This is a genomic window from Shewanella sp. SR44-3 (assembly GCF_014163735.1).
Lineage (GTDB): Bacteria > Pseudomonadota > Gammaproteobacteria > Enterobacterales > Shewanellaceae > Shewanella.
In genome coordinates this window covers 288,358-346,028 of record NZ_JACJDV010000001.1, presented here as the reverse complement: position 1 = coordinate 346,028, position 57,671 = coordinate 288,358, and the positions used below count along the sequence as shown (strand labels likewise).

At 43.5% G+C, this 57,671-nt stretch carries 51 protein-coding genes and 3 tRNA genes (2 of these 54 only partly in view); 31 read left to right on the top strand and 23 right to left on the bottom strand.

Going from position 1 to position 57,671, the window contains the following annotated elements; translation table 11 throughout:
• Positions 1-68 carry the 3' end of a 1-aminocyclopropane-1-carboxylate deaminase/D-cysteine desulfhydrase gene (locus H5073_RS01400; RefSeq protein WP_182676307.1) on the top strand. The gene continues 970 nt to the left of window position 1, outside the view, so only the last 68 of its 1,038 coding nucleotides appear in the window; the start codon falls outside the window, past its left edge; it ends in the stop codon at positions 66-68.
• A 159-nt stretch (positions 69-227) separates the two neighbouring features.
• Here H5073_RS01400 and H5073_RS01395 read toward each other — a convergent pair whose 3' ends face one another.
• Positions 228-401 carry a hypothetical protein gene (locus H5073_RS01395; RefSeq protein ID WP_086022108.1) on the bottom strand — a complete coding sequence of 58 codons (174 nt, stop codon included), beginning with the start codon at positions 399-401 and terminating at the stop codon, positions 228-230.
• 765 nt (positions 402-1,166) lie between these two features.
• On the opposite strand from H5073_RS01395, the gene H5073_RS01390 reads away from it, so the two are divergent.
• Complete coding sequence (locus tag H5073_RS01390) at positions 1,167-2,108, top strand: chemotaxis protein CheV (protein ID WP_182676306.1); 942 nt, start codon at positions 1,167-1,169, stop codon at positions 2,106-2,108.
• Between the two features lie 89 nt (positions 2,109-2,197).
• Here the strand turns inward: H5073_RS01390 and H5073_RS01385 are convergent, their stop codons facing one another.
• Positions 2,198-2,845 (bottom strand): hypothetical protein, encoded by a 648-nt coding sequence (locus H5073_RS01385; RefSeq protein WP_182676305.1) that lies wholly within the window; start codon positions 2,843-2,845, stop codon positions 2,198-2,200.
• Between the two features lie 150 nt (positions 2,846-2,995).
• Entirely contained in the window at positions 2,996-3,355 is a 360-nt protein-coding gene (locus tag H5073_RS01380; protein ID WP_182676304.1) for a DUF2750 domain-containing protein, read from the bottom strand.
• A 265-nt stretch (positions 3,356-3,620) separates the two neighbouring features.
• On the opposite strand from H5073_RS01380, the gene H5073_RS01375 reads away from it, so the two are divergent.
• The 6 genes from H5073_RS01375 (at position 3,621) to H5073_RS01350 (ending at position 9,362) form a co-directional block, all read left to right on the top strand.
• Positions 3,621-4,775, top strand: coding sequence for a lytic murein transglycosylase (locus tag H5073_RS01375; protein ID WP_259394779.1), 1,155 nt, complete (start codon positions 3,621-3,623; stop codon positions 4,773-4,775).
• Between the two features lie 90 nt (positions 4,776-4,865).
• Positions 4,866-5,348: a peptidylprolyl isomerase gene (locus H5073_RS01370; protein WP_182676302.1), complete on the top strand. Its 483-nt coding sequence runs from the start codon at positions 4,866-4,868 to the stop codon at positions 5,346-5,348.
• A gap of 155 nt (positions 5,349-5,503) precedes the next feature.
• Complete coding sequence (locus H5073_RS01365) at positions 5,504-5,737, top strand: DUF3389 domain-containing protein (protein ID WP_011496576.1); 234 nt, start codon at positions 5,504-5,506, stop codon at positions 5,735-5,737.
• A 61-nt stretch (positions 5,738-5,798) separates the two neighbouring features.
• A complete protein-coding gene (locus tag H5073_RS01360; RefSeq protein WP_182676301.1) occupies positions 5,799-6,497 on the top strand; it encodes an alpha/beta hydrolase in 699 nt (232 codons plus the stop codon).
• Positions 6,498-6,877: 380 nt separating this feature from the next.
• Complete coding sequence (gene ushA / locus H5073_RS01355; RefSeq protein WP_182676300.1) at positions 6,878-8,644, top strand: bifunctional UDP-sugar hydrolase/5'-nucleotidase UshA; 1,767 nt, start codon at positions 6,878-6,880, stop codon at positions 8,642-8,644.
• A 262-nt stretch (positions 8,645-8,906) separates the two neighbouring features.
• Entirely contained in the window at positions 8,907-9,362 is a 456-nt protein-coding gene (locus H5073_RS01350) for an Hsp20 family protein (protein ID WP_182676299.1), read from the top strand.
• 179 nt (positions 9,363-9,541) lie between these two features.
• On the opposite strand, the gene soxR is transcribed toward H5073_RS01350, so the two are convergent.
• Positions 9,542-9,988, bottom strand: coding sequence for a redox-sensitive transcriptional activator SoxR (gene soxR, locus H5073_RS01345; protein ID WP_182676298.1), 447 nt, complete (start codon positions 9,986-9,988; stop codon positions 9,542-9,544).
• Positions 9,989-10,143: 155 nt separating this feature from the next.
• On the opposite strand from soxR, the gene H5073_RS01340 reads away from it, so the two are divergent.
• Positions 10,144-10,560: a VOC family protein gene (locus tag H5073_RS01340; protein ID WP_182676297.1), complete on the top strand. Its 417-nt coding sequence runs from the start codon at positions 10,144-10,146 to the stop codon at positions 10,558-10,560.
• An 82-nt stretch (positions 10,561-10,642) separates the two neighbouring features.
• Here H5073_RS01340 and ilvN read toward each other — a convergent pair whose 3' ends face one another.
• The 3 genes from ilvN to H5073_RS01325 all read right to left on the bottom strand — a co-directional run bounded on the left by ilvN (position 10,643) and on the right by H5073_RS01325 (position 14,921).
• Positions 10,643-11,137, bottom strand: a complete 495-nt coding sequence (ilvN, locus tag H5073_RS01335; protein ID WP_182676296.1) for an acetolactate synthase small subunit — start codon at positions 11,135-11,137, stop codon at positions 10,643-10,645.
• A complete protein-coding gene (locus H5073_RS01330) occupies positions 11,137-12,855 on the bottom strand; it encodes an acetolactate synthase 3 large subunit (RefSeq protein WP_182676352.1) in 1,719 nt (572 codons plus the stop codon). The genes ilvN and H5073_RS01330 overlap by 1 nt, the downstream gene beginning before the upstream one ends.
• 902 nt (positions 12,856-13,757) lie before the next feature.
• Positions 13,758-14,921: a multidrug effflux MFS transporter gene (locus H5073_RS01325; protein WP_259394778.1), complete on the bottom strand. Its 1,164-nt coding sequence runs from the start codon at positions 14,919-14,921 to the stop codon at positions 13,758-13,760.
• A gap of 339 nt (positions 14,922-15,260) precedes the next feature.
• On the opposite strand from H5073_RS01325, the gene H5073_RS01320 reads away from it, so the two are divergent.
• From H5073_RS01320 to H5073_RS01310, 3 genes are all read left to right on the top strand, one after another.
• A complete protein-coding gene (locus H5073_RS01320) occupies positions 15,261-17,060 on the top strand; it encodes a SulP family inorganic anion transporter (RefSeq protein ID WP_259394769.1) in 1,800 nt (599 codons plus the stop codon).
• A 232-nt stretch (positions 17,061-17,292) separates the two neighbouring features.
• Positions 17,293-17,916 carry a 2OG-Fe(II) oxygenase gene (locus H5073_RS01315; protein WP_182676294.1) on the top strand — a complete coding sequence of 208 codons (624 nt, stop codon included), beginning with the start codon at positions 17,293-17,295 and terminating at the stop codon, positions 17,914-17,916.
• 42 nt (positions 17,917-17,958) lie between these two features.
• Positions 17,959-18,363: a hypothetical protein gene (locus H5073_RS01310; RefSeq protein WP_182676293.1), complete on the top strand. Its 405-nt coding sequence runs from the start codon at positions 17,959-17,961 to the stop codon at positions 18,361-18,363.
• 183 nt (positions 18,364-18,546) lie between these two features.
• Here H5073_RS01310 and H5073_RS01305 read toward each other — a convergent pair whose 3' ends face one another.
• On the bottom strand, positions 18,547-21,837 hold the full coding sequence (locus H5073_RS01305; RefSeq protein ID WP_182676292.1) for a DUF748 domain-containing protein: 3,291 nt from the start codon (positions 21,835-21,837) through the stop codon (positions 18,547-18,549).
• Positions 21,838-22,146: 309 nt separating this feature from the next.
• Between H5073_RS01305 and H5073_RS01300 the strand changes: the two genes are divergently transcribed.
• From H5073_RS01300 to H5073_RS01280, 5 genes are all read left to right on the top strand, one after another.
• Positions 22,147-22,623, top strand: coding sequence for a GNAT family N-acetyltransferase (locus H5073_RS01300; RefSeq protein WP_182676291.1), 477 nt, complete (start codon positions 22,147-22,149; stop codon positions 22,621-22,623).
• Between the two features lie 183 nt (positions 22,624-22,806).
• The gene (locus tag H5073_RS01295; protein ID WP_182676350.1) at positions 22,807-23,505 is read left to right on the top strand and encodes a DUF445 domain-containing protein; all 699 of its coding nucleotides are present in this window, start codon (positions 22,807-22,809) and stop codon (positions 23,503-23,505) included.
• Between the two features lie 212 nt (positions 23,506-23,717).
• Positions 23,718-24,068 carry a VOC family protein gene (locus H5073_RS01290; protein ID WP_182676290.1) on the top strand — a complete coding sequence of 117 codons (351 nt, stop codon included), beginning with the start codon at positions 23,718-23,720 and terminating at the stop codon, positions 24,066-24,068.
• Positions 24,043-24,261, top strand: a complete 219-nt coding sequence (locus tag H5073_RS01285) for a DUF1289 domain-containing protein (RefSeq protein ID WP_182676289.1) — start codon at positions 24,043-24,045, stop codon at positions 24,259-24,261. Before H5073_RS01290 ends, H5073_RS01285 begins: the two co-directional genes overlap by 26 nt.
• A 154-nt stretch (positions 24,262-24,415) precedes the next feature.
• A complete protein-coding gene (locus tag H5073_RS01280) occupies positions 24,416-25,330 on the top strand; it encodes a sensor domain-containing diguanylate cyclase (RefSeq protein ID WP_182676288.1) in 915 nt (304 codons plus the stop codon).
• Positions 25,331-25,503: 173 nt separating this feature from the next.
• Here the strand turns inward: H5073_RS01280 and H5073_RS01275 are convergent, their stop codons facing one another.
• Positions 25,504-27,408 carry an alpha-amylase family protein gene (locus H5073_RS01275; RefSeq protein WP_182676287.1) on the bottom strand — a complete coding sequence of 635 codons (1,905 nt, stop codon included), beginning with the start codon at positions 27,406-27,408 and terminating at the stop codon, positions 25,504-25,506.
• A gap of 130 nt (positions 27,409-27,538) precedes the next feature.
• Complete coding sequence (locus H5073_RS01270) at positions 27,539-30,376, bottom strand: TonB-dependent receptor (protein WP_182676286.1); 2,838 nt, start codon at positions 30,374-30,376, stop codon at positions 27,539-27,541.
• 476 nt (positions 30,377-30,852) lie between these two features.
• On the opposite strand from H5073_RS01270, the gene H5073_RS01265 reads away from it, so the two are divergent.
• From H5073_RS01265 to H5073_RS01255, 3 genes are all read left to right on the top strand, one after another.
• The gene (locus H5073_RS01265; protein ID WP_182676285.1) at positions 30,853-32,526 is read left to right on the top strand and encodes an alpha-glucosidase; all 1,674 of its coding nucleotides are present in this window, start codon (positions 30,853-30,855) and stop codon (positions 32,524-32,526) included.
• A 114-nt stretch (positions 32,527-32,640) separates the two neighbouring features.
• Positions 32,641-33,921 (top strand): sugar MFS transporter, encoded by a 1,281-nt coding sequence (locus tag H5073_RS01260; RefSeq protein ID WP_259394768.1) that lies wholly within the window; start codon positions 32,641-32,643, stop codon positions 33,919-33,921.
• A 375-nt stretch (positions 33,922-34,296) separates the two neighbouring features.
• Entirely contained in the window at positions 34,297-35,943 is a 1,647-nt protein-coding gene (locus H5073_RS01255) for a methyl-accepting chemotaxis protein (protein ID WP_182676284.1), read from the top strand.
• A 19-nt stretch (positions 35,944-35,962) separates the two neighbouring features.
• Here H5073_RS01255 and H5073_RS01250 read toward each other — a convergent pair whose 3' ends face one another.
• Complete coding sequence (locus H5073_RS01250; protein WP_182676283.1) at positions 35,963-36,280, bottom strand: hypothetical protein; 318 nt, start codon at positions 36,278-36,280, stop codon at positions 35,963-35,965.
• A gap of 271 nt (positions 36,281-36,551) precedes the next feature.
• Between H5073_RS01250 and H5073_RS01245 the strand changes: the two genes are divergently transcribed.
• The 3 genes from H5073_RS01245 to H5073_RS01235 all read left to right on the top strand — a co-directional run bounded on the left by H5073_RS01245 (position 36,552) and on the right by H5073_RS01235 (position 39,657).
• Positions 36,552-37,031, top strand: a complete 480-nt coding sequence (locus H5073_RS01245) for a putative 4-hydroxy-4-methyl-2-oxoglutarate aldolase (RefSeq protein WP_182676348.1) — start codon at positions 36,552-36,554, stop codon at positions 37,029-37,031.
• Positions 37,032-37,162: 131 nt separating this feature from the next.
• Positions 37,163-39,034: an AsmA family protein gene (locus H5073_RS01240; RefSeq protein ID WP_182676282.1), complete on the top strand. Its 1,872-nt coding sequence runs from the start codon at positions 37,163-37,165 to the stop codon at positions 39,032-39,034.
• Positions 39,034-39,657, top strand: coding sequence for a BsuPI-related putative proteinase inhibitor (locus H5073_RS01235; RefSeq protein WP_259394767.1), 624 nt, complete (start codon positions 39,034-39,036; stop codon positions 39,655-39,657). Before H5073_RS01240 ends, H5073_RS01235 begins: the two co-directional genes overlap by 1 nt.
• A gap of 78 nt (positions 39,658-39,735) precedes the next feature.
• On the opposite strand, the gene H5073_RS01230 is transcribed toward H5073_RS01235, so the two are convergent.
• Positions 39,736-41,292 (bottom strand): LysM peptidoglycan-binding domain-containing protein, encoded by a 1,557-nt coding sequence (locus H5073_RS01230; protein WP_182676281.1) that lies wholly within the window; start codon positions 41,290-41,292, stop codon positions 39,736-39,738.
• 132 nt (positions 41,293-41,424) lie between these two features.
• Positions 41,425-42,201, bottom strand: a complete 777-nt coding sequence (gene gloB / locus H5073_RS01225) for a hydroxyacylglutathione hydrolase (protein WP_182676280.1) — start codon at positions 42,199-42,201, stop codon at positions 41,425-41,427.
• Positions 42,202-42,372: 171 nt separating this feature from the next.
• On the opposite strand from gloB, the gene H5073_RS01220 reads away from it, so the two are divergent.
• Positions 42,373-43,092 carry a methyltransferase domain-containing protein gene (locus tag H5073_RS01220; protein ID WP_182676279.1) on the top strand — a complete coding sequence of 240 codons (720 nt, stop codon included), beginning with the start codon at positions 42,373-42,375 and terminating at the stop codon, positions 43,090-43,092.
• Here the strand turns inward: H5073_RS01220 and rnhA are convergent.
• The gene (rnhA, locus tag H5073_RS01215; protein WP_182676278.1) at positions 43,077-43,553 is read right to left on the bottom strand and encodes a ribonuclease HI; all 477 of its coding nucleotides are present in this window, start codon (positions 43,551-43,553) and stop codon (positions 43,077-43,079) included. The two genes, H5073_RS01220 and rnhA, sit on opposite strands and share 16 nt — an antisense overlap.
• Positions 43,554-43,620: 67 nt before the next feature.
• On the opposite strand from rnhA, the gene dnaQ reads away from it, so the two are divergent.
• A complete protein-coding gene (gene dnaQ / locus H5073_RS01210; protein WP_182676277.1) occupies positions 43,621-44,349 on the top strand; it encodes a DNA polymerase III subunit epsilon in 729 nt (242 codons plus the stop codon).
• A 10-nt stretch (positions 44,350-44,359) separates the two neighbouring features.
• Positions 44,360-45,679: a TIGR03503 family protein gene (locus H5073_RS01205; RefSeq protein WP_182676276.1), complete on the top strand. Its 1,320-nt coding sequence runs from the start codon at positions 44,360-44,362 to the stop codon at positions 45,677-45,679.
• 111 nt (positions 45,680-45,790) lie between these two features.
• Here H5073_RS01205 and rrtA read toward each other — a convergent pair whose 3' ends face one another.
• Both rrtA and queC read right to left on the bottom strand, forming a co-directional pair.
• A complete protein-coding gene (gene rrtA / locus H5073_RS01200; protein WP_182676275.1) occupies positions 45,791-46,447 on the bottom strand; it encodes a rhombosortase in 657 nt (218 codons plus the stop codon).
• Complete coding sequence (gene queC / locus H5073_RS01195; protein ID WP_182676274.1) at positions 46,431-47,129, bottom strand: 7-cyano-7-deazaguanine synthase QueC; 699 nt, start codon at positions 47,127-47,129, stop codon at positions 46,431-46,433. The genes rrtA and queC overlap by 17 nt, the downstream gene beginning before the upstream one ends.
• Positions 47,130-47,305: 176 nt before the next feature.
• Between queC and queE the strand changes: the two genes are divergently transcribed.
• Positions 47,306-47,974, top strand: a complete 669-nt coding sequence (gene queE / locus H5073_RS01190; protein ID WP_182676273.1) for a 7-carboxy-7-deazaguanine synthase QueE — start codon at positions 47,306-47,308, stop codon at positions 47,972-47,974.
• Positions 47,975-48,100: 126 nt separating this feature from the next.
• Here the strand turns inward: queE and H5073_RS01185 are convergent, their stop codons facing one another.
• The 4 genes from H5073_RS01185 to H5073_RS01170 form a co-directional block, all read right to left on the bottom strand.
• Positions 48,101-49,162, bottom strand: a complete 1,062-nt coding sequence (locus H5073_RS01185) for a PLP-dependent cysteine synthase family protein (RefSeq protein ID WP_182676272.1) — start codon at positions 49,160-49,162, stop codon at positions 48,101-48,103.
• Positions 49,163-49,519: 357 nt separating this feature from the next.
• Positions 49,520-49,604: transfer RNA gene (locus tag H5073_RS01180), tRNA-Tyr, on the bottom strand.
• A gap of 76 nt (positions 49,605-49,680) precedes the next feature.
• Positions 49,681-49,765, bottom strand: a tRNA-Tyr gene (locus H5073_RS01175).
• 91 nt (positions 49,766-49,856) lie between these two features.
• A tRNA-Tyr gene (locus tag H5073_RS01170) sits at positions 49,857-49,941 on the bottom strand.
• A 145-nt stretch (positions 49,942-50,086) separates the two neighbouring features.
• On the opposite strand from H5073_RS01170, the gene H5073_RS01165 reads away from it, so the two are divergent.
• From H5073_RS01165 to H5073_RS01155, 3 genes are all read left to right on the top strand, one after another.
• Positions 50,087-50,581, top strand: coding sequence for a VC2046/SO_2500 family protein (locus H5073_RS01165; RefSeq protein WP_182676271.1), 495 nt, complete (start codon positions 50,087-50,089; stop codon positions 50,579-50,581).
• Positions 50,582-50,734: 153 nt separating this feature from the next.
• Positions 50,735-51,106, top strand: a complete 372-nt coding sequence (locus H5073_RS01160) for a YfcZ/YiiS family protein (RefSeq protein WP_259394766.1) — start codon at positions 50,735-50,737, stop codon at positions 51,104-51,106.
• A 177-nt stretch (positions 51,107-51,283) separates the two neighbouring features.
• Positions 51,284-53,461, top strand: coding sequence for an EAL domain-containing protein (locus H5073_RS01155; RefSeq protein ID WP_182676270.1), 2,178 nt, complete (start codon positions 51,284-51,286; stop codon positions 53,459-53,461).
• A gap of 178 nt (positions 53,462-53,639) precedes the next feature.
• Here the strand turns inward: H5073_RS01155 and H5073_RS01150 are convergent, their stop codons facing one another.
• From H5073_RS01150 to H5073_RS01140, 3 genes are all read right to left on the bottom strand, one after another.
• Positions 53,640-54,116, bottom strand: a complete 477-nt coding sequence (locus tag H5073_RS01150) for a YchJ family protein (RefSeq protein ID WP_182676269.1) — start codon at positions 54,114-54,116, stop codon at positions 53,640-53,642.
• Between the two features lie 86 nt (positions 54,117-54,202).
• The gene (locus H5073_RS01145) at positions 54,203-54,775 is read right to left on the bottom strand and encodes a DUF4440 domain-containing protein (RefSeq protein WP_220487836.1); all 573 of its coding nucleotides are present in this window, start codon (positions 54,773-54,775) and stop codon (positions 54,203-54,205) included.
• A 330-nt stretch (positions 54,776-55,105) separates the two neighbouring features.
• A complete protein-coding gene (locus H5073_RS01140; RefSeq protein WP_182676268.1) occupies positions 55,106-56,944 on the bottom strand; it encodes a M2 family metallopeptidase in 1,839 nt (612 codons plus the stop codon).
• Positions 56,945-57,146: 202 nt separating this feature from the next.
• On the opposite strand from H5073_RS01140, the gene H5073_RS01135 reads away from it, so the two are divergent.
• Positions 57,147-57,671 carry the 5' portion of a TetR/AcrR family transcriptional regulator gene (locus H5073_RS01135; protein WP_182676267.1) on the top strand. 108 nt of this gene lie beyond the right edge of the window, so only the first 525 of its 633 coding nucleotides appear in the window; its start codon is at positions 57,147-57,149; its stop codon lies off the right edge, out of view.

Below are 57,671 nucleotides of genomic sequence, written 5' to 3'. Positions count from 1 at the left end.
ATCAAGGTGGCGTACTAGGTAACCCAAGTATGCTTGGCCGCTATCAGCGTAAGTATCCACAAGCCTAATTTGAGTATTGTTACAGATTGGAGGGAGAGCAAAGATGATCAGTGAGCTAATTCAATTTGCTCTGTTCTCATAAACATTCGGTAAATGTGAGTGGGAATACCGAGAAGCGGTGTTTATGCAGTAACAGAGCAATTGAGTAACGCGGTCGCGTTAACGGATTATTTATTGGTAGATAGCAACCATTTCATAAAGTTAAGTGCTTCAATGCGCTTTGAAAAGGTTTGCATATATTTGCCTTGGCTGTCGCTGAAGGCAATTGAGTTTTTGTTTGACGAAATCGAATTAACAGGGAAGTTAACAGTAATTTCATGTCCGTTTATATTGTATGACATAGGCCACACTCCTTAAGTTTGCGTGTTCACCCTTAGGTGAGAAAATTTTAACAATATGGATCCTTAGCAGTTGGTAGTGTTGCGAAAGATTTACATTTCAGTGATTTAATCTAGCTCATAACTCATAGTTTAAGCAAGTCTTGTTTTATAACATTTCATTTACATCTGGCAAGACTTATTTATCTAAGTCGCTAGATTTAGGCTCAACTTCCATTGATGAAGTGACTTTTTGTCGCCAAATCAAGGGAGCTGATAATGCTATAACAACAGTAATAAATGACAGCTTGATGACAAAAGCAGGCATTAGTACCACAAATGTTGAGTTAACTATTTATGAGGTTACATTCAACACTTTGAGACTCGCGAAAAATAGCAATATAAAAAGCGTAATCGCTTGATTGATAGCTACTAAAAGCGTGTGGCTAACTTGTATTGGGTTTACTGCGTGTAGTTGTGACTAACAGGAGGGTAAACAGAAATGACAAGGTATCTTAAATCTTCGAAGATAATGCGATAGTTTTCATTCCATGGCAAGCATTATTTTTAATTAGTTGGCAAGTTTTTCAATTTAACCACAAAAAGGTACCCATAGTGAATATTTAATATTCTGCTAAAACCATGACTAATCCCTGATTAACTATAGGTTTTTTAATATAAATGTCAGCGATGTGTAAAAAATTAGAACTAAATTACAAAAATTAGTATTTTTGCCCTTATAATTTAGTTATTAAATAGATGCTTAAGTTTAGAAAGAGACGCTGAGTTATGAAAAAAGTGTTAGACACTGTCGATCAACGAACGAATCTAGTGGGTGAAAACCGTCTAGAACTTTTGCTCTTTAGGATTAACTCGACACAACTTTTCGCCATTAACGTATTCAAAGTCAAGGAAGTGGTTAAATTGCCGTCCCTTAACGCTATGCCAGGCAGTCATCCAAATATTGCAGGTGTTGCTAATATTCGTGGTCAATCTATTCCTGTGATTAACCTTCGTGGTGCAATAGGTTTCTCTCAAATGCCAATTACGGCTGATTCAAATCTTATTATCACAGAGTACAACCGCAGTATTCAGGGTTTTCTTGTGGGTAAGGTTGAGCATATTGTTAATTTGACCTGGGGCGATATTATGCCGCCACCGAAAACCGCAGGAGCGCATAATTACCTGACAGCCATTACCCGGCTTGAAGAGCAAGGTCATTCACAGCTAGTGTCTATTATTGATGTGGAAAAAGTACTCGCTGAAATCATTAATTATGATATTCGTCTCTCAGCAGGTGTGCTCGATGAGACTTTGGCACCTGAAATGCCTGGGCGTAAAGTGCTTATTGTTGACGATTCATCAACGGCCAGACGTCAGGTGCGCGAGACTCTGGCGCAGTTGGGCATAGAGATCATCGAAGCATCCGATGGCTTGCAAGCACTTAATTTATTAAAGTCGTGGAGCGATGCAGGTAAAGATGTCACCAAAGAGTTGCTGATGATGATAACTGACGCTGAAATGCCAGAAATGGATGGCTATAAGCTCACTTCTGAAGTGCGGGCCGATCCGCGAATGGCATCGCTTTATATCACCCTTAATACTTCATTAAGTGGCAGTTTTAACAATGCAATGGTGGAAAAAGTGGGCTGCGATCAGTTTATTTCAAAATTCCAACCGGACTTGTTAGTCGGTGTCGTCCAGACGCGCTTACGTCAATTATTGGGGTAACACTCCACCTAAATGCCATTCCTTCATACTTCTACCGCTAAGCTGTGTATAGATATGTATGAAGGTGCCGCTAAAAATATCGAGTGAACTTAGTGTTGGTCTAATTCACTCATCAGGTCGTTGATAATTTGCCTTTGTTTCCCTTGCGTAATGCCAATATTGAGTCTGGCAATCTTAACCGACTGGGAGAATTTATCTCGCCCAAGTAAGCTCACTATTTCTTGTAAAAATGCCTTATCCAGTGCCATCACTTGGCTATAGTGCTTAATTGCATGCAAGAGTGAAGGGTAAGACACACCATCAAATTTAAACAGTGTTTGGCTTGGGCCGTCAGATTCTTGATCCAGTAATACGCCATCTAAACCCAAAGGCCAGCCTTGGGCATTGACTCTGTCTCTTGCGACTTGGTACATAAACCAAGCGCTTTTCTTAAAGCCAGCAAATACCATACATTCAAACTCAGACTCGGCTAACTCTTCTTCAGTCCAATTGATACCAATGGCGAGATCTTTCTGATAAATACGCATTAAGCCATCTTTTACGGCCACGCGGCATTCCCAAATGGAAGTCAGGGTATTTTGTTTGGCTAATGAGGCACATTCTTTACAGCTAGGGACTGAAAGTGAAGGGTGAGGACAATGTGATTGCCGATAATAATCAAAATCTAGATGACTGGGCTCTTCACAAAACCAACAAAGATGACGTTTGTCGAACGGAATATCGATAAGGTTTGGCATGAATTCTTAAATGGATAATGGCATGGATGATAGTGTGATAATAACTAGCGTTAAGAATGAAGGCATTAATATGAGTCGTTAGGCTGTCTTACTCTCTATGGTTACTAGTGTAAGATAGGCCTAACGGCTCGTTGCGATGCAGTAAAAGGGTTATACTTTTTCTACGTCGACTAATTCTTTTGCTAATACGATAGGATCAATTTCAAGGCAATCTTCATCGCTCTGCCAATCGATACCGATCAATACGCCATCATCATTTAAATCACTGACCCAGTATTCCAAGAATTCATCAAGGCTAATGGTGACGGTTTTGTAATCGGCCCACTCTTCAGTGCAGTGACTTTCTGCAACGGTTTCACTGGACCATAATGGCATTACATCGGTTTCTTCAAATTCAGCTGAATCACAGACGACCCAACCTTCACCAGTTTCATCTTGTAGGCCCCAAAGGACTTGATGTTGCTTCACATTTTCAATAAAGCTCGCTAATGCTGGATTTTGTTCTGTCATGTTCATTCTCATCTATAAGAGGGATTTTTTTATTATACGGTATGCCAGAATAAGTCCAAGGTTTTTATTCATTTGAGATTTTTTTGGAACAAAATTCATGCTTTTGATTATGGCTAGGCTTGTTTCCTTATGGACTATCAGTCAGGATACTGGCATTGGGCTAGTTATCAAAAGTAGTAGTGAAATGGCGGGTTTTAAAAGTGTATTCCACCAGCGTTTAGCGCTCTGGTTGGGTTTAGGTTTTGGCAGTGTTTCTGCAATCTTGATGACAAGCAGCAGTGCATTTGCTGGGGGGGATGAGTTTTCTCAGTGCGTGATTAAGCTGCAAGATACGGCGCGTCAGCAAGGGATTTCTGAGCAGATTATCACCACGAGTTTAGCTCAGGTTAAATATGTGGATAAAGTCATTGCTTTAGATGGTCAGCAGCCAGAATTTAGCACAAGTTTTGCTGATTACTTTGGCAAACGTGTCACCCCTTGGCGGGTCGAGCAGGGCCGTAAGTATTTTGCTATTCATCGCCAGTTACTTAACCAACTAACGGTGCAATATGGTGTACCAGGGCAATATATTTTGGCCTTTTGGGGCTTAGAAACTAACTTTGGTAGCTATAAAGGCAGTATGCCAGTATTAGACTCCCTTGCGACCTTAGCATGTCATCCAAGACGGGCTGAATATTTCACGACAGAGTTGATGCAAGCCCTTAAGTTACAACAAAAGTATCAATTTAATAGCCGTGATATGGTCGGTTCTTGGGCTGGCGCTATGGGGCACACGCAATTTATGCCCACCACTTATGCCAATTATGCCGTTGATGGTGACGGTGACGGTAAAGTCGATTTGTGGAATAGCGTTGCAGATGGACTAACATCGGCGGCTAATTTTTTACAAAGCTTGGGTTGGAAGGCAAATGAGCGCTGGGGCAGGGAAGTTATCATTCCTCAGAATTATACTTATGAGTATTTGGGCAGCAAGGATGTCTTAGGGCTGGATAAATGGGCAAGCCTTGATATTCGTCAGGTTAATAATACCCCTTTGAGCGTTGCCGATATGCAGGCTGCATTGTACTTACCAGCAGGCCATACGGGCCCCGCCTTCTTGGGATACCATAATTTTGATGTGATTATGCGTTGGAATCGCTCTGAGTTTTATGCTATTTCAGTTGGGCATTTAGCCGACAGAATAAACGGTGCTAGTGAGCTTAAAGTCACGGCCCCTATTCAAGCTAGGTTCAATCGCAGTGTGATTAAAACGATGCAAGCTAAGTTAAACCAGCTTGGCTTTGATGTGGGTGAGCCCGATGGCGTGCTTGGACGAAACTCTATCACGGGATTACAAGCGTTTCAGCGCAGTAAAGGACTTATTGCCGATGGTTACCCAGGGCAAAGTACCTTTGATGCCTTAGGTTTACCTAAAAGTTAACCCTTTTATAGGAAAAATCTAGCACGCTAATGAGGCATTTGTTAAGCTGCGGCCAATTTTTAAATGTTAAGGCTATCGAAGGAAAATACCATGAGCATGAAAGACGATATGGTGGTGCAGTTTAATTACACTTTGCGCGATGAAAAAGGCGAAGTATTAGAGTCAAATGAGGGACGCGATCCGATTGCTTATCTTCATGGTCATGACAACATGATGCCAGGTGTTGAAAATGCGATCACAGGTAAAAGTATTGGTGAGAAATTTACTGTGACTTTACCTGCCTCTGAGACTTATGGCGAGCGTATTGAAGGTGCTGAGCAACGCGTATCAGTAAAGCATTTAGCCGGCGCTAAAGTGTGGAAAGCTGGCATGGCAGCGGTTGTGCAAACTGATGAAGGCCAACGTCAAGTGACGATTATCAAAGTCGGCAAATTTATGGCGACTGTAGATGTTAATCACCCTTTGGCTGGCCGTGAATTAACCTTCGATTTAGAAGTGGTTGCTGCGCGCGATGCTACAGATGAAGAGATTGCCCACGGTCACGCCCATGGCGTAGGTGGTCATCACCATTAATTGATGGTGTTTATCGCAAACTCATGCCTAAATCCCAAAGAAAAAGCTTCTTTGGGATTTTTTATTGAAGTCCTGCGCGGATCCAGGAGGGAAAGTAAGCCGCGTACATTCGTCCGTTTCGCAACCATTCATCCATTTTAAAAGTGATTATTTCTATGTCAGTAGCTTTTTCTCAGGGACAGTTTGTTGTTAGCCCCTATGAGATCCAATGCCGCCTTAAACACAATGCCATCGTGCTGCAAGCCATGCTGGATGAAGTGCGATTTTTACGGCCAAACTTATTGTTAGTGGCTGATGCCGGGGTGGTCAAATGGAGCATCAAGTTAGACTCAGAAGAGCAATTTGCTGAGTTACTCGAACTAACAGGATTAAGTGCAGAATATATTTAATCAAGCAGCACTTCATATTTGTTAAGATAGCGGCAATTATTTTTAAAGGAAATTCATCCCTATGCAACCTATGACAAATACAACTCACCTTTCTTCAACGCCACTTGAGCGTATCACGGTAGAGCCAAATAGTGCGGTAACCGCATGTGTGATTTGGCTTCATGGCTTAGGTGATTCTGGCGCAGGTTTTGCGCCAGTGGTACCAGTGCTTGGTTTACCTGCAGAGCATGGAATTCGTTTTGTATTCCCCCACGCACCAGAGCAAGCCGTGACTATTAATGGTGGCTATCAGATGCGCGCTTGGTATGATATTAAATCGATGGATTTACTCGATAGAGCCGATTTAGCCGGTGTGCTGGAGTCTGAAGTCGCTATTAAAGCACTTATTCAAGAGCAAATAGCTCAAGGCATTCCTGCTGATAAAATTGTGTTGGCAGGGTTCAGTCAAGGCGGAGTGATGAGCTTATTCAGCGGTGTGAGGTTTGAACAAAAGCTTGCCGGGATTATGGCACTATCTTGTTATTTGCCAGGCGGCGATAAGTTACCTGAAGCCTTGAGTACAGCCAATAAAGACACGCCAATTTTACAACACCATGGTGAGCAAGATGATGTCGTGCCGTTATTCGCCGGTAAGATGGCTCATGATGCCTTGCTTAATGCGGGCTACCAAACCCAATGGCAGACTTACGCTATGCCCCATAGTGTGTTACCGCATCAACTCACTGAAATTGGCAAGTGGTTGCTGGCTCAACTGAGTTAATGTTTTTTAAAGATTCATGTTTGAGATTAAAACTCGGCTAATGCCGAGTTTTTTGTTATTTAAGCAAGAAAGTTTATCATTGAGTACAGAGATATTGCATTTAGCTTCAAATTAGCTAGCGGCATGTTAGTTAATAAATAGTCTTTACTATATCCTTCTTTGGTTGTGCCAATATTATTTTATGCTCAAGACAACCAGAGTGCACAACGGCAATTTAAATACACATTTGGCTCACATTTATTCATTTTTTTGACACAATCCTTAGGTAAATTTTGTTATTATCCGTGGCGATGGAATAAATTGTGCGCCATTTCACACCTAAAAGGCCAAAAATTAAAGCCTAGGTGTAACTAAAATTAAAACAAAGGGGTTGATAAACAATGAAAAATATTTTGATTAAAGGCATGGTTGCTTCTGCAGTGTTAACAGCGTTAACGGGTTGTGGTGCTGAAGACAGTATTGCTCCAGTGGTTGAACCAATACCAGTGACATGTGAAACAGCAACGTCATGTACTAAATTTACTATTTTACATACTAATGATAACCATGGTCGTTTCTGGCAGAGTGAGTATGGTGAATACGGCATGGCGGCGCGTAAGACGCTTATTGATTCAATCCGTGATGAATTAAAAGCTCAAGGACAAGAAGTACTTCTATTATCAGGCGGTGATATCAATACTGGTGTTCCAGAGTCTGATATGCAAGATGCAGTACCAGATTTCCTTGGTATGAACTTAATTGGTTATGATGCCATGGCTGTGGGTAATCATGAATTCGATAACGACCTTGATGTAGTCGAAATGCAACGTAAACTTGCTGACTTCCCATTTTTAGCCGCCAACATTTACGATAATGTTTCCGGTAAACGTTATTTTGACGCTTATAAAGTATTCAATATTGGTGGCGTCCGTGTCGCTGTTGTTGGTTTAACTACAGAAGATACAATGAAAATCGGTAATGCCGAGTTCATCAAAGGACTTACCTTTACAGATCCAAAAGAAGAAATTAAGAAAGTAATTAAAGACATTAAAGATACAAACGTTGCGGATCTTATTATCGCGACTACTCATATGGGTCATTATGCAGACGGCGCGAGTGGTAGTAATGCTCCTGGTGATGTTGCTTTAGCTCGTAGCCTACCAGCGGGTGATTTAGCTGCGGTTATCGGTGGTCATTCACAAAATCCAGTCTGTATGGAACCTGGCACAAATGCATACGCTGAGTTCAATCGTGGTGATGCTTGTATTCCAGATCAACAAAATGGTACTTACATCATGCAAGCTCATGAATGGGGCAAGTACGTTGGCCGTGCTGATTTTGAATATTTTGATGGTAAGTTAAACTTAGCCAGTTACAAGCTAATACCTGTGAACTTAATGGTACTGAACAAATATGGTACTCCAGAGACTTTTGACAGTAATGACAAAAAATCAACAAGACTAATTCCAGGTACGACTGCAATTGAAGAAAACGCAGGTGTTCTAGAAGTTCTTAGACCATATCAGGAAAAAGGCCAAGCACTTTTAGATGTTAAAATTGGTGAGACTGATGGTGAGCTTATTGGTATTAAAGCAACCGTTCGTTATGAGCAAACTAACTTGGGTCGTTTACTGGCAAGAGCTCAAAGCAAGTATAAGTTAGTGGACGCTGACTTTGGTATCATGAACTCAGGTGGTGTACGTGCATCTATCGCCGCTGGTGATATTGCATATCGCGACGTGTTAACTGTACAGCCTTTTGGTAACATGGTTGCTTATGCAACAATGAAAGGTGAAGCGTTAACAACTTATATGAGTCAAGTTGCTACGTTCACTGCTGGCGCAGGTGCTTATGCTCAGTTAGATGGTATTAAAATGACCGTTGATTGTGATGCGAAAACAGCCACAATCAATGAAATTGACGGTAAAGTATTTGATCCAGCTAAAGAGTATAAGTTCTCGATTTCAAGCTTCTTAGCCGCTGGTGGCGATGGATATCCTGCCATTGCTGCAACTTCTATTGAAATTGCTGATGCATTAGTGCTTCGTGACTTCATCGAAACTCAAGGGACTATTAACGTAGCTGATTTTAACCCTGTCGCTGGTGATATTGATTATCAGTCTGCTGGCGTGTCTGTTAAAGCTTGTCCTGCGGTACCAAAATCATAATTACTCGATTATCGATATAAAAGCTATTTAGGCTTCATGCCGTTCGCTTAGGTGAGCGGCATTTTTATTTAATTGCGTTCTTGCCTTGAAAAGCAGTTTTCAATCCTTATATCTAATGGTGTAGTGAGAAAGTAGATGAAATGCTCGTTTGAGATTTCAACGCCTCACACAGTACAGTGCCTTCGGGGCTGTGATTTTCTAAGCCACATTAATTAAGACTGTGGTTTTACTTTTAAATATTGCTTTAGACAAGGATATGAACATGAGAAACTTTAATTTATCTGCTGATTTAACCCCACTTTACCGTAGCGCTATCGGCTTTGACCGCTTAGCCCAACTCGCCGAACACGCCGCGGCTAATAATGGTAATTCAGGCTACCCACCTTATAATATTGAGCTATTAAGTGAAAATCGTTATCGGATCACTATGGCAGTCGCTGGTTTTTCAATGACAGAGCTTGATATCATCAGCGAAGGTGAAAAACTAGTGGTGAAGGGCATTAAAGACCAAGCTAAAGCGGCTGAAGATAAACGTCAGTATTTGCATCAAGGGATAGCAGAGCGTGGTTTCGAGCGTTCATTTCAATTGGCCGATCATGTGCATGTTATCGGCGCCGAGCTTGAAAATGGATTGCTTAATATTGACCTAGTACGTGAAATTCCTGAGGCGTTAAAAGCCCGTAAAATAGAGATTAAAGGCTCACGCCTTATTGAGTAATGCGTATTATTAACTAACAGTCTCCCCTCATTATTATTGACTGTTATTTATCTACCGTTTTTTACCTATAGTGGTCATCATTTCAGCCCTGTCTTAGTGCAGGGCGGTTTTGTTTCAGTCAGCGCAGTACTAAGACACTAAAAAAATTCATTCAAACTAAGATAATCCCAGCCTTTCTCCTATAAGCCTTTGTCGAGTAAGACTGGACCCACGCCATCAGTAGCAAGCGCATCTTCTGGATTATATAAAGGGCAACTTGCCATACTTAAGCAGCCGCAGCCTATGCAAGCTTCTAATGAATCACTTAAATCTTGCATATAAGCGATACGCTGCTCAAGCTTTGCCTTCCATGCTTTAGACAGTTGTGACCAGTCATCAATATTGGGGGTACGTTTGTTTGGCAAGCTTTCAAAAGCGAGCTTAATTTCCTCAAGGCTAATCCCCATTTTCTGGGCTGCCTTAATGACAGAAATACGCCTTAACATGTCACGCTTGTAACGGCGCTGATTGCCTTGATTTCTAAGGCTAAAGATTAAGCCTTTGGCTTCATAAAAGTGCAAAGTTGATACTTTTACTCCGCAGCGCTTGGCCACTTGTCCCACACTTAATTCTGTCTCACTTACCATCTTAAATCCTTTAGTGGTTAATCTTCTGAGCGCCGAACATCAGGTGAGATAGTGCTCACTCATACAATAAACACACTTTAGTCAAAAAAACACTTTACCTCAAGTTAGCTTGAGGTTTTATGCTGTCAGCATTGAAAATATAAGGAGAGATAAAGATGCGTTTAGAACATGTGAATTTAGTCGTCAGAGACATTGAAGAAACCTTAACATTTTACCGTGCCGCATTTCCCCATTGGCAAGTTAGGGGCGGTGGTGAAGGTAATTGGTTTGGTAAACCAAGAAACTGGGTTCACTTTGGTGATGAATATAATTACCTGACCTTTAATGATTCGGGAGTTGGAGAGAGCCGAGACTTAAAGAGTGTAGTATTAGGGTTAAGCCATTTTGCTTTTGTCACTGATGATCTCGATGGGGTTATTCGTCGCCTCATTGCCGCAGGTTTTGACATCGCCATAGATGGCGGTAATTCACCACACAGAAAAAATATTTACTTCCTCGATCCCAACGGCTTTGAAGTGGAGTTTGTGCAGTATTTGTCAGATATTCCTAGTGAACGAAACTTATATGATTAATGCTGAGATTTGCAATCTAATGAACTGAAAAATAGGGAGCCTTGCGGCTCCCTTGTTGTTGAGTTCGGAATTTAATTAACGGCTAAGCGCGCATGGATTTCTCGCCGCGAGCAAGTCCTACCACCCCTGAGCGGGACACTTCGATGATCTTAGTGACCTCACACAAGGCGCGGATAAAGGCATCAATCTTCTCGCTGGTACCCGCCATCTGTATGGTGTAAAGATTAGCGGTGACATCAACAATTTGACCACGAAATATGTCCGCAGTGCGTTTGACTTCCTCTCTAAGCTCGCCTTGGGCTTTGACCTTTACCAATGCCAGCTCACGTTCAATATGTGCAGCCTCAGTGATATTGGCAACCTTTAGAATATCAATAAGCTTATGCAGCTGCTTTTCAATTTGCTCAAGCACATGTTGATCGGCTATCACAGTAATGTTGAGCCGTGACAGACTGTGATCTTCAGTAGGGGCGACGGTTAAGCTTTCAATGTTGTAGCCACGCTGTGAAAATAGGCCGACCACACGGGAGAGGGCACCGGGCTGGTTTTCTAATAGTACTGATATAATTCGGCGCATTAGCTTCTCTCCGTTTTGCTTAACCACATTTCATTCATTGCTCCGCCCTTAATGTGCATAGGATAGACGTGCTCAGTTTCATCCACACTGATGTCGACAAAGACTAATTTATCTTTCATGGCGAGGGCTTTAGCAAGCTCAGCTTCAAGCTTGTTTGGATCGCTAATTGTCATGCCCACATGGCCGTAAGCTTCGGCAATTTTGGCAAAATTAGGCACCGAATCCATGTAAGAATGGGAATGGCGCCCAGAATAAATCATGTCTTGCCATTGCTTTACCATGCCTAAAAATCGGTTATTCAAATTAATGATTTTAACTGGGGTATCGTATTGCAGCGCAGTCGACAATTCCTGAATATTCATCTGAATTGAACCATCACCAGTCACACAAATCACGGTTTCATCTGGCATGGCCATCTTGACCCCCATGGCGGCGGGAAGGCCGAACCCCATGGTGCCTAAACCGCCAGAATTTATCCAACGTCTGGGTTTATCGAAAGGGTAATAGAGGGCTGCAAACATTTGATGCTGGCCCACATCTGAGGTGACATAGGCATCACCATTGGTTAATTTATACAAGGTTTCAATCACTTGCTGAGGCTTAATCCGACCGCTATTTTTATCATAGGCGAGACTGTCTTTGGCGCGCCAATGGGTAATTTCATCCCACCATTCACCGATGGCCTGCTTATCTTGACTATCTTGTGTGTGTTCCAGTAATGCCAGCATGCTGTCTAATATTTGATCCGCCGAACCCACGATGGGGATATCCACCCTGATGGTTTTGGAAATGGAAGCGGGATCGATATCTATGTGCAAAATAGTGGCGTTAGGACAATATTTCTCCACATTGTTGGTGGTTCTATCATCGAAGCGCACCCCAATACCAAAAATTAAATCACAATTGTGCATCGCCATATTGGCTTCATAACGGCCGTGCATGCCCAGCATACCGACATTGTGCTTGTGAGTGCCGGGGAAGGCACCTAAACCCATTAAGGTGTTAACCACAGGGATATTTAATTGTTCTGACAGGGCTAAAATTTGTTTATCACAGCCGGAAATCACTGCGCCGCCGCCCACATATAACACAGGTTTTTTAGCTTGAATTAATGCTTGTAAGCCGCGTTTAATCTGGCCTTTATGGCCGACAGTGGTGGGGTTGTATGAGCGCATGCTCACCGACTCTGGGTAGCTATATTCGTGCAACGTTTGTGGGTTTAGGCAATCTTTGGGTAAATCAACCACCACAGGCCCAGGTCTGCCAGTGCTGGCGATATAAAAAGCTTTTTTGATGGTTTCAGGGATTTTTGCAGGATCAGTGACTAAAAAGCTGTGTTTTACCACAGGGCGTGAAATCCCTATCATGTCACATTCTTGGAAGGCATCATTGCCAATTAAATTACTGGGGACTTGACCTGATAACACCACAAGAGGGATAGAGTCCATGTACGCAGTAGCAATACCTGTTATGGCATTGGTGGCACCAGGCCCTGATGTCACTAATACGACACCAACTTTACCCGTAGCCCTAGCATAGCCATCAGCCATATGCACCGCGGCTTGTTCGTGACGCACCAAAATATGCTCAACCCCTGCAATCTCATGCAAGGCATCATAAATATCAAGGACAGAACCGCCGGGATAGCCAAAGATGTGTTGGACACCTTCGTCAATAAGAGAGCGCACTATCATGCTAGCGCCAGATAACATTTCCATAGAAAAGACCTCATAGTTACCGTTATGGTAAACAGTACTTTGTAAACAACGACGGTAATCGTTATAAAATTCAAGTTTGAAGGGTAATTCAAACTCATTGAGTGCCATTAACAGCAATAACATCGCTGTGACTTATTGGCAAATAAGTTGGCATCTGCTTGAGAGAGCAGAGTTTCATCATAATCAGATAAATATTGTTTTCAAGGGTTTTGTTATTAAAATGCTGCAAAGTGAGTAAAATTCACGGTTCTATTGTTAACAAACTCCCTTGTGCAACATGGGATGTCTTATTATGAACATTTTACTTCGTTCGTTTCTAAAGGTTGCTAGCACTTATTTGATGAGTATAACCAGAGAATATGGACCATTAAGGAGGACTCACATGCTGCAGGGACTGTTGCATATCGCAAAGATAAAGTCCCCATAACGGCATCAGAAATTACAGCGTTGGTTGATAATTTGGAACTTGTTAACGGTATAGCAGAGTCAAGTGAAGGTTTTATTTGGCTTTTAAAAAGCTGAAACTGGTAATGCAACCAGTATTAGCGCTTTTTCAGGCCTCACTATATAGTCAATATATCTGTTTGGGATTCAGCAGATGCACTTAAACACTGTATGTTCAGGATCCATGAGCGCGACTTTATGAGATGAAAAGTGAATAGTTTCATCCTATCTCTTAAGATAGCTATATACAGTGGTGAATACCTGTTGGTGATACTCCAACAGTGGAAGAAGCGATAAACACATTAGTTTTTCTGAGGGGAAATGGTGATACTGCCCAGCATTTAACTCTAAAGTAATTTCAGTGCTTCAGAGTTTTTGGCAATACACTCGGCCTAGTGATTATTGTGCTCCTTAAGCCAAGATAAACTGATTTCCACTTAGATTATTGAATTCTATGGTTATTGGGTTTTGAATCGTGGTGCTCGATTGATAAGGCTTTGATAGCCTTGGCAAAGCCCTACGAGCATAACTGATGCAAGCATTAAGGCGGAGAAGGGGATTGCTGTGCCGTCGTAAAACACTGCAAGTAACGGCCCTGCTAGGGCACCAAATCCAAAACGCAAGGTGCCATTGACTGCTGTTGCTGTGCCGGTTTCTTGCTTGAATTTCATCAAGATGATGGCATCGGCATTAACTGACATTATCCCAAGACTACCCATTAAAGGGATAAGCGCCAGCACAGTATAGTGATAGCTCAGCGACCATAAGTTCACTATTAATAAGGCGCTGGCAAATAAGCACGCCAACAGAGTGGCAACGTGTAGCATGCGCTTAGAGCCAAAACGGGTGACGATGCGTGAGTTAACCACATTCGCTAACATCAATGCGCCGACATTGGTGCCAAATAAGATGGCGAATAAGGATTTGTCTAATGAAAACACTTCCATATAGATGAATGGCGATGCGGTGAGGTAGCAGAAAAAAGCAAATGATGTCAGTACACCGCTGGCAAGATTTAGCTTCACGCCTTGGCGGGTGAATACCGTAATATAGCCGCCGAGTACGGTTTTTTGACTGCGAGTGGTTTTATCTTTATCGCTAGGCATTTTCAGGGTGAAAATCACTAGGAATATAAGCGCTAAGGCATAGGCGAATTGGAATAAAAAAATCAGGTGCCAATTGCCAACTTCTAAAATTAAGCTGCCAAGACTGGGGGCGATAAGCGGCGCTAACATCATAATTAAGCTGACATAAGACATGCCCTTAGCGGTGTTCTCACCATAGACTTCTTTGATATACCCAGGAATAACCACAGTAGCAGCAGCACCAATAAAGGCTTGCAGAAATCTAAGCCCAAGAAAAACTTCGATGGACTGAGACATTGAAATCGCTAGGCTAATCAAGGCAAAGCCAATTAATCCCACTAACACTAACGGCCGGCGACCAATCTTGTCTGCAATGGGGCCGAAGGTCAGCATCCCAAGTGCATAACCTGCAAGGTAGAGACTTAATGACTGCTGTACTAAGGTGATGTCGGTTGAAAAGTCACTGCTAATGACTGACATCGCTGGCAAATACATGTCGATTGCCAGCGGGGTGATAGCCGCCATAGCGGCTAACATGGGGATCAGCAGGGCAAGGTTTGGGAATTTAGTTGGTGTTGAGAGTGCTGGCTGATCCACGAGTATTCCTATAGCAATCAAGATAATGTGTAGTGTTAGTCGTCTATTTTATGCGTAACTGTTAGCTAAACAGGGATTATTTCAGCTCAGAAAGTTGCTGTCTCTTATTGCTTCTCATTGACAACTACTAAGCCCAGGCTGTAGACCGCAAATAATTGGGCACGAGAGCTGGCTATAATAACATGGTTATCGGCAATATAAGTCATGATAAATGTGCTAAAGTATTCGCCAGCAGAGATTGCCTAATTCATTCATATTACACTATTATTGCCACTTTCCATGGCCCATAGTTTTCGCAGCGTTGTTGAGGTTATTTTGCTCCAGAGCCGTATTTTTGAGTTTATGCCGGGACTCGTCCCCTTATCCAAATATGAACGTCATTGGTTAAAAGATGATGTGCGCGCCGCCTTGTCTGTGGCCGCCGTGGCGCTGCCGGTGGCGATTGCCTATGCCCAGCTGACAGGGGTAAATGCCGCGGTTGGTTTGTATTCATGTGTGTTGCCTATGCTTATCTATGCACTTTTTGGTACCTCTAAGCAATTGATAGTGGGGCCTGATGCGGCAACCTGTGCGGTGATAGCCGCCGTGGTAACGCCACTCGCCGCAGGAGATGCGCTAAAGCACTGGCAGTTGGTGATGACCATGACAGTGATGACGGGGTTTTGGTGTCTTATTGCCAGTCGATTTAAATTAGGGGTGTTAGCAGATTTTCTCTCTAAACCTATTTTGATGGGGCTACTTAACGGGGTGGCGATTACTATTATTGTCGGCCAGTTTTCAAAAATATTCGGTTTTGATTTTGATGAAAAATACCTATTGGAAAGGCTAGGTGGCGTACCAACATACCTTGCCAAAACCCATATTCCCACCTTATTAATGGCGATACTCACTGTGATTGTGTATTTCGCCATGAAGCGGTTTCGTCCAGCTTGGCCATCATCTATGTTTGCCATTGCCGCAGGCGCGCTATTAGTGTGGGTTTTTAATCTAGGCCAGTTTGACATCAAAACTATCGGCAGCGTAGCGGGTGGCTTACCGTCATTTCAAGCCCCAGTGTTTGATATTGGTATTGCCCGTGAATTGGTGATGCCAGCACTTAACTTAGCCATGGTGAGCTTTGTGAGCATGATGCTTACGGCGCGAAGCTTTGCTGCAAAAAATGGCTATGACATAGATGCGGACAAAGAATTCAGGGCCTTAGGCTTTGCCAATATCGCCTCAGCGTTATCCCAGGGCTTTGCGGTAAGTGGCGCTGATTCTCGCACCGCTGTGAACGATGCAAATGGCGGTAAAACTCAGTTAGTGTCTATCATTGCGGCCTGCATTATTGCCGTAGTAGCCATATTTTTAACCGCGCCGCTTGAGTTTATTCCAAGCGCGGCATTGGGGGTGGTATTGGTTATCGCATCAATTCATCTTATTGATTTAAAAGCTATCTTTAAATTAAGGCTAAGAGACAGACCGGCCTTTTTCCTTGCCTTGACCACTTTATTTGCGGTGCTCTTTATTGGGGTTATTCCAGGGATTACCTTAGCGGTATTATTGGGATTGTTCCAATTTTTGCAAACGGTAATGCGTCCAACAGATCAAGTGTTGGGGTTAGACAGCAAAGGGGTTATCCGCAGCATAGATGGGGATGAAAAAGCCAAGGCTATTGCTGGAGTGTTTATTTACCGTTTCAACTCGCCTTTGACCTATTTTAACGCCACTTACTTTAAGCGCCGCTTGCTTGAGCGTTACGTGCGAGAGTCAGACAATGCCGACTGCATTATCATAGATACAGTGCCGTGTTTTACCCATTTGGACTTAAGTGTGATGGCCATGCTTGCCGACCTTGAAGTGCTGTTTAAAAAGCGTGGTGTGCGGCTTATTTTGGCTGGACGAAAACGCCAGATGATCGGTTGGTTCCAACAAACAGAAATGAAATACGGTGATGGCGGCATTGTGATTCGCTCAGACCTGTATTTGGCTATCAAACTTAATCAGCATTACAAAGCCGCGCTTGCCGAGGGCAGTGCTGCAATGATCCAGAAGCAAGAAGATGATAAAGACAAGGTGTTAGCCCATAGCCAGCTTTAATACCTATAGAGTAATGGAATAGCTTGGAGTGATAGTGTTTGCCTTGTGGGGGATAGTTACCTAAAATCCGCCCAATATTGGGGATTGATTTATCCTCCTGCGCGCCTGAGCTTACAAACTTTAGCTTGCTAACTTGAGTCGACTCACTTTTAGTTACCGACTTCAGTTGAGGAACGTAAGTTTTAGAGCTTAAGTTTTGAAGTTAGGCGCCGTCATTTTGGAAATGGCTTATATGGTTCCACCCCTCAGTGAAGCAATGCTCGATGTGGTTGCAGATGCATTAGTGGATAAGGGCTATGTGCTCTTGTCGGATATTATTCCTCAAGAGGTCAGCCTAGCGTTATTGGCGAAGATGCGCGCCGCCGCAATTTGGGAGTTTGAGCCTGCGGCTATCGGCCGTGGAATAGATCAACAAATTGATACTAAGATCCGTGCCGACAAGATAAGCTGGCTCGATAAAAAGGATGCCGTAGATAATGATTACCTTCAATTGATGGAGCAACTCCGTGAAGGCTTAAATCGCCGTTTATTTATGGGGTTGTTTGATTATGAAAGTCATTATGCGGTTTATGAGTCAGGGGCATTTTACCGTAAACACGTGGATGCCCTTAAAGGTAGTCAAAATCGTATTTTGACTACAGTGTTTTTTTTAAACCCTCATTGGCAGACCGATCATGGCGGGGAACTTATCATTTATGATGAAGATGATAGCCAACTTGAAACCGTGCCACCGCGCATGGGCACTATGGCGATTTTTATGAGTGAGCGTTTTCCCCATGAAGTACGTGAATCTTTTGCTACGCGCATTAGTATTGCCGGTTGGTTTAGAGTGAGTCATGCCACCCATGGTTTCTAGTGTTGCTTTTACCCATAGTATTATTTAAAAGATAGGAAGGTTATGATTAAAAACACTTTTTCAGCCCTAGGATTATTCGCATTATTAGGGGTACAAGTCTGCGCAGCGCAAGACAAAGCTGAGGCGGCTTTCAGTGGCGAACTTATTCAGTGCGCGGCTTATTATCAAATTAGTTCAGCAGCCATAGCAGCCATGAATGCCCCGCAAATGCAGGCCGTTGGTGAGCGCTTGGCAAGTTCATCTGTGGAAGCGCTGGCGGTTGCAAAGCAATATTCAAGCGAAGCGGAAGTGATGGCACAACTTGAGGCCACTAAAGCGGAGCAACTTAGCAGCATGGCGAACGCCAGTGATTTGGCCGCATTGATGGGGCAATATAAAGACAAGTGTAAAACACTGGTGGCAGAGCCGCAGAAGCGTCTCGATTATTGGCATATGGCGACCATGTAATACCAATACTTTAGCGTTTACACTGAGTCTGCGTGCTTTCTTGAGATAGGCATTTGAACCAGCGCTGCGAATACGCGGCGCTGGCTGATCCGCTCTTACTTACCGGGCTCTGATAACCTTCTTTTACTGCACTTTGCCTCATTTTTTGAACAGCTTGCGCTCAGTTCGCTTCCCTCTGATAACCTAGGCCTTACTGGCATCCAAATTAACCAGCACTTGTGCACTATGCTGCTGTTTAATGGTCATTTTACTGTCCAATAAAAACACCCTTGCTGGGTTAACTTTACCTTTTTCAACTAAGTAACTTTTCACGGCTTCTGAGCGCGCTAGTGCTAACTGGCTGAGTGCTTGGCTATCAATTTTTTGCTGCTTTTTAGCTAAGTTGTACAGGGCGATATGCCAATGGGTACGAATTTCATCGCTGTTAAGTTCAGGTTTCTCATGGAGTAAGGCCTTTTTGACGGCATCAGGTTCAAGCTTAAGCTCAGAGGTGAGATAACTCATTAATGCATCCAGTAATGGTCCATCGGTTGGAAACTGGCTGGCGCTGAGGCTTGTAGGCAATTCATTGATTGCAAGTCCTGCAATACGGGCCAACTGCTGATGTAACATAGCTTCAGCAAGGGCTTGTCTGTCATTGGCTTGATCTATACTGCCGCGCAATTCAATGGTGAGTAATGGCCTATCATTCAATGCTTTGGCGAGCTTACGTAAACTGCGACGCTCGTCTTTATTAATATCAAAGGTGCCATAATCGAAACTGATAATGTCCAGCTCATCTTCATTTGCGCCAATGAGGTTTGCCAATAAGGTGAAGGGTGACGTCACTGCTTTAGTGATTAAATTGCCCATGGCGGCAAAAATGATACTGCCAAAACTGAAGCTTGGTGAATTCACGTCACCTGTGACTTCAAGTCCTAAGTCTATGACGCCATGCCTGTCTTGCAATAATGCGATGGCTAAGGTGATGGGCAGACTAGTGGCAAGTTTGGAATTACTGGGCTTACCGAGTTTTAGCTGCTCGATCACCAAATGATTTTTGCCTTGTAACTGATTATTTTTAAGCTGGTAATTAAGATCCAGTGACAATTTCCCTTTATCAACATAATAGCCAGCGTAGGTGCCCGAATAGGGGTTCACTGAGGTTAATTCAACTTGTTTAAATGATAGGTCGATATCTAAAAATGGCTTGTCTACAAAAGGATTAACAGCTCCCTTTAATACCACAGGGGCATATTTATCGATTTTACCATTAAGCAAAATCGTGGCGCGGCTGTCAGTTTTGGTTGAGAGATTAATAATTTCGCCTGTCAGTTCTTCTATACCTGAGCTGAAGCTGGGATTTAACGAGTTATCGGCAAAAAATGCCGAGCTTTTGTCAAAGGCTATACGTTTGATTTCAAAGCTCAGAGGCTTGGTTTTAGTGCCGGAGGTGGCGCCAGTATGTATATTGGCCTCAATGCGGTTTTCAAGCTTATCTAAAGTCGTGAGCACAGCTTCTTTACTGACGTTTTTAACGGTATTGCTGCCTTTAACATTGACTGTGGTTGCGACAGTTTCATTTGTGGGCTGGTGCTTAATTAATTGACTGATATTAGTACGTTTATCTTCAGCAATAATCAACCTTGCGAACAATGCATCGAAGCTAATATCTGCTATTTCAAGCTGATTGTCCCCAGAATTAAACTTGATCCCCCTTACCGCCATGGTTTGCCAATTGATCAAGGGCTGATTGATAAGGTTATCTTTGATGGCAAGGGATGCAAGTTGTGCCTGACCTTGGTAGTCGATAATCCCTTGTTTAGTAACCTTAAGCTGACCTTGAGTGCCAAAAGTGCCATCTTCTATGGTGAGATCAATAAAAGGGGCCACATAAGGTTGCAGCCTAACCAACTTAAGGTTGGAGAGGGCAATCTGACTGTCTAGGCTAGGAGCATTAAGATTAAGCTGCCCTTGAGATTCAAATACACTGCCATCATTGATCGTCATTGAAACTTGATAATCGAGGGGCTGACTAAGTCCTGTATCAATGGCAGAGCTTGTGATCGCGATATCACTAAATTGCCATAGCGTGGCCGTTTCACTTACCGACATCTCGGTTAAGTTCACTTGATAATCTTTTAGTTGGCTACTCTTGAGGGTGACACTCCATTGAGGCTCACTCGATGTGGCATTTGATGCTGTGTTTACTGATGTCGCTACTGGGGTTTTGGTATTTTCCTCTGCACTTGTCTGAGCACTTGTTTCTAGGTTTATTTTGCCACTTTCCTCTGAAGTTATTTCGGCGCTGGTCTCGGCAATTTGAATGTCAGAAGTATGCTCATCGGTAAGGTTTTGCTGAGCCGATGCTGTGTTGGCTTGGGCGCCGATAGGGCTAAATAGTTCGACTAAATCTATGCCTTGTTTGCTGTGGCTTAGGGCTAAGATTGCCGAGTGTGAGCGCAGGGCGGTAATAGAAACAGCGCGAGTCTGGCTAGATGCTTGAATATCATCGAGTACTAATGCATTTAAGGACAGAATAGCTTGCTGGTTGCGCTTATCACGGATTTTTATTTCCGCAAGGCTAAACGATCCCTTGTCCAAGTGCCATTGCGGTGCAGCCTTCTCTGGGACACTGACGGCATACTGTCCTTTGAAGTTCAATTTACCTTGCTCAAGTGTGACGTTAAACAGTGTATCAACAGCTTGCCAATATTGAGGGAGCGGCAACTCATGAATGTTAAGCTCACCTTGTAATTTAAGTGGCATGAGTTGGAATACACCTTGAGTACTGAGCTCACTGTTGGCGGCACCTTTTATATGAACGCGAAAGCGATTGGCGGGCTCAGTTTCAGCATTTTTTTCTAACATACGGCTACTGTCGACATTCTCTAACTGGAAGCTAATGTCTGCATAATTGAGTGCTAATCCAGTGGTGGTATCGTTAAATGACAGATTGCCTTCGGTAAGAGAGAGGATTTTGATGGCAAAATTGATGGCCGGCGCATGATTGTCTTGATCAACTGGCGCTGTATTAAGTGCGGCTTGCTGCTTGAGTCGCTGCAATATATCACTGATATTGAATGTTTCAGCCTTACTGTCGGGTTCTAAATGACGTGCAAAATTAACCATTGGACGTTTGATTTGTACTGAAGTAAGACGAATATCGCCGTGCTTGATGGAGTCCCAAAAAGCCAAGTCAGCCCTTAAGCTGTGCAGACTAAAAAAATCAGATTTAGTATCGACTTCTTTAATCTTAATTTCTGATAAGGTTAATGAAAGCTCAAACGGGTCGATGGCGATATCAGCGATGTGCACTTCTCTGCCTAATTGTTCGCCAAGCCAGCTGGGTAAATGTTTATGGGCGAAAAAAGGCAATGCCAAGCCTAACGCGCCTATCGAGGCAGCATAAGCGATAATGCTAAACATGCTGATGTTAACGAGGCGGTTATTACGCCATTTAAGACGTGGTAGTGGGGTCGAAGATGAGTTCATGATGAAGACCTGAAAAGAATGCTGAGGAAAGTATAATTGACGTCAATATTTGAGTGACATAAGCGAGGGTTATTTTACTTTAATTCAGCATAAGATCCTCAAATAGATGAATTATTTTTTGCATTTTGTTAATGAATAGTTAATATATGAGTACTTAAGTCTTCGTTATTCGTCTTCTTAAGCGCGTTTGGGTAGATGTTCAACTCGCTTGAGTCGTGCTTAAGCTGCATCAACTAAGTACAAGCGCGCTAAACGGTGAAAAACCTAGCATCATAGTTAATGACTCAATACACGCTTCAGGGATGGAATATGCAAATACGTTTAGCTTCGGGTTCGGATATCGAGCAGCTTACAGGCTTGTTTGATTTATATCGGCAGAGCCTAGGTCAACCTTCAGAAAGCTATAAGTGTCGGCAGTTTGTTAGTGCGCGATTAAGCGAAAGCGATACCATGATTTTTATCGCCAGCCACAATATACAAGCACTGGGTTTTATTCAGCTTTATCCTTCTCACTCTTCAGTGTCACTTAAACCTATTTGGTATTTTGATGATGCCTTTGTGGTTGAGCTTTATCGCGGTACAGGGATTGCGAAAGAGCTCATCGCCAAAGCCAAAGAGCTTGCGGACAGTGCCGATGTGTTGCTCATAAAGCGCACCTTAATCGACCACAATGTTCAGGGGAAACCCCTAGCCCAAGATGCACAACCACGCACAGAGGAGGCGAGTCATTCTCAGGACAGCGTCGAAGCTACCCCCCCTGTGTACATGTATCACCAGACGCTCTAGACAACCCCATCAAGCTATGTTCTTTCTCGCTAGCTAGCCAAGCATGGTGCCTTATTGGTAAGATGCCGCCAATTAACAGGCTAAGGCAGTCAGAGTGAGGATCGCACGGTGAGCAAAAACGAAGTGGATAGCAATGCGGTAAATAATAGTGCAATTAAAAAAACATTAGTCAACAAAGCGTCAGTGAACAAAAGTGTCATAACTAACCTTTTGGCGGCCGCTTTAGTCTTAGTCGGTTATTTTGGCGAGTTACCTATAGTGTTAACCATAGGTTTATTTGCCTTATCGGGGGCGATTACTAATTGGTTAGCGGTGCACATGTTGTTTGAAAAAGTTCCTGGGCTTTATGGCTCTGGGGTTGTGCCACTGAGATTTGAAGAGTTTAAAGCAGGCATTAAGCACTTGATGATGAGCCAGTTTTTTACCCAAGACAATATCGATCGTTTTTTGACCAGCAAGAGCTCGCAAGCCATTGATTTAAAGCCAGTAATAGAGAAGGTGGATTTAGCGCCGTCATTTGATGCCTTAGTGAGCACTGTGGCGCAATCATCACTTGGCGGTATGTTAGCTATGCTTGGTGGTACTGAGGCACTCATGCCCCTTAAAGAGCCGTTTATCGAGAAAATGAAGCAGTCTTTAGTTGAGTTATCTCAAAGTGAAGAATTTAACAGCATTCTTATTAATGAATTAGAGCAGCCCAAAGTCATGGCTGATATGCGCGCTAAGGTTGCTGATATTGTCGAGCAGCGACTTAATGAACTGACTCCTGTCATGGTTAAGGACATTATTGAAGAAATGATAAAGACTCACCTTGGATGGCTGGTGGTGTGGGGCGGTGTGTTTGGCGGCATGATAGGCGCGCTGGCTGCACTCATTAATTGATGTGCAGTTAATTGATGTGCAGTTAATTGATGTGTTGTGGGTGGAAAAACATTGTTCATGACTGAACATCACACTTGTTAAAGGGAGCAAATCGCTCCCTTTTTTATTGCTTATGCTTTATTAAGAATCATTGCCAATTGCGCTTGTTGCTTGGCTAAAAATGAGCCAGTATCAGAGTCGTTAAAGTGTAAAAATCATAAATGGAGCCAAACATGAGCCAGCATCACAACATCAATTACCTCGAAATTCCCACCCAAGACCTTGCTGCTAGCAAAGCTTTTTTTAAGCGTGTTTTTGACTGGCAGTTTCAAGACTATGGCCCAGAATACAGCTGCTTTTTAAATGTCGGAATAAACGGCGGGTTTTATTTGAGTGAGCAAGGCTTCAGCGTAAAACAGGGCTGTCCGCTTATTGTCCTTTATAGTCAAGCTTTAGCCCAGACTCAGGCCAAAGTATTAGCGGCTGGGGGGACCTTGATTAAAGATATATTCACTTTCCCTGGTGGGCGCCGGTTTCATTTTAGTGACCCAAGTGGTAATGAATATGCCGTCTGGTCAGAGTGATCTATCCCCTTGTGTGCGCCAATGTTGCTTAGATGCACAAGATGTTTGTCTTGGTTGTCACCGCACCTTGGATGACATCCTTAATTGGCATCGTTTAAGTGATACAGAAAAAAAGCAGCGTATGCACGCATTGACACTTATCCATGGGCCATCAGCCAATTCCTTCATAACGACTCAAAAAAATGGGCAATAAAATGATTAACTTGAAGAATATACTCAGACTATTTCTAATAGTATATTTCAAGCAAGTCAGTTCATGGTCGACTAATCTAGTATTAACTTATTCGAGTATTGCGTAATTGCTCATGACAAACACGACTCAGCTTACTTAATTAGTAGGAAAGCCCATGCCACATGATGTCCATCACAAACTTATGCAATTTATTGAGATCAGTAAAGATGGCTATTTGATTTTTGATGAGCTTGACCGTATATCATTTATTAATCAAACATTTGCGAGCATTATTGGTTTTGATGTCAATACTGCCCTTGGGATGACTTTTGAGCAACTTATTCGTCACAATACGGCCACCAAAACAGGCTGGCATGTTGAGAGTGATGATTTAGAGGCTTGGATTGCTGATGCGCAAATAAAAAGACACACAGAAGAGTTTAGGCTGCTGGAAGTTGATAGCTGGGATGGCCGTTGGTTTTTATTGTCAGAGCAAAGTTTACCCACCAATGAATTGCTAGTGCATGCCAAAGAAATTACCGAGCAAAAAGCCTTAGAAGCCAAATTACTGACCACTCAAGAAAAACTTCGGGAATTAGCCTTAACCGATGAGTTAACCGGAATTGCCAATCGTCGTAGCTTTGTGGATTCAGTGAAGGTAGAGCTTAACAGGCAAGATCGGCAACATACTCCAGCGGCATTACTTATATTAGACATGGATTTTTTTAAACGGGTGAATGACACTTATGGTCACCAAGCAGGAGATGAAGTGCTGCAGCAGGTTGCAAGGCTTATTGGCAAGCAGCTTAGGCCCTATGATATTTTTGGCCGTATTGGCGGTGAAGAATTTGCGATTTTTCTCGCTGACACGGATAAAGAGCTAGCATACCTTATCGCAGAGCGGCTAAGGATCAGCATTTATAACACCCCAATCAGATTTGCCAGCATGACTTTAAGCGTCAGTGCGTCTATTGGGCTTTGTGAGCATCTTGTTGGTAGCGGTTTTCAAAATATGTATGAAAAGGCAGACATTGCCCTCTATCAAGCCAAAAAGCTTGGCCGAAACCAAGTTTGTATTGCGGTGGCTTAAGCTTCTAGATAACTGCAATAGGCTAGCTATTGACGTATAAATTGGCCTTGTTATCAGCGCAAAGTTCAAGTTTGAATGTAAGGTATTGAATTTAGACTGTATCAAGGCTATTTATTCATCTCTTAACCCGAGTTGAGGTTAGATAAGAAATCCCATTAAGCTTTACTACTAAATTAGTTTACTAAGGCTAAGATTACCGACTGCAATGGCGCAAGCTTAAGCTGTATGTTGGCGCCTAAATCTGGCTCTGGGTTAAATATCAGAGAGTAGTCATGTTCAAGAGCGGGCTTTAGCAAGTCTCTAAGCTGTAAATCGGCGTTATTATCCCCCTCAAGTCTTGCCGTTCCCCACGCCGTTAATAGGCTTTTAGGGACGGTTAAGGATAAGGTTTTTCCGTGCACACGATCAAAATTACTGACGATAATTAGTTGCTGCACCTTATTGAAGCGACTAAAAGCGAACAGCTTATCATCCCCTGTGGCAAGCGGCATATAATCCCCAGTAAATGCTGGGGCAGTACGACTTAGGGTCAACAGTTTTTGATAATAGGTACGCAATTTTTTTTCTTGCGTGCTGGATTGCCCACCATCAAACTTGCCGCCATTCATCCATCTTTGATGGGCGGGTACTCCGACATAATCGAAAATACTGGTGCGTGTTGGCGCGCCAAAGCCAGGGGATTGTGTAGCGGCCTCACCGACGTCTTGAGCGAAATATATTAAGGTTGGCGAGCGGCTTATGGTGGCTGATATCACCATAGCGGGCAGGGCAGCTTCTGGGCTGCCGGCAAAGTCTGCACTTGGGATGCGCTGCTCATCATGGTTTTCTAAAAAGTGCAGCATATGATCGGCAAACGGGGCGACAAGTGCTTGAGTGGTGGCAATCTGTGTGGTGCTTTTCTCACCGCGAATAACCGCTTTTAAGGTGTCGTAAAGGCCGACTTTATCGTACAGGTAATCCATTTTGCCAAGCTGGATATAATCTTCATAAAGGCTAGGGTTATACACTTCTGCCAATAAAAATGCGTCAGGGTTTGTGTGCTTGATATGGCTATTTAAATAACTCCAAAATTCAAGCGGTACCATTTCGGCCATGTCATAGCGAAAGCCATCGACGCCTTTTGTCTGCCAGTATTGGGCAATATGGGTGAATTTTTTCCATGAATCTGGAATCGTATCCACAGCTTGCGCTTGCCAAAACGCTAAATGCTCGGCGGTGTTTTTTTGTTTAAAGTGAGTTGGCAGAGCTGGGAAGTCATGGCTGCCATCGGGGCGCACGCCGTAATTAATCTTAACGGTTTCATACCAATCGTTTTTATCAGGTTTTGCTAGGCGTGAGCCATTGCCAGTCCACTTTGCCGGTGACTCATGAAATTTACCGTCACTCAATGGATGAGCCTCGCCGCCAAGGGGGAACATTGTGACATCAGGTACGCTAAAATTCTCATCTTGGACATAGTAAAAGTTATTGTGCCTAGCGTAACTGAGGCGAGTATTATCATTTTCACCAAAGTGTCTAGCTGCACTATATGATGAGTGATAGCCTCTGGCCACATGGTTTGGCACTATGTCTATGATGACTTTCATGCCTTGGGCGTGGGTACGTTCAATCAGGGCTTCAAATTCGGCTAAACGGTGTGCGGGATTGTCAGCAAGATCTGGATTCACATTGTAATAATCTTTGATGGCATAGGGCGAGCCCGCGCGCCCCTTGACCACATCAGGGTCGTCATGACTTATGCCAATCTGGCTGTAATCTTGAATAAGTGCATGGTGAGGCACGCCAGTAAACCAAATGTGAGTGACGCCTAAGGATTTAATATCTTTAAGGGCAAGCTCGGTAAAATCACTGAATTTACCCACGCCATTGTCACTGATCGTGCCCCATGGCTTGTTATTGGTATTGGTGTTGCCATAGAGACGGGTAAATACCTGATAGACCACCGCTTTATGGGGGATGTTTGTTACCCGTTGCGATGCCGAGCTCACTTGATCATTGGCGTAAACTTGAGTGATGCAGCTAAGGAACACGGCGTTTAATAGTAACGTTTTTATTGGGAAAGATAAGGTTTTTATCATACAAGTCACATTATTGATTGTTAAGTGTAAATCTATATCTTGGTGTGATAAAAAAGCCTGCTCCTAGAAGAGCAGGCTTTGGCTTATCGCAATTTATACGGTTAATTTGATCAGTGTATTAACGCTAAGCCTACAGCGAATAACTGGCACCAAGGAAGAATTGGCGACCAAATGACTGCAGCGTCCCTGTCTGATGGGTTTGACCGAAGTATGTCTTGTTGGCTTCATCAGTTAAGTTATTAACTTGGAATAATAACTTTAAACCTGAATCGAAGGCGTAAGAGGCTTGGTAATCAAATACGGTTTCAGCATCGAAAAAGGCCAGTTGTGATTCAACCGCAACCTGCTCTGATACGTATTCACTGCGATAACGCATACTAATGCGAGTATCGAACCCTTCATAGCCATAGAATAAGGTCGTATTTAGCACACTTTCAGACAAACCTGGCAATGGAATGCTAAGGCTTGAGCCACCTAAATCAGTGGTGAATTCAACTTCACTGTCTGAATAAGAGTAGCTGCCGCTAAAACCTAAGCCATCTAACCCATAAGGCAAGAAGTCAAACAACTGAGTATACGCAACTTCAACGCCACGGATGTAACCGCCGTTATCGTTATTTATCGCGGTTTGATATTGACCTTCATTACCAGAAACAGGGAAGGTTACGCCATCGATAACTACTTCATCTGGGACGATAAAACCCGCGTTTTTAAAGTCAAAGGGTGAGATAGTAAAATTATTGATGAAGGACTTGATGTCTTTATAGAAAAGAGCAAAAACAAATGCGCCTTCAGACTCTTCAAAGTAATGCTCATAGGATAGGTCAAACTGATCCGCATAGAAAGGATCCAATAACGGGCTTGTACTGCCCCAAGCATTGTACTTTTTAACTCCAGGTTGCGCAGCATCGTCATACCAAGAACCCACACCAGATTTAAGCTTATCGATAGGTGGACGAGCCATTACCGATGCCGCAGCAAAACGCAGCTGATCGTTAGGGGTTAAATGGAAACTTAAGTTTAAAGATGGTAAATAGTCTGTATAGGTTTTACCCATTTGAGTATAAATAAAGTTATTATTTACTACACCTCTGCCATCCGTAATATCAACGCCTTGACCGCCGCCAATTTCTTGAATTCCGTCACTGTATTGGTCAGTATTCACCACCCGAACCCCCACGTTACCAGTGACAGGTAAATCACCGATATCAAATTTAAGGTTCGCTTGCACATAGCCTGCCAATACATCTTCATTGACGCTGCCACTTTGGATCATGGTCCAGCTATTATCCCAATTCGCTGTCGGAGCAAATGGGTCTTGGCCGCTACTTGTTAATTGGGTATTGACTAAATTAACGGCTTTATCAAAATCAATACGTAAAAAGCTAGGGTAGCCCGCTAAATCGCCACCAAAATCAACTTGTTCAACCATATCCGGTGTCATTTGCAACACTGGCATATCAGCTGGGTTACTGCCAAATTCTGAACCATAACCGGCTTGTGCGCGCTGGGCATTAAATTCACGCATCGAATAGCGCACACCTATGTCAACAGAGCTGACAAAATCGTTATCTAAGGCATAATTAACATCAAATTTATAAGCCATAAGATCGTTTTGTTGATTGTATGGCCACATACCAATTTCACGCAGACCTAAGGTATTGACGTCGGTGTAGCTTTTAGCGAAATTCACATCAGCTGGGGCTAGATTATTGAGTCTATAGGTCATAGATTCGCTGGCGCGAACATTATTGGCCATATCATCATAAATAACCGCGCGGGTACCGCCATTAATAAATTTACCATCAGCGGTTGAGAAACTGATATCAGCGCTAATGGTTAAATCATCATTATTGGTCCATTCAATATTAAACGCACCAGAGGTTAAGTCAGATTGCTTAGTGTCATTATCATTGACAACGAATATGGCAAAATTATCAGTGCCATCGGTGGCGACAGTACCGCCTATCATAGAGCCGTCTTGCACTATGGCATTACTGATGTTGCCATTTTTAATTGACTTGACCCTAAAGCCTTGAGCATAGGCTTCAGATTCGAATTTTGAGTGGAAAACGTCAGCTTTCAGGCTTAAATTATCTGTAGGTTTCCAGTGAATCGCACCCATATAGCCGTCACGGGTATCATTACCGCCTTTTTGCTGGATTTCCATGCCTTCGCTCAAGGACTCTTTAGCGCCGTCGCCATTGACATCTTTTTTACCGTCATTGAAATGCAGGCCGATGAACTGATTGGCAACATAGGGCTGATATAAATGGGCATAACCTAAGGCAACACCTAAGGTTTCTTCGAGAAATTTACCTTGATAAGAGAAGCTTAAGCGATTACCAAATTCATCTGAGTCGGCAATATCTGTGGCCAAATCGTTGAAACTACCACGGACATTCAGGTTAACGCTGTGCTCTTTAGCATTAGTGAGAGGATCTGCCGTTTTAAGCTCCACAGTACCAGCAACACCACCTTCAATTAATGAAGCTTTAGGGGACTTATATACTTGAGCTTGATTGATTAATTCAGAAGGATATTGGTCGAACTCAATGGCGCGTTTACCACCTGTTGTGACTTGTTCACGACCATTAAGGGTTGCAAATACAAAGTCGCCATCCAAACCTCGGATATTAAGCCCACTTGCCTGTCCGCCAGTTCTCACCGCCGTCACACCAGGAAGCCTTGTTAGCGCATCGGCGATGGATTGATCTGGCAGTGCACCTAAATCATCGGCTGAAATCGATTCAGAAACCGTATCGCTAAAGCGTTTATTATTTAATGAAGCAATAATCGAGGTTTTGAAACCTCGTACACTAATCACTTCGATAGCTTCAGTTTGTGCTTCTTTAGTATCAGCAGTTGTTTCGACGGGTGTTTTTACATCTTCAGCAGCGTAGCCGTGCATGCTTGCACCGGCGGCAACTAACGCTAAGGTCAGCAGGCTTGGTTTAAATAGCAACATTGATCTTTCCCCTTTATGTGAACCCAGTATACCTGACGACCAAATCGAGCTCTGAGTTCTATTTATTCTTGGGCTGCGTCTTTATTGTGTTTAGCTCCCTATTGAAACCAATAAGTGCCGAAGTTATGAACAAATTGTTGCGCAGCGGTGTTGATACTACTCCTAGGGTTCTTTTCTAAACAATCGTATGCATACGTATTCAACGCTTGGGTCATAGGGGCAATAGGGCGGAAATACCTGTGTTACTCAGCTGTTTTAGGTGGTATTTTTGTTGCAGGTTATTGATAAGTATCTTGAATTAACTTTTCCGTAACCTAGGTCACGAGTTGGAATGCTTTGCATACGTATGCAAGGCTATTGAACCGAATATGGCTTCACACGTATGCTCATTTCATCATTTTAGGTGTAGTTTGTTACTGGTAAGCAACACAGAGTTAACCAAACAACATCAAGTAAGATTCTAACGAGGGGATACGATGGGGCAGTTAAGCTGGTGGCGTGGCGGGGTTATTTATCAGGTTTACCCACGCAGCCTTATGGACGCTAATGATGATGGTATTGGCGATCTTCAAGGCATAATTGCAAAACTGGATTATATTGCCAGCCTTAATGTGGATGCGATTTGGATCTCGCCTTTCTTTAAATCACCGATGAAAGATTTTGGTTATGACATCAGTGATTATCTCGCTATCGATCCTATCTTTGGCACCATGGATGATTTCGATGAGCTTATTGCCAAAGCCCATGGATTAGGCCTTAAGATCATCATAGACCAAGTGCTCAGTCACACTTCAGATGAACATGCATGGTTTGAGCAAAGCCGCCAAGACCGCAGTAATGAAAAAGCGGACTGGTACGTGTGGGCCGATCCTAAAGAAGATGGCACAGCGCCTAATAATTGGTTAGCCATATTTGGTGGCTGCGCCTGGGAGTGGGAGCCAAGGCGGCAACAGTATTACTTGCACAATTTCTTAAAGAGTCAACCAGATTTAAATTTCCACAATCCAGCGGTGCGTGATGCTGTGCTGGAGAATGTGGAATTTTGGCTGAAGAAAGGCGTTGATGGGTTTAGGCTCGATGCTATTACTTTTTGTTATCACGACCAAGAATTGCGAGATAACCCCGCAAAACCCAAGGATAAGCGTCAAGGCCGCGGCTTTAGTGAAGACAATCCTTATGCCTATCAATACCACTATTACAATAATACTCGGCCGCAAACCTTGGGGTTTATCGAGCAGCTGCGGGCCTTAATTGATGCCTATCCAGGCACCGTAACCTTAGGCGAAGTGTCATCGGAAGATTCCTTAGCCACCATGGCCGATTACACCCGGGGTGATAAGCGTCTGCACATGGCTTACAGTTTTGAGCTATTAACCAAAGATTACAGCGCCGCTTACATCCGTGAAACCGTAGAGGCCCTTGAAGCCAGTATTGGCGATGGCTGGCCATGCTGGGCTATCGGCAACCATGATGTTGAGCGGGTAGCCAGTCGCTGGAGTCAGGGGGAGGCAAAGCTGGGTCAAGTTAAGATGCTTAATGCGCTGCTGGGCTCCCTTCGAGGCAGTATTTGCACTTATCAAGGGGAAGAGCTGGGCTTAACCGAAGCCAATATCGAGTTTGAACAACTGCAAGACCCCTTTGGATTAGCATTTTGGCCTATGTTTAAGGGCCGAGATGGCTGCCGCACCCCTATGCCTTGGACCGATGCAACTGCCGGCGTGCAGCACGCAGGCTTTAGCCAAGTAACGCCTTGGTTGCCCGTTGCCGCTGCCCATGTGCCGTTAGCGGTAGATAAACAAGAGGCTGATGCTGAGTCTGCACTGCACAGTTATCGTCAATTTATGCAATGGCGCAAGCAACAAATCGCTCTTGTGGATGGCAGTATCACTTTCTTAGACATTAAGGCGCCGCTACTGGCTTTTGTGCGTGAACATCAACAACAAAGCTTGCTGGTTATCATCAACTTAACGGCTGAGACTCACGACGTATCGTTAGATGAACTTGTGCAAGATAACCCGCAATTGGCCAATATCAACAACTATAGCGTCCAAAGCGAACATGGTTTAAGCATGGCTAAGCTAGATGGGGCAAGCCGAACGTTAACATTTGCAGCTTTTGCGGTGTTTTACGCTGATAAACGTCTGGGTTAATAATGAGTTGCTTCGCGAGCTGAAGGCATATACCGCGAGTTGTGGTGACAAATTAACAAGAGTAAAAAAATAACACTATCAAAGTGATGAACAATAACAATAAGGACAGACAATATGGGTATCTCTATGGCTTCAGGCCAAACACAATCACACAGCGGAGGCGGCAATTACCGCTTTGCACTGGTGTCGCTAACTTCACTGTTTTTTATGTGGGGTTTTATCACCTGCTTAAACGACATTTTAATTCCGCACCTTAAAGCGGTTTTTTCTTTAAGTTACACCGAGGCTATGCTGATTCAGTTTTGCTTCTTTGGCGCCTATTTTTTAGTGTCATTGCCCGCAGGAAAATTAGTTAACCGTTTAGGTTATCAAAAAGGCATTGTTACCGGTTTGCTTATGGCAAGTGTAGGCTGTTTGCTGTTTTATCCTGCCGCTGCGCTGGCGACATACGGCTTGTTCTTAGGCGCATTGTTTGTACTTGCAAGTGGAATAACTATCTTGCAAGTGGCGGCGAACCCTTATGTTAACGCTCTTGGTAGCAAAGAGACCGCATCGAGCCGCTTGAATTTAACCCAAGCGTTCAATGCGCTTGGTACCACGGTGGCGCCTTTCTTTGGCGCTGTGCTTATTTTATCCGTTGCCTCAGGTGCGGTCGGGGATGTTGGTTTTGCGCAAGCAGAAGCTGAGGTGGTAAAACTACCTTATCTTATCTTGGCGGGGATGCTGGCAGCATTAGCGGTGATTTTCTCAAAACTACGCTTACCGGTTATTGAAGAGCATCAAGTGAATGCTGAAAGCCAAGCGGGCGCTAACGGCCAAGTGATTAGTCACAATGGCAAAACCAGTGCACTGCAATCGATTCACCTTGTGTTAGGTGCTGTGGGTATTTTTGTCTACGTGGGCGCAGAGGTTTCAATTGGCAGTTTCTTAGTGAGCTTTTTAGGTGAAACCGATATTGCCGGTCTTGAAGAAGCACAAGCCGCAAAGTACATCACTTATTACTGGGGTGGTGCTATGGTTGGGCGTTTTATTGGCTCAGCGGTGATGCAAAAAATCGCAGCAGGTAAGGTGCTTGCTTTTAATGCCTTGATGGCTGCGTTATTGGTATTAGTTGCCATGAATACCAGTGGCTTAATCGCTATGTGGGCAATTTTAGCTGTGGGATTATTTAACTCTATTATGTTCCCGACTATTTTCAGCCTAGCCTTACGTGATTTAGGCCCTCACAGTTCACAGGGCAGCGGCGTTTTATGTCTTGCCATTGTGGGCGGTGCGATAGTACCACTGTTACAAGGTATGATGGCAGATAGCATGGGCTTGCAACCTGCGTTTATTTTACCGGTTATTTGCTATGGCTTTATTCTCTTTTACGGTGCTAAAGGATCCAAGCTGTAAGCATGCTGACTTATGGTGGTTAATGCGGATTTAGTAAACAATAAAAATGATCACATTAGGTGGTCATTTTTATTTGATCTGTATCAATAACTATTTAGTTCTTAATTGCTTATAAACGAGTCTAAGGGTTAATCTAAATCGTTTTATGGTCGCTTTATATTATGAACGGACATTAATTAAATTTTGAAAACCCGATTTTAGTACCTAGTTGTTAGTACTTAGTCTTTAGTCATTGGTTTTAATACGGTTGTTATGCCAAGTAAGGAACATCAAGGTTAACCATTACAGGTTAATCATAATAAGCCCAATGATGGGCGTGACAGGGAGTTGATACGATGGAACGTTATTACGTTATTACGTTATTGGTGTGAACCAATGAAAGCTATTAATCATTTTTTCCGTAAAACTGCCATTGCCAATCGCTTGTTGGCTATGTGCATCGTTTGCCTTATTGCCACCTTACTCATGCTGTATTTTGCCTTTAGCCGCATGGACCAAGTATTAGTTCAGGAAAAAGAAGCCAAACTCACCGCCTTAGTGGATACCGCCATTACCTTAGTTGAAGTCTATCAGCAAGCCAGTCTCTCATCAGAGATGACAGAGCTAGAAGCTAAGAAAATGGCGTTATTGGCGCTGGATAAATTACGTTATTCCCAAAATGAGTATTTTTTCACTTTAGATAGCCAAGGGGTGATGCTGCAGCATGCTTACGTTAAAAAACTAGAAAATACCAATGTGCTTGAGGTCAAAGATCCCGAGGGCGTTAAGCTCTTCCAGTTAATGCTAGACAGGACATCACTCAAGGGTACTGCGCGGGTTGATTATATGTGGAATAAACCTGAGCAGTCTTCACCAAGCCCAAAAATGACAGTGGTAAAGCGCTTTGAGTCATGGGGCTGGATAATTGGTACAGGTGTGTATGTGGATGACATTGAGCAGCAAGAGTTGGCATTCATCAAAGCTTATTTAGTCCTGCTCGCGTTGGTGGGACTTCCCGTATTGTTGTTTTTATTTATCATAGTGCAAAGCATTTTGAGCCCGATGAAACAAACATTAGTGGCGTTTGAGAATATAGCCAAAGGTGAAGGAGACTTAACGCTACGACTTGCAGAAGAGGGCAATGATGAGCTTAGGCAGATAGCGGGTTATTTCAATGATTTTACTAGTAAAATCCAACAACTCGTCACTTCAGTATCAGGTTCAGTGTACCAGAGCCGTCATTTGGCTGGGGGCTTGTCAGATATTGCATCTAAAGCAGATAACCATGCACTGTTAGTTCAAGAGGAAACTGAGAATGTAGTTAGCGCTATTAAGCAAATTTCAGTGGCTGCCCATGATATTGCTGATAACGCTAAAGTGGCGCAGGACAACGCCAAAATTGCCGATGGCGAAGTGGTGCACACCCAAGCTTTGGTAAGAAATACTGCTGCGGAAGTTGATTTATTGTCCAATGAGCTTAGCTCTGCGGATCACGCGGTTGCAGCACTTACCGACAGCTCAAGAAAAATAGGTCAAATTTTAGCAACTATAGGTGAAATAACAGAGCAAACCAATTTGCTAGCCCTTAATGCCGCCATAGAAGCTGCGCGAGCCGGGGAGGCTGGGCGAGGATTTGCTGTGGTAGCAGGTGAAGTGCGAGTGCTGGCTAAGCGCACTCAAGATGCCACATTAGAAATCAGCAGTATTATTACGCTTATTGAGCAAGCAATAACTGGAGTGACTAAAGCCATTAGCGGCGCCCAAGGAAAATCGGCCCAAGCAGTATTGCAAACGACCGATTTGGTTGACGCTATTGGTAAAATACAGCAGGCCATTAGTCACATACTGCAGATGAGCATTCAGACCGCACTAACCACCAAGGAGCAAAGCACAGGCATTGCATCCCTGCATGAGCATATTGATAAGATTAATCACATGTCTCTTGAGAACAGGAATCAAAATACTCAAATCAGCGCAACAAGCCATGAACTCGTATCAGGTTCTAGTGCTATGGCTAATATTGTGGCTGTGTTTAAGGTTTAATTAACGGGCAACAGGACTATTATGGGCGGCTTAAGGTCGCCATAATAGATAATACTTCTGCGTAGGAAATATCGTATTGCTTGGCAAGATTGAAAATTTTTGTCTTGTAGGTTTGTACTTTCTCTTGCTTAATCTGTTCCGATTGCTTTTTTTCAACCATGTCATTTACAGCGCTTTGCAGAAGCTGCAATCGCTTCATGCTGTAATCCAAGCTTGATAAATATCCTGTCATCTGGGCTTGGGTACGGGCATGTTCTAAACTGTTATTGGTGCGCTTTTCAAAATCCATTTCATCCAATGCGCTAATCATTTGTTGCAAATTAATGTCACTAGGCATGATGCTGATACTATTAGGGTAAGAAAGCTAAATTATAGACAGTTAATTAACACAAGTCACCTAGCACCTTAGGCTATATTGTGGTTTTATAATGACTTTTTAGCTGTTTTTTTGCTCACACCTGTCATAGTACTTTTTATTCGCTCAATAAATATGTACTGTTAATTCAAGGTAACTGCAGATCGCAGTTGATCATTTGCGCACAATAGGGAGTGGTAACATGCAGCAAGCTTGGCCATCATCTGAGAGTCTTGGAGTACTAGATCCTGATATGGATGATTTACTACCGGATTTATTTGATTTATATCCTGATAAATTACAACTGGTTAATGAGCAGTGGCGTAATTATGGCGGCAAAGCCGTCTTTGCTGGTGAAGTCGTGACAGTAAGCTGCTTTGAAGATAACTCCAAGGTTAAATCGCAATTAGCACAGCCGGGTAAGGGCAAGGTATTGGTGGTGCATGGACAGGGCTCATTCGCCAAGGCCTTGCTTGGAGACATGATTGCCAAAAGTGCCTTGAATAATGGTTGGGAAGGCATAGTTATTTACGGTTGTATTCGAGATGCAGGCGCGATAGCCAAGATGCCAATCGGGGTAAAAGCTTTAGGCGTGACCCCGATTAAGACGCAAAAGCGTGATTTAGGTGAACTTAATGTGCTTATTGAGATCGGCCAAGTGTCGATAAAGCCTGGCATGATGCTCTATGCTGATTTAAATGGTGTGGCGTTAAGTGAGTCGAGGCTCATTTAATAGTGCCATTAATACTGCTAATAAATAGTGCTATGAAATCCCATCATTACTAACGCTTGGCACTAACATTAATATTAACGCTCGGCACTGGTATTAATACTCGTGCCGAGCGTTACCAAAGAGGAAAACTGATGAAGCTGATTAAATGGCTGTTTGCCATCATCGCCGCATTATGCGTGTCATTAATACTTTATATTACGCTGATATTCGATTTAAACAGTTTCAAACCTGAGCTGGTTGAGCTGGTTGAAAAGCAAACTGGCCGTGAGCTACAGATCAGCCAAGATTTAAGCTGGAGCTTCTTTCCTTCGCTCGGCATAGATTTAGGCGGCATTAGCCTGTCAAATCCCCAAGGGTTTGACACCAAAATGATGCTTGAAGTGAACACTGTGGTGGCAAGTGTTGCGCTGCAACCTTTGTTATCTAAAAAAATTGAAATTGAGCAGCTGCTATTAGATGGGGTTGAAATTAATCTTGTCACCACTAAAGACGGCCGCTCAAGCTTAGAAGGCTTAGTGAATGAAACCGCGTCTAAAGCTGACGCTAATCCAGAAACTACAACAGACAATGCCGCAGAAGAAGCTGGCTCTGCTAATAGTGCATCCCGCAATCTTGCCATCAATGAGCTTAATATTGGCGGGATAAGTGTCACTAATGCCAAGGTGAATATCATCAATTTGGCTCAAGGCAGTAAAACATCGTTGAATTTAAAAGAGTTCACCTTAGGGGCGTTCAGTTTAGGTCAAGCATCACCGCTGCATTATGAGCTTGAGATGGCAGCGAATGTAAACATCACCAGTGAAGGTAAAGGCCAGCTGACAGTGAGTCAGGATTTTAGCAAGGTGAGTATAGCGGGCCTTGAAATCAGCACCACGATGAGCGGTGATACGTTACCTCAAACTATCAATACTGTGATGCAAGGCGCGTTAAGTGTTGATCTTCATCGCCAAGCACTGCAATTGACACTGGATAAGTTATCCGCTCAAGACTTTAGCGGCAGCGCTGAACTTGATGTCAATTATGGAAAACCTATTCCAAAGATTAATCTGTCGCTGGCATTGGATGAAATGGATCTTGACCCCTACCTGCCTAAAGACTCAAGCAACGAAAGTGCGAGCACTGACACTGATGAGTCATCAAGCCCAGCAGTGGAGCCTGATTTAACCGGGTTACGCCTGATTGACCTTAACTTGTCGGTAAAAATAGCCGCCATAAAAGCCGCTAAACTTAAGACTGAAAACTGGCAGTTAGCCATGACAGTAAAAAATGGCAAGCTTGTGATTAAGCAATTTAGCCTTGACCTTTATCAAGGAAAAATGAACCTAACCGCAGCGTTGAATGCCAATCAAGGAGTTGCCAGCTATCAGTTTGAGCAGTCCCTAAGCGGAGTGCAGATAAGGCCATTATTAAAAGATGCCGCCGAGCTTGAGGTATTGTCAGGAGTTGCGAATTTTTCAATATCTGGCCATGGCAGCAGTTTAATTCCTGATAATCTAAAGCAGCAACTGCTGGCTCAAGGCAAGTTTGAAGTCGCCGATGGCGCGCTCTACGGCGTGAATGTGCCGCAAATGCTACGTACTGCCCAAGCGAAACTGAGCGGCGATCTCTCAGCGGTGGATAACCAAGAGAAAAAAACAGATTTCAGTCGCCTAACGGGTAGCTTTAATATCAAGGATGCCATCGTAACCAATCCTGACTTGGCGCTATCAGCACCTTTACTTCGTATTGCAGGGGCTGGAGATTTAGGCATCATTAGTCAAGCCATAGATTATAAACTCACCACCCGAGTTGTGGGCTCGCTTACTGGCCAAGAAGAGCAAGCTAATCCATTAAAAGGACTAGATATTCCCCTTAAAATATCAGGTACAGTACAGACACCTGAGTTTGGCTTAGATACCAGCGGTTTGTTGGATGCAAAACTTAAACAAGAAACCGATAAAGTCAAAGAGAAAGTGAAAGATAAGCTTAAAGATAGCTTGTTAAAACGCCTAGGAGGTCTGTAATGTTATCAAGCCATACTGGCAACTTGAGCTTAATTTTTGGACTTATGCTCAGTGCTAATGCTTGTGGTCATCAAGCGGAATCCATTAATGACTCCAGTGATAAAAGCCTTGCATCTGTTGTTACTGAAAAGCCAGCGGAGCAGAAACTAGCAGTCGCAGCGCTTAAAGTATCTGGCACTTTGATTAGCCAAGAGGCACAGGCGATGACACAGAACACCGTAGAAACACCCACAGTGTTGAAGGCAAGCTTAACTGGCACGGTGAAACTTGCCCCTAAGGAGTCGACGCAGCAAGCTCAAACACTTACCTTGACCTTAGTCAATCAACAGCAATATGCCGTTGCATTGCAATACAATTCAGGCATGACAGCGGATCTTTGGCTGCTGGCACCTGATGGTACTCGTTTGTGGGCGTGGAGTGATGAGATGATGTTCACTCAAGCCATCAGAAACGTGACCATGGCCAGTGGCGAGACGCTTACTGTGGAGTTTCAATTACCGGCGCATACACTGGCTAATATAAAGGGGCCTGAGTACAAGTTAAAAGCTATCCTCAAAGCCAAAGCCATGGATGACAGTAAACTCATGTTAGTTAATGAGGTGGACTATTTAATTCAATATTGATGACGTCATAGAGGATGCAGGAATAAAAACGGCAAGCCAAAGTGGCTTGCCGTTTTCTATTTCAACCCACACGGATTGTTAGGAGGTTGCTTGATTGTCGATCACAAGTTTTAAGATTTGCCCAGGTTGCAGGTAGTTATTTTTCTGCAGGCTATTCCATTCAACTAATTCAGTAACAGTGACTTTATATCTAGCTGCAATGCGGGCTAAGGAATCGCCTGAGCGCACCTTATAGTTCACTATACGTGAGGCTTGCACTGTGCTGGCTTCATTGGCCCAAATGGTCAGCTCACGACCAATTTGTAGTTTTGAACTCATGGTGAGCTGATTCCATTTGGAGATTTGCGGTATGCTGACGCCATACTTCTTGGCGATTTCCCATAATGAATCCCCAGATCTAATTTTATGGATTAACTTGGCGTTACTGGTCTTGATTTGTGGTTTACGAGCTATGACTTGGTCATTAGACATGCTGGCAAGATCAGGATCTTTAGCGGCAACAGGAATAATTAAGTAACGACCAGCCACAATACTATTATTGCCTAAACCATTACTTGAGCGAATGAGTTTTGCACTGGTTTCAAATTGATCGGCAATTTCACTGATGCTATCACCAGATTTAATTTTATAACGTACCCAATTTAAACGTGATTCGCTGTCTACCTTGGCTAATGCTTGATTAAAGAGCTTGGCTTTTTCTATGGGCACAAATAGCTGATGTGGCCCCACAGGTGAGGTGGCCCAGCGGCTAAATCCGGGGTTTATCGCTTTTAATTCTTCAATGGAAATTTGTGCCATTTCAGCGGCCAAAGATAAATCCATTTGGGATTCTGTATTCACTAAGGCTAATCTTGGAATGTCGTTAATAGGGGTTAACTTAATACCGTACTTGTCGGCATTTTTGATGACATCGGCTAAAGCCAGTAACTGTGGCACGTAATGGCGTGTGGTTTTTGGCAAAGCTAATGACCAAAAATCAGCCGATTTTCCTCGGGCTTTATTTTGCTTAATAGCAGAGAGTACCCGGCCTTCACCAGTATTGTACGCTGCAATGGCATATAGCCAATTAGCATCCATTTTTTTATGTAAATAGGTTAATAATTTAATGGCAGCGGCAGTGGATGTGGCGACATCGCGGCGGCCGTCGTACCACCAATTCATCTTGATGCCTAAGTTACCAGCGGTCGGTAAAGTAAGCTGCCATAACCCTGCGGCCTGGCCTGGTGACACAGCCATAGGATTATATGCGCTTTCAACGATAGGCAGTAAAGCCAGTTCCAGTGGCAAGTTATTCTTTTCAAGCTCGGCAATAATATATTGTAAAAACGGCGCCGCTCGGCGAGAAATGGTTTTTAAGTGTTTGGGATGCTTAATATACCACTGACGATACTCATCGACTAAGGCGCTGTCTGCGATGGGCAGTTTCATCTCTAGTGCGAGTTTTTGCCATAGATCTTGGGCCTGAACGACATCTTCTTGAATGCTAGCTAAGCTTTGATTGCCAGTGGGTTTACGGCTGTATTCAAGGGTATCTTCCAAAGAAGAGGACTGAGGCTGAGTCTGTGTTTGAGGCAAGGTCTGACAACCCGCAAGGAAGACTAAGCCGCCAGCAATTAAGTAACATGTTGATCTCATTGAAGATGGTCTTCCTTATTAGAGTCAAATACTGACTAAAAAGTGGTCATTTTCGGACACGAATTTTGCATTGTAAAACAAATCATCTCACTTGTCTTATTAAACTAATTTTATCGATGACATTTACACAAATTAAAAGTGGTCCTTCCATTTTCGAAGCAAGGTAAATGTTTGTAATTCATCAGTAACTTCGATATTGAACTGTTTAGCAACGGCCATTTTTACTTCACTGGTATGGCAACGAAGAAAGGGATTGATGGTCAGTTCGGTACTGAGTTCAGCGGGGATTGTTGGCACCTTATTATCACGGGCCTTAGTTACCCAAGAAGCATATTGAACTAAATGTGGATTGTTAGGCGTGACAGTGAGCGCAAAGTTCAAATTTGCTTGGGTGTATTCGTGAGCGCAATAAATTTTACTGTGGGCGGGTAATGATGCCAGTCTATTTAATGATGACAGCATCTGTTCTGGCGTGCCTTCAAATAGACGGCCGCATCCGGCGCTAAATAAAGTATCACCACAAAAAATGGCATCTTCGATTAAATAGGCAAAATGACCTAAGGTGTGACCAGGTACATGGATAACTTCTACATTGGACGCTAAATGAGGCAAAAACAGTGATTTTTCAGCGATGAGATGATGAGTGATGCCTTCAATGCCTTCAGCTTTAGGACCATAAACCGGTAAGTTTCCTTGGTAATGTGCTTGTAAATCCCGAATGCCGCCCACGTGATCTTGGTGCTTATGGGTAATAAGTATGCCGGCTAAGGTTAAGTTTTTCTCGTTGAGATAGGCCAGCACAGGGGCTGCGGTGCCGGGATCAACCACGTAAACAAACTCTGAATCCTGAGCGCCTAGGATCCAAATATAATTATCGTTAAAGGCAGGAATTTCCGTGATGCTAAGCATGTATTTTTCCATGACGATTCTGTTAAGCTGACAGAGTAACGGATTGTGAACTAAAAGCCAAAATCGGCTGAGGCCCAATATCCATTCTTTTAGTGCTAGAGCTTGTATTAAAGCCTGCACTAATGTCTGAAATCGCTAGGGTTTGACTTCAATGAGAACAGAGGAGGATACATGCGCTTGGTGACAAAGCCTAGACAATGGCAGCAGCTTCCCTATAGCGAGCACATCAAGCTGGCGGTTGAAACTCAGTTAGCTTCATGGTGGCCTAAAGTGTTTGGCTATCACTTGCTGAAATTGGGCTCCTTGAGTGCAGGCCTTGACAGCCAAGGCTGCAGTATTTCACGGCATTATTCTGTGTTTGATGACACTGGTGCTGACATTATTGCCGATCCGCACCACTTGCCGTTGAAAAATACCACTATAGATACAGTGCTAATGAGTTTCTTAATTGAGTTTGAAACTAACCCTTATCGTTTACTCAGGGAAGTGGATAGGGTACTTATTAGCGGTGGCTATGTGATTATTGTGGGTTTTAACCCCATAAGTCCGTTGTTTATGGGCAAAGTATTGTCACGATATCAAACAAGGCTGCCTTGGTGTGGGCAGTTTTTTATGCCATCAAGGGTGAAAGATTGGCTCGGATTGCTAGGTTATCAGGTGCTTGAAGATAGCCGTAGCTTATATCATCCCTTAATTCGCCCCTTTGCCTTTGGTCAATACCTAGAGCAAAGTCTGCAGCGCTGGCTCCCAGGTACAGGTAGCGTCTATTTTATTGTTGCCCGTAAATTGGATGCACCTTTGACGCCAATTCGCGATAAAAAACGTCCACAGCAACACAGTTGGTCGCCTGCGCCAAGTGCAGGGCGATTAGGGGATCATAAGCTGTCTTGATAGCCAATATCGATCTGTTTGGGCTTAGCTTCTGCCGCCGCTCTTGCCAGTTTATCGCAACGCTCATTTTGCACGTGGCCTGCATGCCCTTTAACCCAGCGCCAATCTATAGAGTGTCTTTGGCTAACGCTGTCTAAGCGTTTCCATAAATCAACGTTTTTAACCGCTTGTTTATTTGAGGTCATCCAGCCTTTTTTCTTCCAGCCGTGGATCCACTGGGTGATCCCTTGACGCATGTATTGACTGTCGCTGGTTAAGGTAACGACACAAGGTTCCATCAAGGCTTCCAGGGCTATGATAGGTGCCAGTAATTCCATACGGTTATTTGTAGTTAAGGCAAAGCCATCGGCAATTTCTTTTGAATGCTGTTTATATTGCATTACAATACCATAGCCTCCAGGACCTGGATTACCAAGACATGAGCCGTCGGTGTAGATATTGACTTGTTTATGTGTTGTCATCATGACTGCCTATTACGAATTTAATCCGGCGCAGTATAACGATTTTTAGATTAAGTTGATAAAGACTATGACCATTATTTCCAGCGCAAGCCGCCAGATTATTTTAGATACCGAAACCACCGGCATGAATCAAGCCGGTGGCGCGATTTACATCGGCCATAGGATCATCGAAATTGGTTGTGTTGAGGTGGTCAATCGCCGCCTTACGGGGCGTACTTACCATCAGTATATTAATCCTGGGCAACTTATTGATCCAGAAGCCATAGCGGTTCACGGTATTACCGATGAGCGGGTGGCCAATGAGCCAAGGTTCCATCAGATTGCTCAAGAATTTATTGAGTTTATTCAAGGCGCAGAGATTGTCGCCCATAACGCGAGCTTTGACGTGAGCTTTATGGATCATGAATTTTCTATGTTGCAGCCAAGAGGACCTAAGACTCATGACATCGTTGATATCCTCGACAGTTTATCCATAGCAAAACGGCTTCATCCTGGGCAAAAGAATAATTTAGATGCCTTGTGCAAGCGTTATGGCATAGATAACTCACGACGGACCTATCACGGCGCATTATTGGATGCCGAGATTTTGGCCGATGTTTACTTATTGATGACCGGTGGACAAATCAAGTTTAATTTATCCAGTGAACAGGCAGGGCAGGAAGCTGGAGGGATCCAACGACTTGATCCATCTGGATTTAATCTTAAAGTGATAGCGGCTTCTGCCGATGAACTAGTATTACACGAGTCTCGCCTTGATCTGGTGCAAAAATCCGGAAAATGCCTCTGGAGAGGATAACAACATTCCTATGAGTCTATCGCTTAGTTATTGCCGCAGTGCTTTTATTGTCTTGCTTTTAGGGGCAGTCTTTTTTTCGACTTATGCTCATGCAGAGCCAGTACCGTACACCAGTGCTAGCGAGCTTAAAAATCGCTTTAGAATCGATCATATGGTCGATGAACTCACGTTGCTGGTGCAAAGGAAATACGGCTCAGCCCCTGTGGTTATTGTATTGCCAGATGGCAGTAAATGGTATTCGACTCGCCACCCTGAGGAGGTGAAATGGGTTGACGGGATAACTGGCGACATGATCCAGATTAAAAAACCTATGCCAGGTCCTTGGCAATTATTGGGCAACGTGATTGAAGGCTCGAGCATTCAAAAAATTTCCAAGCTTGATATTGAAGTTGCACAGATCCCTCAACCGTTATTTCAAGGCGAGCGCTTAAAAGTGACGGCCAAAATGCTCGGCGATGACCTGTTAATGCGCTTACCTGGGCTTGATTTTATGCTGGAATGGACTGTACGCTTGGTCAGTAAGCATCTGCCAGAGGATGAAAACTTTTCCGCAGGTAGTATCATCGCAGGGGCTTATAAAGACAACGGTGAAGGCTTAGATGAAGCCCCAGATAATGCCGTGTTTACCAGTATGATCAACCTCAACCAGCCTTGGGGACATTACGACTATCAAGTCATCGCCAGAAATGCCGTCTTTGAGCGTGAAATTAATTACCCTATCTTCTTATCCCCGCAGCCAATTAAGGTCAATATGCTGGCCTCTGACGATCCCTTAAGTGGCGTATGGCAGCTTGAGCTTATCGTGGATGATGACTTATTAAAGCTAGAGGAGACACATTTTGAATTTGAATTAGTGGGGCCTGCAGGGCTGCAACTTCCAATCTTAATTGATGAAGTCACTCAAGCTAATACCTTATACCCACTACCTACAGCCACTGTTTTTGGCAGTTATCGAGTTAAAGGCAATGTGGTCAGCACCACCATCACAGGCCGTGAGATAGTATTAGAACTTCCAGAGTTATTTTTTAATTTTATCGAGCCTCCTGAGCCGCCTCCATCAGAGGCGGAACTTGCCGCCGTTGCTGCAGAAATTGCTAAAGTGGCTGAGCTCAAAGCTAAGGAAGACGCAATATTTTGGATAGTCACAGTAAATGTGGGGTTATTTTTGTTTGGCGTTATAGGCTTTGTTGTGTGGCGTAAAAAGCAGGCACTGAATAAAGCATTAGCGGCAGCTGAATTAAGATTAATGCAAGAGCAAGAAACCGCAGAGAAAAAAGCTGTAAGTCAGGACAATGCTGAAGTCGACTTAAACTTACCAGAAGAGAGTTAGGGACGGCGCTATAATTCAAGCTTCTTAAGGGATGATAAAAACTTTCCCCGAAAAAGATGAATAAAAAGAAGTTGAACTTTGGTTCTTCTTCTTTTTATTTACCCGCAGTGCTTACTTTTTACGTTTGATCATCTGCTGAATATAAAGGTATGTTAGCCAGATAAAGGCGCAAATGATGCCGCTAATCACACCAACTAAATGGGATTCTGTCGCGACTCTGGCGCCTATCAGCTCGACAACGCTGTCGCTTGCGCCATAGGTTTGCTCGTAACACACCTTAGCCAATACCCCTGCGAGTAAAAGATATCCTGAACGATAGCCGCGGGTGATATCCATTATGGCGCCAAAGCTAAATAAGCCATGCAGTACTCCACTTAAGCCTACGTAGCTGAGTAGTGCTGGGTAGTAGAAATACAAACCTAGGCCCTCAAACAGGCAAAGGCTTATAAATAACAGGTAGATTAGTAAGGCTTGCTTGCGATAATGCATTTCGTGGAGGAATAAAATCACCCACAGCCCTGCAAGGTTCATGGCTAAATGCCACAGGTTGGTATGGAGTAAATTACCTGTCAGCAAACGCCACACTTGACCTTGTGTAATATTGAGCCGTAGATAGCTAAAACTATCAGATACAGATGAGCCTTGAGCCGAAAACCACTCTAGCCCCCAAAATGCACTTGAGATAGCCGTGATAATGGCGGCAAATAAATACAAGGGCTTCCACAGGGAAGCGCTGTTATCCTGATTTGATTTACGCAGGCTTGCCATCGGTCTTTTGCTCTAATGAGGCCATAACGCTTGGCTTATTATTAAGATAATCATTTAAGCCGTTTTGTCTTAAATGGCAAGCTGGGCAATCGCTGCAGCCTTGACCTATGATGCCGTTGTAACAGGTTAATGTTTGCTCTTGAACTAAGGTTAGACTGTGATATTTATCTGCCAGCGCCCAAGTTTCAGCTTTATTTAGCCACATTAATGGCGTGACTAAATTAATCTGTTTGTCCATACCTAGACATAGGGCGCTTTCCATGGCGCGAACAAATTTATCGCGGCAATCAGGATAACCAGAAAAATCGGTTTCACACACCCCGGTTATCACGCTGTCAGCGCCCAATTGGTAAGCGTAAATACCTGCTAAGGTGAGGAACAAAATATTGCGCCCAGGCACAAAGGTATTGGGTAAGCCATTTTCCATCAATTCATGGGACACAGGAATGGCATCACGGGTAAGAGCTGAGATAGCTAATTCGTTGAGTAGGCTCACATCCATGACTTTGTGGCTAGTGATTTTTAAGTTGCTTGCCAAGGCTTTAGCCACTTCAATTTCTGCATCATGGCGCTGACCATAATCAAAAGTAATAGCGTGAACTTCATCAAACTGGGTGAGCGCCTGAATAAGGCATGTAGTGGAATCTTGACCACCACTGAAAACGACGACTGCTTTAGACATAGGAGTACCAAATAAAAAGGGAAAATATGACAGGCGGACACTGAGCGACGTCCATGAAGCAGGTAGGCTTGTCTTAAGTGGGGTAGTTTATCTTAAGCATAGGCCTTTACGCAAAAACTTGCAGCAGAGAGCAAAATCCACTATAAATGCCGACCCGCAAAGATTAAAGGCCAACAATGAACTATCCAGTCAACGAAGTATTCGAAACTATTCAAGGTGAAGGCTGTTTTACCGGCGTGCCAGCCTTATTCGTGCGCCTGCAAGGCTGCCCTGTGGGCTGTGCTTGGTGCGATACTAAGCAGACATGGGATGTGCTGGCCGACAACAAGGTGACTCCAGAGCAAGTGATTACCGTGGATGGCACCATAGGACGCTGGGCAAATCATGATGGCGTGAGTCTTATCGCTGCTTTTCAGGCCAAAGGATTCACTGCTAAGCATATCGTGCTAACGGGTGGTGAGCCTTGTCTTTATGATCTCAGCGACATTACCCATACCTTTATTGCGGCAGGTTATGGCGTACAAATTGAGACCAGTGGCACCTTTGAAGTGAAATGTCATCAAGACGTGTGGGTGACAGTATCGCCTAAAATCAATATGAAAGGCGGCTACAAGGTGCTTGAGCAGGCATTGGTTCGCGCCAATGAGATTAAGCATCCCATTGCCACCCAAAATCACATCGATGAACTCGATGAGTTGTTAGCGGATATTGACCTTAGCGGTAAAACCATTTGCTTGCAGCCTATCAGCCAGAAGGCGAGGGCCACCGAGCTGGCAATGAAGACCTGCATCGCCCGTAATTGGCGCTTGTCTATCCAGACTCATAAGTATCTTGATATCGATTAATGCTGTTATCTTGCCGCTAGAATTAAGGCACTTGAAATAAATAGCGCGCCCTTTGGCGCGCTATTTATTACTTTGACGGCATTAGCACTATGATTAGCTCGTCTAACTCACCATTCATCTTATTCATTATTCAATAAGGCCACATAAGTCGAAGGCGGCAAGCTTATTCTGGTACACACTGATGTCACCTATGTGCGCTTCAATCCAAGCATTATCATAATAGGTATCTAAATAACGCTCACCTGAATCGCAAAGCAAGGTCACGATAGAGCCTGTCTCACCCCGTTCACGCATTTGAGTCGCCAGCAATAGGGCACCATACAAGTTGGTACCAGTGGAGGCGCCTGTCTTGCGGCCAATAAGCTGCTCTAACCAGTGTATGGTGGCAATAGAGGCTGCATCTGGGATGCGTTTCATCTCATCCACTACGCCAGCAATAAAGGATGGTTCGACTCGAGGCCTGCCTATCCCTTCAATTCTACTGCCGCTGCAATCAGTGAGGCTGGCATCGCCACTGCGATAATACTCATAAAATACCGAATTTTCAGGGTCGACTACGCAAAGCTGAGTGGTAAGTTGTTGATACCGGAGGTAGCGACCAATGGTGGCAGATGTGCCGCCAGTCCCTGGGCTCATTACTATCCATTGGGGGATGGGATGAGGCTCTTTTTGCATCTGATTGAATATAGAATCGGCGATGTTATTGTTGCCACGCCAGTCGGTTGCACGCTCGGCATAAGTAAATTGATCCATATAATGACCATTGAGCTCTTCGGCTAATCGCTCGGATTCGGCATAAATTTCACTGCCTTTATCGACAAAATGGCATGTGCCGCCATAGAACTCAATTTGCTGAATTTTTTTCTTCGCGGTGCTCTTTGGCATCACAGCAATAAAGGGTAGGCCTAGCAGGCGAGCAAAATACGCTTCAGAAATCGCTGTGCTACCAGAAGATGATTCAATGATCGTGGTGTCTTGTTTTATCCAGCCGTTACACAGGGAGTAAAGAAACAGCGAGCGAGCTAGGCGGTGCTTTAAACTGCCAGTAGGATGGGTACTTTCATCTTTTAAGTAAATATCGACCCCTTCAAGTTGTGGCAAGGCAAGCTTGATAAGATGTGTATCGGCGCTGCGCTGAAAATCCGCTTCAATAAGCCCGATGGCGCGATTAACCCAAGACTGTGACATGGTAAAACCTTATAAACACAAAATGATATAAATCATAATAAAAAAGCATAACAATAAATAGCCCAATCGACAGTGCTTAGGAAAATAAGCTCAACAACTTAAACACAAGAGTGATTGATTGAGTCGATATGCTGGATGAGAGGTGTTTTATAACAATGCCGTGCGGTGTAAAAAGAGAGGAGGTTAAATCACAACTGAAGAGCAGCCGCCTAAAATATTAAGCGATGTTTAGGGTTAGCTGTGGGTTGTTTTTTAGCCGTAAGTGATTTAGCTGCGAGTACAGCAGAATGAGTGCTAACCCGAGAAGGTAAATTAACATTGTGAATTGAAGCGTGGATAAAAATACCAATATAGAAATGGTGGAGGGAGAAGGATTCGAACCTTCGAAGGCTGAGCCGTCAGATTTACAGTCTGATCCCTTTGGCCACTCGGGAACCCCTCCACTGATAAAGCACGTTAGTGGCTTACTAACGATGGAACCTAAAACTTTAGCATGACAAAAACTGAGTTAAAAAAGATGGTGGAGGGAGAAGGATTCGAACCTTCGAAGGCTGAGCCGTCAGATTTACAGTCTGATCCCTTTGGCCACTCGGGAACCCCTCCAACAATATCTTTTTTACTTGGACTATGCCGTACTTTCTAGCAGGTTATCCGTCATTACTCAGGAGTAATTTGATAACACACTAGACGCAAATGGTGGAGGGAGAAGGATTCGAACCTTCGAAGGCTGAGCCGTCAGATTTACAGTCTGATCCCTTTGGCCACTCGGGAACCCCTCCTCAATTGCGGCGGCAATAGTAGTCAGAAACAAAAGTTAAGTAAAGCGCAAAACTAAAATAAAACTCAAGTAATGCTTCAAGTGGTCGATTAAGTGTCAATCCCGGTAGTTAATCAACCAACGAGTTGTTTTGGTGGTGTTTTTTTATGCAAATTGAGTTTCCCCTCGTCAATGAGTCACAATGTGGTAATCGCTTGAATCAAGCGATTGAGAACCACAGACGGGGAGAGTTTGGCTTAATTTTGGCATTGCTATCGGCAGATGCCAGAGATCAGGCTCAATTTCAAATAGATAGCGATTTATCTCAAGCAGAAAAGTTAATCAAACAATTTGAACTGCCAAAATCCCAAGTCTTAATTGCAGATCTGTCGACCACTGAGCCGTTAACGGATAACGCACAGGTGTATTATCAGCAAGGCCTGCGAGGGTTTCAGTTGGCTCAAGCATTGACGCCAGAAGCCTTGGTTATTCGTGGTCATACCCCTGATGATATGGCGCTGGCGCTGAGCAATTGCGATCCTCTCACTCGGTTGCGGCAACAAGAGGCTATTCCTAAGCTGCCAGATTTTAATCAAATGCACTTCATCGACCAGCTCGCTATGCAGAGGCAGATCAGTGCCACGCTGGCATTAAGTGCCTGATCTTCTAAATTACTGAGCTGAGTTTATTTTGAAGCGGCCGATAGCGGAACTGTGAATTGGCTTTGAGTTAATGACAATAAAATCACTTAAAATAATGACTTCAAATGGGCTTGAGTGATCCTTAAGCTCTAATCATATTTATGGAGCATATCCATGACAACTAAATCAATGGCAACTAAGTCTATGACCGCATCCACGATTAACTCAACTATGGCTGATACAGTGGCAAATGAACCTGCCACAGCATCATCTGCTGAAGGCCAAAATCAAGTTAATGATAGCTGTAATACCTGTGGCAGTTTTGTCGATATAGGTACAGTTATCGAAGCCAATGATGGTGAGCTGGAAATTCGCCTGCAAGGCGAGAATGCAGAGGTTGATGCTGCTTGCTTAAAAGAGAAAGCGCTACAGAGATTTAAAAGCGTTAGCGCCTCTATGAAAAGCATAGATGATGGTGTTATATTAGCGTTAAACTTTGAATACACAGTGGAAAAAATGATTTTCCAGCTTGAGGAAAATCTCTAATTGTAACTAATTTATTCTCGGCGTTAAAAGATAGGGGAATTAAGTGAAATACACTGTGTCAATGATAAAGCGTAGAATAAGGACCAAGTTAAAGACAATACAGGGACGTTAGCATTCTTTAGATTGCTACAATTTAATTGGTTGATTTTGCAAATTAAAGCAGTCAATAGGAAGCTCATGGAATTCACTGAGCATCAGGAGCTGTTAGAAATAATAGTTAATTCTGATGCAAAAGCATTAGGTCAGTATACTCAGACAGCCAATATGTGCTGTCAGCTTCTGCTTGAACAATTTCAGGCTTTTAATGTCACTGTGTGGCATTTGCACCCACAAGATAATCACTTAACTCCAGTTGCCAGTGCCGATTTAAGTAGCCAATCTCCCCTAGCTAGCGACTTTAAGCCCATCATATCGCCTGAATATCAACAGCATCTTCATGACCATCGTTTTTTTGTCGCCATAGATGTCAGCAACGCGCCTTTTGTATCGACTCGATATTTGGAAGATGGCAGCATTAAGCAGTTACTTGATGTGGCTATTCGTATTAATGGTCACATTGAAGGTTTGCTCAGTATCGAATTCGACTCAGTGATTGAGTGGCATGAACATGATATCCAATTTGTGAGTCAAGTTGCCGATCAATTGGCATTGGCGCTTGCCACCGAACGTGGCTATGAGAAAGATGAAGATTTAACTCTTTATTTAAGTGCTACAGAACAAGCTGACCATTTAATTATTCTCGTTAATCTTAAAACTCAAATCATCAAATATGTTAATCCAGCGCATTATCGATTAACTGGACTGCCGCGCGAGCAGGTTCAAGATCAACATGTGAATAAACTCGATTTTTTCCGTGGAGCCAGTGAGCAAGTCGCTCCCATGGTCAATGCTTTGCTCAAGGGGGAGACCTTGCAAGGCGAGCGGTTACTGGTGCGCTCTGATCAAAGTGAATATTGGGTTCAATACCATGCCCGTCATTTTTTGACTCCCCGTGGTAATGATTATGCATTAGTGGCTGTACATGATATTTCATCTCAGTACCGTCATAAGGCAGAGCTTGAGCGATTAGCATGGAATTGCAACTTAACCGGTTTACATAATAGACTGCACTTCACTAGAAGCTTAGATAAATGCGCTCAAGGTGTGTTGTTCTTAGTTGATTTACTTGGTTTTAATCGCTTTAACGACACTCATGGCCATGAGCGCGGTGATGCGCTGCTCATTGAGGTTGCAAGGCGAGTTAAACATTTTGCTCGTTTCCATAATGCGATAGATGTGGCACGAATTGGCAGTGATGAGTTCGGTATCTTGTTACCTGAGGTTCAAGACCTTGAGCAACTCGAGCACTTCGTTAAGAGTCTTTATGACAAATTATTGGTCCCTGTCGTTATTGGCCGGAATAAAGTTGAGCCAAAGCCTGCCATTGCCGTGGTTAATATCGCCTGTGTAGTTGACCTATTTGCGCCACTGTCTTGCGCTGACATTGCGCTGCAACATGCCAAGCGTAAAGCACTTAAACATTACCAGATTTTTAATACCCAATTATTGGAAGCCTTTAAAGCCAATATTGAGATTGAGCGCGACTTACAGCACGCGTTAAAAGGTCGTGAGTTTGAGCTGTACTATCAACCTTTAATGGATCTTAAAACTCAGCAGTATATTGGCGCTGAAGCACTTATACGTTGGAATCATCCCAAAAAAGGTGTGTTGTATCCAGGTGCTTTTATTGAAATTGCCGAGCAAACGGGTTTAATTAATGCCATGGGCAATTGGGTACTGGAAACTGCCTGTAAGCAACTTCACCTATGGCAGCATAAGAATATCGACTTAACCATGCATGTTAATGTATCGGCACGGCAGTTTTTCAGTGGTCAGCTTTACTCCCAAGTGTGGACCTTAGTGACCCGTTATCGCATTAAGCCTAAACGCTTGATTTTAGAAATAACAGAAACAGAATTAATGAGCGATATTGATCACGCCACAAGACTCTGTAAAGAACTTGCAGAACTCGGGGTTGGCCTTGCGATTGATGATTTTGGTACCGGTCACAGCTCAATGCGTTATTTAAAACAATTCCCGATTTCAAAACTTAAGATAGACAGATCTTTTGTGATGGACATCAGTAGCAGCCATGAGAGCCGTGAGATTGTTAGTGCCATTATTGCCATGGCCAGCGCACTCAATATCTCCTTGACGGCTGAAGGGGTAGAAACCAAAGAGCAAGAAGCATTTTTGACACTAAGCGCGTGTCACCATGCTCAAGGTTTTTTATATAGCCCTGCGGTGCGGGAAAGCGAATTTAGTCACTTACTCGAATTGCACCGCAGCAAAGCACAGTCTCAACAAGTTAATTAAGCATAAGTCATCTAAAAACAACTCAGTACAAGCCTAAATGCAATAACAACACTGTGGTAATCTTGGGCCTCAGAAAACGTTCAATTTGCAGCTACTTTATTCATGTCTTATTCAATCGTTTTAAGATCTACGTACTCAGTACTGGACGAGGTTAGTTAACTTTATTGATAAAGATCCCTTAGCGGATCAACTTCATACAGCAATGCTTAAACTTTTTACCGCTGTGGCATATGCATGGGCTATTACGTTCAGGTTGTCTGCAGGTGAATTGCTGACCTTGACTGTACAGCCATTGCCCTTGTTCAAAAATAAACTCTGAGTTTTCAAAAATAGCATCAAGTTGACCATGCTCTAGATACCAAGCTTTAAAGCTCACTTTGGCAAGATTGTTTGTGAGATCTTTTGAACTGGAGATAACCTCAAGTCCCAACCAATTTATTGTTGGGCCTTGCGCTAGTTGTGCTGCCGTTAATCCCTGCAAGTGAGCTGGGTGATGGGTGTTAATAAGATAGTTAAACTCACTCTTAACAAATGCACAGTAGCGCGATCGCATGAGCTGCTCAGGCTCGCTTGCGAATTGTTTTTGTTGATGTAATGGTTGGCAGCAAAGGGCATAAGACTGAGTGCTACCACAGGGACAAGATGGGCTGGGCATAGAATACCAATCCTTATAAATGAAGCTTAAACCTAGGAGATAAAAACCTGACTCCTACTACGGGGATTGGTTTGATATCGTTACCCTTAGCGGGGGTTATCAGGCTTAGGGAGCTTTTTGTGTTCAGAGGCCTTAAATCGTTGACCATAATACAGTGAAGTTTGTGGTTTTGCTGCAAAATACAGACTGGCGTCGCCTCTGGTATTAGAATCAACGCTAATACGCCACTTATTGTGTTCTTTAATGAACACATTGACAAATTTTCCAGAAAACTCGCTTACAGGTTCGCCGGCATCTTTTGCTGGATGAAAACGCACTAAATAATAGCCGATATCAGTGGCGGTATTATCACTACGTTGCCTAATGTGAACTCGAAACTCGACTTCTATCTTAGCTTGCTTACGACGAATTCTATCGAAAAAAGATTGATATAAATCAATGATGTCACTCTTTCCTTGAACGATTTCTCGGTTGTGAGTTTCAGAAATATATACTGCATTATGAGTGTAGAGTTCATCGATGGCGTTAAGGTCAAGGTTCGAAAATGATACAGTAAACTTTTGATAATATTGATTAATATCTAAGTTGTCTTGCTCATTTGCATGGACGTTGGTTATCCAGCTCAAGGTAATAAATAATAGCGTGCTCAGAAATTTCAATGGTAGAGCCTCATAAAAAGGACAGGGTGGCTAACCTAGTGCGAGTTCATTATTGAAATCGGGAATTGAATTGGGCACCTAGGCTAGTTGCTCATATTCAAGCACTATAGCGGACACCAAGATGTCGCAACAGTAAATAATCATTACAAAGTGTGTCGTAATCGACATATGCATGTATTAACTATTATTGAGATAAAATGCTTCAAATATGGCTGAGCGAGCAAGGATTATCGTTAAGGATAAATCAACGCCCACCTAATGTGGGCGTTGATATAATCGGTGGCTAGAACTGGGTACAAGCTTTAGCCACTTAGCTAACGGTAGGTGAACTTACCAGCCACACTGACGCTGGGCTTGGCTGTTTTGCTCGTTTAACCAAGTCTGCAGCGGCGCAAAGTAATCTAACACGGCTTTGGCATCCATTTGCTTGGTGCCTGTCACGACTTCTAAGGCTTCTGGCCATGGTTTGCTGGCGCCCATTTCTAGCATTTGGTTAAGCTTAGCACCGGCTTCTTTGTTGCCATAGATGCTACAGCGATGTACAGGTCCTGTGTCGCCTGCAATATCACATAAGGCTTTATGGAACTGGAACTGCAACACATGGGCTAAGAAGTAACGGGTGTAAGGTACGTTACCGGGAACATGGTACTTAGCACCTGGATCGAAATCAGCTTCCGTGCGCTCGACAGGGGCTTTAACACCTTGGTACTTTTCACGTAAATCCCACCAAGCTTGGTTGTAGTTTTCAGGCTTAATTTGGCCATTAAATACCTGCCAGCGCCACTGATCTATCATCAAACCAAACGGCATAAAGGCTATTTTATTTAATGCTTGTTGTAGCAATAAACCAATATCTTTAGAGGCATCAGGTACAGTATCAAGTAAGCCAATTTGTTGCAGGTATTTAGGTGTAATTGACAATGCTATAGTGTCGCCTATGGCCTCATGGAAACCATCATTGGCTGAACCTTGAAAGAGATAAGGTTGCTCTTTATAGGCTCTTTGGTAAAAATTATGCCCAAGTTCATGGTGAATAACAGTGAAATCTTCAGCGGTTTTCTGGATACACATCTTAATGCGGATATCATCTTGGCTGTCCAGATCCCAGGCTGATGCATGACACACTACATCTCTGTCTTTAGGCTGCACAAACAGTGAGCGGCTCCAGAATGTCTCTGGCAGCGCATCAAAACCTAACGAGGTGAAGAAGCTTTCTGCTTGCTTGACCATTTTAGTTTCATCATAGCCATGCTTAGCTAATAAATCGGTGACATCAAAACCAGGATCTGCATCTTTTGGCGCCACACTATTGTAGATAGTGCCCCATTGCTGAGCCCACATATTACCTAACAAGTGTGCTGGGATTGGGCCGGTTTTAGGTGCCACTTCATCGCCGTATTGCTCATTTAGCTCACCGCGTACATAACAGTGTAATGAGTCGTAAAGCGGCTTTATTTCGCCCCATAAACGGTCTAATTCATCGGAAAATTCCTGCGGCTTCATATCATACTGGCTGCGCCATAGCTCAGATAAATCACTAAAGCCTAAGTCGCGAGCCCCTTCATTGGCAAGCTCTACTTCACGTTGGAATAACGGGCGCATGGGTTTGGCAATTTCACGCCAGCCTGTCCAAGCTTCCAATAACAGTTGTGGATCCTTGGATTCAGCCATGAGCGCAGATAACTCAGTCTGAGTCATGCACTCGCCAGAGGCAAAACAGTATTTGCCTTTACCGTAGAGACCATTAAGTTCTGAGCTTATTTTGGCAAGTTCTGCATTTTTAGCAGGATCTAACGGTGCTGGTAAAATTAAGCTGCTGCGAAGTGAATTGAGCTTGCGAGCGACGACGGGATCCAGTGTTAAACCTGAAAATGTCGCCGCTTGGGTGGCCAATTGCACTGAGGTGGAGGTGACTTTTTCACCCATGGCAGCAGAAAGTGCTGCGGTGTCTTCGGTGATAAAGTTACTGTAAATCCACTCAGCGCGGTTAGCTTCAATAGATAACGCCGCTAATTTGGTTTCAGCATCGCTGACAAATTCAGTCGCCGCTTTAGCGTCTACTGGTTTTTCAGTAGTGACGGGTTTGATTTGCTGACCACAAGCGCTTAATCCTAGCGCGACAGAGACGACTAAAGCGATTTGAGATGGCTGTTTAAAAGGCAATTTCATTTGTTTGGCTCCCTCAATATTATTGTTAGTGTAAATTTTTGCCATTAGTTTACCCAATCCTCAAGCCGTTTGCATTTAATACCACCTTGAATTCATACTTAAATGTGCTGATATTTCTCGGTAAACACTTGAGAATTTCGATTGACAAGTGTGCGCTCAATGATTAATTTAAACGGGTGTTTAAAATTAATTGGGTGAGAGGATGGCGAGTCGGACAGATACAAAAACCAGAATTCTGGATGCAGCAGAAAAACTCTTCGCAGAAAGGGGCTTTTCTGAAACTTCCTTAAGGCTTATCACCAGTAAGGCTGAAGTAAATTTAGCCTCGGTGAATTACCATTTCGGTTCGAAGAAAGAGCTCATTCGTGCGGTATTGGCGCGCTACTTAGATGTGTTTATGCCATCGGCTGCCAGTGAAATTAAACGTTTGAATAAAGCGTCAGAGCAGGCGAGTTTGAATGAAATTTTCTCCTCATTAATTAAACCTTTACTAGAATTAAATAAGGTGAGGGCGGGTGGTACGATTATTTTTCTACAGTTGCTCGGGCGTGGTTACATTGAAAGCCAAGGGCATTTGCGTTGGTTTATTACCACCCATTATGGTGAGCATCTGGCAAGCTTTGTACAAGCGGTCAAGGTCAGCGCCCCCCATATCCCTGCCGCCGAGATGTTTTGGCGGTTGCATTTCACCTTGGGCACCATAGTCTTTACTATGGCATCAGCAGAT

Coding starts and splice junctions, on each gene's coding strand:
- H5073_RS01395 (WP_086022108.1), bottom strand. CDS start 401: ATGTCATACAATATAAACGGACATGAAATTACTGTTAACTTCCCTGTT.
- H5073_RS01390 (WP_182676306.1), top strand. CDS start 1,167: ATGAAAAAAGTGTTAGACACTGTCGATCAACGAACGAATCTAGTGGGT.
- H5073_RS01385 (WP_182676305.1), bottom strand. CDS start 2,845: ATGCCAAACCTTATCGATATTCCGTTCGACAAACGTCATCTTTGTTGG.
- H5073_RS01380 (WP_182676304.1), bottom strand. CDS start 3,355: ATGACAGAACAAAATCCAGCATTAGCGAGCTTTATTGAAAATGTGAAG.
- H5073_RS01375 (WP_259394779.1), top strand. CDS start 3,621: ATGACAAGCAGCAGTGCATTTGCTGGGGGGGATGAGTTTTCTCAGTGC.
- H5073_RS01370 (WP_182676302.1), top strand. CDS start 4,866: ATGAGCATGAAAGACGATATGGTGGTGCAGTTTAATTACACTTTGCGC.
- H5073_RS01365 (WP_011496576.1), top strand. CDS start 5,504: ATGTCAGTAGCTTTTTCTCAGGGACAGTTTGTTGTTAGCCCCTATGAG.
- H5073_RS01360 (WP_182676301.1), top strand. CDS start 5,799: ATGCAACCTATGACAAATACAACTCACCTTTCTTCAACGCCACTTGAG.
- ushA (WP_182676300.1), top strand. CDS start 6,878: ATGAAAAATATTTTGATTAAAGGCATGGTTGCTTCTGCAGTGTTAACA.
- H5073_RS01350 (WP_182676299.1), top strand. CDS start 8,907: ATGAGAAACTTTAATTTATCTGCTGATTTAACCCCACTTTACCGTAGC.
- soxR (WP_182676298.1), bottom strand. CDS start 9,988: ATGGTAAGTGAGACAGAATTAAGTGTGGGACAAGTGGCCAAGCGCTGC.
- H5073_RS01340 (WP_182676297.1), top strand. CDS start 10,144: ATGCGTTTAGAACATGTGAATTTAGTCGTCAGAGACATTGAAGAAACC.
- ilvN (WP_182676296.1), bottom strand. CDS start 11,137: ATGCGCCGAATTATATCAGTACTATTAGAAAACCAGCCCGGTGCCCTC.
- H5073_RS01330 (WP_182676352.1), bottom strand. CDS start 12,855: ATGGAAATGTTATCTGGCGCTAGCATGATAGTGCGCTCTCTTATTGAC.
- H5073_RS01325 (WP_259394778.1), bottom strand. CDS start 14,921: ATGTTAGCCGCTATGGCGGCTATCACCCCGCTGGCAATCGACATGTAT.
- H5073_RS01320 (WP_259394769.1), top strand. CDS start 15,261: ATGGCCCATAGTTTTCGCAGCGTTGTTGAGGTTATTTTGCTCCAGAGC.
- H5073_RS01315 (WP_182676294.1), top strand. CDS start 17,293: ATGGTTCCACCCCTCAGTGAAGCAATGCTCGATGTGGTTGCAGATGCA.
- H5073_RS01310 (WP_182676293.1), top strand. CDS start 17,959: ATGATTAAAAACACTTTTTCAGCCCTAGGATTATTCGCATTATTAGGG.
- H5073_RS01305 (WP_182676292.1), bottom strand. CDS start 21,837: ATGAACTCATCTTCGACCCCACTACCACGTCTTAAATGGCGTAATAAC.
- H5073_RS01300 (WP_182676291.1), top strand. CDS start 22,147: ATGCAAATACGTTTAGCTTCGGGTTCGGATATCGAGCAGCTTACAGGC.
- H5073_RS01290 (WP_182676290.1), top strand. CDS start 23,718: ATGAGCCAGCATCACAACATCAATTACCTCGAAATTCCCACCCAAGAC.
- H5073_RS01285 (WP_182676289.1), top strand. CDS start 24,043: ATGAATATGCCGTCTGGTCAGAGTGATCTATCCCCTTGTGTGCGCCAA.
- H5073_RS01280 (WP_182676288.1), top strand. CDS start 24,416: ATGCCACATGATGTCCATCACAAACTTATGCAATTTATTGAGATCAGT.
- H5073_RS01275 (WP_182676287.1), bottom strand. CDS start 27,408: ATGATAAAAACCTTATCTTTCCCAATAAAAACGTTACTATTAAACGCC.
- H5073_RS01270 (WP_182676286.1), bottom strand. CDS start 30,376: ATGTTGCTATTTAAACCAAGCCTGCTGACCTTAGCGTTAGTTGCCGCC.
- H5073_RS01265 (WP_182676285.1), top strand. CDS start 30,853: ATGGGGCAGTTAAGCTGGTGGCGTGGCGGGGTTATTTATCAGGTTTAC.
- H5073_RS01260 (WP_259394768.1), top strand. CDS start 32,641: ATGGGTATCTCTATGGCTTCAGGCCAAACACAATCACACAGCGGAGGC.
- H5073_RS01255 (WP_182676284.1), top strand. CDS start 34,297: ATGAAAGCTATTAATCATTTTTTCCGTAAAACTGCCATTGCCAATCGC.
- H5073_RS01250 (WP_182676283.1), bottom strand. CDS start 36,280: ATGCCTAGTGACATTAATTTGCAACAAATGATTAGCGCATTGGATGAA.
- H5073_RS01245 (WP_182676348.1), top strand. CDS start 36,552: ATGGATGATTTACTACCGGATTTATTTGATTTATATCCTGATAAATTA.
- H5073_RS01240 (WP_182676282.1), top strand. CDS start 37,163: ATGAAGCTGATTAAATGGCTGTTTGCCATCATCGCCGCATTATGCGTG.
- H5073_RS01235 (WP_259394767.1), top strand. CDS start 39,034: ATGTTATCAAGCCATACTGGCAACTTGAGCTTAATTTTTGGACTTATG.
- H5073_RS01230 (WP_182676281.1), bottom strand. CDS start 41,292: ATGAGATCAACATGTTACTTAATTGCTGGCGGCTTAGTCTTCCTTGCG.
- gloB (WP_182676280.1), bottom strand. CDS start 42,201: ATGCTTAGCATCACGGAAATTCCTGCCTTTAACGATAATTATATTTGG.
- H5073_RS01220 (WP_182676279.1), top strand. CDS start 42,373: ATGCGCTTGGTGACAAAGCCTAGACAATGGCAGCAGCTTCCCTATAGC.
- rnhA (WP_182676278.1), bottom strand. CDS start 43,553: ATGACAACACATAAACAAGTCAATATCTACACCGACGGCTCATGTCTT.
- dnaQ (WP_182676277.1), top strand. CDS start 43,621: ATGACCATTATTTCCAGCGCAAGCCGCCAGATTATTTTAGATACCGAA.
- H5073_RS01205 (WP_182676276.1), top strand. CDS start 44,360: ATGAGTCTATCGCTTAGTTATTGCCGCAGTGCTTTTATTGTCTTGCTT.
- rrtA (WP_182676275.1), bottom strand. CDS start 46,447: ATGGCAAGCCTGCGTAAATCAAATCAGGATAACAGCGCTTCCCTGTGG.
- queC (WP_182676274.1), bottom strand. CDS start 47,129: ATGTCTAAAGCAGTCGTCGTTTTCAGTGGTGGTCAAGATTCCACTACA.
- queE (WP_182676273.1), top strand. CDS start 47,306: ATGAACTATCCAGTCAACGAAGTATTCGAAACTATTCAAGGTGAAGGC.
- H5073_RS01185 (WP_182676272.1), bottom strand. CDS start 49,162: ATGTCACAGTCTTGGGTTAATCGCGCCATCGGGCTTATTGAAGCGGAT.
- H5073_RS01165 (WP_182676271.1), top strand. CDS start 50,087: ATGCAAATTGAGTTTCCCCTCGTCAATGAGTCACAATGTGGTAATCGC.
- H5073_RS01160 (WP_259394766.1), top strand. CDS start 50,735: ATGACAACTAAATCAATGGCAACTAAGTCTATGACCGCATCCACGATT.
- H5073_RS01155 (WP_182676270.1), top strand. CDS start 51,284: ATGGAATTCACTGAGCATCAGGAGCTGTTAGAAATAATAGTTAATTCT.
- H5073_RS01150 (WP_182676269.1), bottom strand. CDS start 54,116: ATGCCCAGCCCATCTTGTCCCTGTGGTAGCACTCAGTCTTATGCCCTT.
- H5073_RS01140 (WP_182676268.1), bottom strand. CDS start 56,944: ATGAAATTGCCTTTTAAACAGCCATCTCAAATCGCTTTAGTCGTCTCT.